55 protein-coding genes and 4 tRNA genes (1 of these 59 running past the window's edge) are annotated in these 57,671 nt (G+C 39.1%); 13 read left to right on the top strand and 46 right to left on the bottom strand.

Features of this window, described 5'->3' with window-relative positions; all coding sequences use genetic code 11:
- The 7 genes from dnaB to ACWJAF_RS09425 all read right to left on the bottom strand — a co-directional run.
- Positions 1–169, bottom strand: the beginning of a protein-coding gene (gene dnaB / locus ACWJAF_RS09455; protein WP_296031422.1) for a replicative DNA helicase. 1,181 nt of this gene lie to the left of the window's left edge; 169 of the gene's 1,350 nt are visible here — the first part of the coding sequence; its start codon is at positions 167–169; the stop codon falls past the left edge of the window.
- 13 nt (positions 170–182) lie between these two features.
- On the bottom strand, positions 183–632 hold the full coding sequence (gene rplI, locus ACWJAF_RS09450) for a 50S ribosomal protein L9 (protein ID WP_296031420.1): 450 nt from the start codon (positions 630–632) through the stop codon (positions 183–185).
- Positions 632–2,695, bottom strand: coding sequence for a DHH family phosphoesterase (locus tag ACWJAF_RS09445; protein ID WP_296031418.1), 2,064 nt, complete (start codon positions 2,693–2,695; stop codon positions 632–634). The genes rplI and ACWJAF_RS09445 overlap by 1 nt, the downstream gene beginning before the upstream one ends.
- A 415-nt stretch (positions 2,696–3,110) precedes the next feature.
- Positions 3,111–4,133, bottom strand: coding sequence for a UDP-glucose 4-epimerase GalE (gene galE / locus ACWJAF_RS09440; RefSeq protein ID WP_448863501.1), 1,023 nt, complete (start codon positions 4,131–4,133; stop codon positions 3,111–3,113).
- Between the two features lie 11 nt (positions 4,134–4,144).
- The gene (locus ACWJAF_RS09435) at positions 4,145–5,263 is read right to left on the bottom strand and encodes a phosphotransferase enzyme family protein (RefSeq protein WP_448863499.1); all 1,119 of its coding nucleotides are present in this window, start codon (positions 5,261–5,263) and stop codon (positions 4,145–4,147) included.
- Positions 5,264–6,190, bottom strand: a complete 927-nt coding sequence (locus ACWJAF_RS09430; protein WP_296032762.1) for a nucleotidyltransferase family protein — start codon at positions 6,188–6,190, stop codon at positions 5,264–5,266.
- Positions 6,191–6,331: 141 nt separating this feature from the next.
- Positions 6,332–6,868: a hypothetical protein gene (locus ACWJAF_RS09425; protein ID WP_448863497.1), complete on the bottom strand. Its 537-nt coding sequence runs from the start codon at positions 6,866–6,868 to the stop codon at positions 6,332–6,334.
- A 170-nt stretch (positions 6,869–7,038) separates the two neighbouring features.
- Between ACWJAF_RS09425 and ACWJAF_RS09420 the strand changes: the two genes are divergently transcribed.
- Positions 7,039–7,683, top strand: coding sequence for a YesL family protein (locus ACWJAF_RS09420; protein WP_448863495.1), 645 nt, complete (start codon positions 7,039–7,041; stop codon positions 7,681–7,683).
- Positions 7,684–7,778: 95 nt separating this feature from the next.
- Here ACWJAF_RS09420 and ACWJAF_RS09415 read toward each other — a convergent pair whose 3' ends face one another.
- The 6 genes from ACWJAF_RS09415 to ACWJAF_RS09390 form a co-directional block, all read right to left on the bottom strand.
- Complete coding sequence (locus ACWJAF_RS09415) at positions 7,779–8,993, bottom strand: MalY/PatB family protein (RefSeq protein WP_448863493.1); 1,215 nt, start codon at positions 8,991–8,993, stop codon at positions 7,779–7,781.
- Positions 8,994–9,035: 42 nt separating this feature from the next.
- Complete coding sequence (locus ACWJAF_RS09410) at positions 9,036–10,001, bottom strand: ABC transporter ATP-binding protein (RefSeq protein ID WP_448863491.1); 966 nt, start codon at positions 9,999–10,001, stop codon at positions 9,036–9,038.
- Positions 9,998–11,014: an ABC transporter ATP-binding protein gene (locus ACWJAF_RS09405; protein WP_296032769.1), complete on the bottom strand. Its 1,017-nt coding sequence runs from the start codon at positions 11,012–11,014 to the stop codon at positions 9,998–10,000. The genes ACWJAF_RS09410 and ACWJAF_RS09405 overlap by 4 nt, the downstream gene beginning before the upstream one ends.
- 18 nt (positions 11,015–11,032) lie before the next feature.
- Positions 11,033–11,932, bottom strand: a complete 900-nt coding sequence (locus ACWJAF_RS09400) for an ABC transporter permease (protein ID WP_296032771.1) — start codon at positions 11,930–11,932, stop codon at positions 11,033–11,035.
- Positions 11,925–12,887 carry an ABC transporter permease gene (locus tag ACWJAF_RS09395; RefSeq protein WP_448863488.1) on the bottom strand — a complete coding sequence of 321 codons (963 nt, stop codon included), beginning with the start codon at positions 12,885–12,887 and terminating at the stop codon, positions 11,925–11,927. The genes ACWJAF_RS09400 and ACWJAF_RS09395 overlap by 8 nt, the downstream gene beginning before the upstream one ends.
- A gap of 84 nt (positions 12,888–12,971) precedes the next feature.
- Positions 12,972–14,576: an ABC transporter substrate-binding protein gene (locus ACWJAF_RS09390; RefSeq protein WP_448863487.1), complete on the bottom strand. Its 1,605-nt coding sequence runs from the start codon at positions 14,574–14,576 to the stop codon at positions 12,972–12,974.
- Between the two features lie 333 nt (positions 14,577–14,909).
- On the opposite strand from ACWJAF_RS09390, the gene ACWJAF_RS09385 reads away from it, so the two are divergent.
- Positions 14,910–15,758 carry an AraC family transcriptional regulator gene (locus ACWJAF_RS09385; RefSeq protein WP_288707998.1) on the top strand — a complete coding sequence of 283 codons (849 nt, stop codon included), beginning with the start codon at positions 14,910–14,912 and terminating at the stop codon, positions 15,756–15,758.
- Between the two features lie 75 nt (positions 15,759–15,833).
- Here ACWJAF_RS09385 and ACWJAF_RS09380 read toward each other — a convergent pair whose 3' ends face one another.
- The 5 genes from ACWJAF_RS09380 to ACWJAF_RS09360 all read right to left on the bottom strand — a co-directional run bounded on the left by ACWJAF_RS09380 (position 15,834) and on the right by ACWJAF_RS09360 (position 22,316).
- Positions 15,834–16,658 carry a carbohydrate ABC transporter permease gene (locus ACWJAF_RS09380; RefSeq protein WP_296032775.1) on the bottom strand — a complete coding sequence of 275 codons (825 nt, stop codon included), beginning with the start codon at positions 16,656–16,658 and terminating at the stop codon, positions 15,834–15,836.
- 18 nt (positions 16,659–16,676) lie between these two features.
- Positions 16,677–17,603 (bottom strand): carbohydrate ABC transporter permease, encoded by a 927-nt coding sequence (locus ACWJAF_RS09375; protein ID WP_296032776.1) that lies wholly within the window; start codon positions 17,601–17,603, stop codon positions 16,677–16,679.
- A 20-nt stretch (positions 17,604–17,623) separates the two neighbouring features.
- Positions 17,624–18,910, bottom strand: a complete 1,287-nt coding sequence (locus ACWJAF_RS09370; protein WP_448863483.1) for an ABC transporter substrate-binding protein — start codon at positions 18,908–18,910, stop codon at positions 17,624–17,626.
- A 127-nt stretch (positions 18,911–19,037) separates the two neighbouring features.
- Entirely contained in the window at positions 19,038–20,342 is a 1,305-nt protein-coding gene (locus tag ACWJAF_RS09365; protein ID WP_448863481.1) for a Gfo/Idh/MocA family protein, read from the bottom strand.
- Between the two features lie 78 nt (positions 20,343–20,420).
- Positions 20,421–22,316, bottom strand: a complete 1,896-nt coding sequence (locus ACWJAF_RS09360; protein WP_448863479.1) for a DUF5696 domain-containing protein — start codon at positions 22,314–22,316, stop codon at positions 20,421–20,423.
- A gap of 149 nt (positions 22,317–22,465) precedes the next feature.
- Here ACWJAF_RS09360 and ACWJAF_RS09355 point away from each other — a divergent pair, with 149 nt between their 5' ends.
- Complete coding sequence (locus ACWJAF_RS09355; protein ID WP_448863477.1) at positions 22,466–23,398, top strand: AraC family transcriptional regulator; 933 nt, start codon at positions 22,466–22,468, stop codon at positions 23,396–23,398.
- A 157-nt stretch (positions 23,399–23,555) separates the two neighbouring features.
- On the opposite strand, the gene ACWJAF_RS09350 is transcribed toward ACWJAF_RS09355, so the two are convergent.
- Positions 23,556–24,941 carry an aminopeptidase gene (locus ACWJAF_RS09350; protein WP_448863475.1) on the bottom strand — a complete coding sequence of 462 codons (1,386 nt, stop codon included), beginning with the start codon at positions 24,939–24,941 and terminating at the stop codon, positions 23,556–23,558.
- A gap of 284 nt (positions 24,942–25,225) precedes the next feature.
- On the opposite strand from ACWJAF_RS09350, the gene ACWJAF_RS09345 reads away from it, so the two are divergent.
- Positions 25,226–26,158 carry an AraC family transcriptional regulator gene (locus ACWJAF_RS09345; protein WP_296092236.1) on the top strand — a complete coding sequence of 311 codons (933 nt, stop codon included), beginning with the start codon at positions 25,226–25,228 and terminating at the stop codon, positions 26,156–26,158.
- Positions 26,159–26,489: 331 nt separating this feature from the next.
- Here ACWJAF_RS09345 and ACWJAF_RS09340 read toward each other — a convergent pair whose 3' ends face one another.
- The 17 genes from ACWJAF_RS09340 to srtB form a co-directional block, all read right to left on the bottom strand.
- Positions 26,490–26,582, bottom strand: a complete 93-nt coding sequence (locus ACWJAF_RS09340) for a putative holin-like toxin (protein WP_448863473.1) — start codon at positions 26,580–26,582, stop codon at positions 26,490–26,492.
- Positions 26,583–26,712: 130 nt separating this feature from the next.
- The gene (gene nagB / locus ACWJAF_RS09335) at positions 26,713–27,480 is read right to left on the bottom strand and encodes a glucosamine-6-phosphate deaminase (protein ID WP_448863471.1); all 768 of its coding nucleotides are present in this window, start codon (positions 27,478–27,480) and stop codon (positions 26,713–26,715) included.
- 382 nt (positions 27,481–27,862) lie between these two features.
- The gene (locus ACWJAF_RS09330; protein WP_448863469.1) at positions 27,863–29,143 is read right to left on the bottom strand and encodes a family 16 glycosylhydrolase; all 1,281 of its coding nucleotides are present in this window, start codon (positions 29,141–29,143) and stop codon (positions 27,863–27,865) included.
- Between the two features lie 11 nt (positions 29,144–29,154).
- Positions 29,155–30,021 (bottom strand): HAD family hydrolase, encoded by an 867-nt coding sequence (locus ACWJAF_RS09325; RefSeq protein ID WP_448863467.1) that lies wholly within the window; start codon positions 30,019–30,021, stop codon positions 29,155–29,157.
- Positions 30,005–32,359, bottom strand: a complete 2,355-nt coding sequence (locus ACWJAF_RS09320) for a glycoside hydrolase family 65 protein (RefSeq protein ID WP_448863465.1) — start codon at positions 32,357–32,359, stop codon at positions 30,005–30,007. Before ACWJAF_RS09320 ends, ACWJAF_RS09325 begins: the two co-directional genes overlap by 17 nt.
- Positions 32,360–32,384: 25 nt before the next feature.
- Positions 32,385–33,242: a PIG-L deacetylase family protein gene (locus tag ACWJAF_RS09315; protein ID WP_448863463.1), complete on the bottom strand. Its 858-nt coding sequence runs from the start codon at positions 33,240–33,242 to the stop codon at positions 32,385–32,387.
- Positions 33,243–33,270: 28 nt separating this feature from the next.
- A complete protein-coding gene (locus tag ACWJAF_RS09310) occupies positions 33,271–34,101 on the bottom strand; it encodes a carbohydrate ABC transporter permease (RefSeq protein ID WP_448863461.1) in 831 nt (276 codons plus the stop codon).
- A complete protein-coding gene (locus ACWJAF_RS09305) occupies positions 34,098–34,997 on the bottom strand; it encodes a carbohydrate ABC transporter permease (protein WP_448863459.1) in 900 nt (299 codons plus the stop codon). The genes ACWJAF_RS09310 and ACWJAF_RS09305 overlap by 4 nt, the downstream gene beginning before the upstream one ends.
- An 81-nt stretch (positions 34,998–35,078) precedes the next feature.
- A complete protein-coding gene (locus ACWJAF_RS09300) occupies positions 35,079–36,341 on the bottom strand; it encodes an ABC transporter substrate-binding protein (RefSeq protein WP_448863457.1) in 1,263 nt (420 codons plus the stop codon).
- Positions 36,342–36,481: 140 nt separating this feature from the next.
- Entirely contained in the window at positions 36,482–38,197 is a 1,716-nt protein-coding gene (locus tag ACWJAF_RS09295) for a sensor histidine kinase (RefSeq protein WP_448863455.1), read from the bottom strand.
- The gene (locus ACWJAF_RS09290; protein ID WP_448863453.1) at positions 38,194–39,711 is read right to left on the bottom strand and encodes a response regulator transcription factor; all 1,518 of its coding nucleotides are present in this window, start codon (positions 39,709–39,711) and stop codon (positions 38,194–38,196) included. The genes ACWJAF_RS09295 and ACWJAF_RS09290 overlap by 4 nt, the downstream gene beginning before the upstream one ends.
- Before the next feature lie 256 nt (positions 39,712–39,967).
- Positions 39,968–40,183 (bottom strand): hypothetical protein, encoded by a 216-nt coding sequence (locus tag ACWJAF_RS09285; RefSeq protein WP_448863451.1) that lies wholly within the window; start codon positions 40,181–40,183, stop codon positions 39,968–39,970.
- Positions 40,184–40,527: 344 nt separating this feature from the next.
- Complete coding sequence (rpsR, locus tag ACWJAF_RS09280; RefSeq protein WP_006427702.1) at positions 40,528–40,794, bottom strand: 30S ribosomal protein S18; 267 nt, start codon at positions 40,792–40,794, stop codon at positions 40,528–40,530.
- Positions 40,795–40,853: 59 nt separating this feature from the next.
- The gene (locus tag ACWJAF_RS09275; protein WP_296033620.1) at positions 40,854–41,309 is read right to left on the bottom strand and encodes a single-stranded DNA-binding protein; all 456 of its coding nucleotides are present in this window, start codon (positions 41,307–41,309) and stop codon (positions 40,854–40,856) included.
- 20 nt (positions 41,310–41,329) lie between these two features.
- Entirely contained in the window at positions 41,330–41,617 is a 288-nt protein-coding gene (gene rpsF / locus ACWJAF_RS09270) for a 30S ribosomal protein S6 (protein ID WP_006427704.1), read from the bottom strand.
- Positions 41,618–41,747: 130 nt separating this feature from the next.
- A complete protein-coding gene (locus ACWJAF_RS09265; protein WP_296033622.1) occupies positions 41,748–41,942 on the bottom strand; it encodes a DUF951 domain-containing protein in 195 nt (64 codons plus the stop codon).
- The gene (gene srtB / locus ACWJAF_RS09260) at positions 41,942–42,775 is read right to left on the bottom strand and encodes a class B sortase (RefSeq protein WP_448863448.1); all 834 of its coding nucleotides are present in this window, start codon (positions 42,773–42,775) and stop codon (positions 41,942–41,944) included. The genes ACWJAF_RS09265 and srtB overlap by 1 nt, the downstream gene beginning before the upstream one ends.
- A 308-nt stretch (positions 42,776–43,083) precedes the next feature.
- Between srtB and ACWJAF_RS09255 the strand changes: the two genes are divergently transcribed.
- From ACWJAF_RS09255 to bilS, 4 genes are all read left to right on the top strand, one after another.
- On the top strand, positions 43,084–43,485 hold the full coding sequence (locus tag ACWJAF_RS09255) for a hypothetical protein (RefSeq protein WP_448863446.1): 402 nt from the start codon (positions 43,084–43,086) through the stop codon (positions 43,483–43,485).
- Between the two features lie 12 nt (positions 43,486–43,497).
- A complete protein-coding gene (locus ACWJAF_RS09250; protein WP_448863444.1) occupies positions 43,498–44,469 on the top strand; it encodes a DUF5685 family protein in 972 nt (323 codons plus the stop codon).
- Positions 44,466–45,233: a DnaJ domain-containing protein gene (locus ACWJAF_RS09245; RefSeq protein ID WP_448863442.1), complete on the top strand. Its 768-nt coding sequence runs from the start codon at positions 44,466–44,468 to the stop codon at positions 45,231–45,233. Before ACWJAF_RS09250 ends, ACWJAF_RS09245 begins: the two co-directional genes overlap by 4 nt.
- A gap of 137 nt (positions 45,234–45,370) precedes the next feature.
- The gene (gene bilS / locus ACWJAF_RS09240) at positions 45,371–45,889 is read left to right on the top strand and encodes a flavodoxin family protein BilS (protein ID WP_448863440.1); all 519 of its coding nucleotides are present in this window, start codon (positions 45,371–45,373) and stop codon (positions 45,887–45,889) included.
- Positions 45,890–45,958: 69 nt separating this feature from the next.
- Here bilS and ACWJAF_RS09235 read toward each other — a convergent pair whose 3' ends face one another.
- The 5 genes from ACWJAF_RS09235 to ACWJAF_RS09215 all read right to left on the bottom strand — a co-directional run bounded on the left by ACWJAF_RS09235 (position 45,959) and on the right by ACWJAF_RS09215 (position 48,759).
- A complete protein-coding gene (locus ACWJAF_RS09235; protein ID WP_448863438.1) occupies positions 45,959–46,090 on the bottom strand; it encodes a hypothetical protein in 132 nt (43 codons plus the stop codon).
- A gap of 53 nt (positions 46,091–46,143) precedes the next feature.
- Positions 46,144–46,214 (bottom strand) — tRNA-Cys (locus tag ACWJAF_RS09230).
- A gap of 3 nt (positions 46,215–46,217) precedes the next feature.
- Positions 46,218–46,289 (bottom strand) — tRNA-Glu (locus ACWJAF_RS09225).
- A 313-nt stretch (positions 46,290–46,602) separates the two neighbouring features.
- Positions 46,603–47,625 (bottom strand): type I glyceraldehyde-3-phosphate dehydrogenase, encoded by a 1,023-nt coding sequence (gene gap, locus ACWJAF_RS09220; RefSeq protein ID WP_448863436.1) that lies wholly within the window; start codon positions 47,623–47,625, stop codon positions 46,603–46,605.
- A 177-nt stretch (positions 47,626–47,802) separates the two neighbouring features.
- A complete protein-coding gene (locus ACWJAF_RS09215) occupies positions 47,803–48,759 on the bottom strand; it encodes an L-lactate dehydrogenase (protein ID WP_448863434.1) in 957 nt (318 codons plus the stop codon).
- A 394-nt stretch (positions 48,760–49,153) separates the two neighbouring features.
- On the opposite strand from ACWJAF_RS09215, the gene ACWJAF_RS09210 reads away from it, so the two are divergent.
- The 4 genes from ACWJAF_RS09210 to ACWJAF_RS09195 all read left to right on the top strand — a co-directional run bounded on the left by ACWJAF_RS09210 (position 49,154) and on the right by ACWJAF_RS09195 (position 53,612).
- Positions 49,154–50,293, top strand: a complete 1,140-nt coding sequence (locus ACWJAF_RS09210; RefSeq protein ID WP_448863432.1) for a PucR family transcriptional regulator — start codon at positions 49,154–49,156, stop codon at positions 50,291–50,293.
- Between the two features lie 108 nt (positions 50,294–50,401).
- Positions 50,402–51,040, top strand: coding sequence for a lactate utilization protein (locus ACWJAF_RS09205; RefSeq protein ID WP_448863430.1), 639 nt, complete (start codon positions 50,402–50,404; stop codon positions 51,038–51,040).
- A 60-nt stretch (positions 51,041–51,100) separates the two neighbouring features.
- Positions 51,101–51,171, top strand: a tRNA-Cys gene (locus tag ACWJAF_RS09200).
- 143 nt (positions 51,172–51,314) lie between these two features.
- Positions 51,315–53,612 carry a DNA topoisomerase III gene (locus tag ACWJAF_RS09195; protein ID WP_448863428.1) on the top strand — a complete coding sequence of 766 codons (2,298 nt, stop codon included), beginning with the start codon at positions 51,315–51,317 and terminating at the stop codon, positions 53,610–53,612.
- Between the two features lies 1 nt (position 53,613).
- Here the strand turns inward: ACWJAF_RS09195 and ACWJAF_RS09190 are convergent, their stop codons facing one another.
- Positions 53,614–54,246 (bottom strand): DUF1847 domain-containing protein, encoded by a 633-nt coding sequence (locus tag ACWJAF_RS09190; RefSeq protein ID WP_448863426.1) that lies wholly within the window; start codon positions 54,244–54,246, stop codon positions 53,614–53,616.
- Between the two features lie 322 nt (positions 54,247–54,568).
- On the opposite strand from ACWJAF_RS09190, the gene ACWJAF_RS09185 reads away from it, so the two are divergent.
- Positions 54,569–55,234, top strand: a complete 666-nt coding sequence (locus ACWJAF_RS09185; protein WP_448863424.1) for a hypothetical protein — start codon at positions 54,569–54,571, stop codon at positions 55,232–55,234.
- Here ACWJAF_RS09185 and ACWJAF_RS09180 read toward each other — a convergent pair.
- From ACWJAF_RS09180 to ACWJAF_RS09165, 4 genes are all read right to left on the bottom strand, one after another.
- Positions 55,231–56,151, bottom strand: coding sequence for an AEC family transporter (locus ACWJAF_RS09180; RefSeq protein WP_448863422.1), 921 nt, complete (start codon positions 56,149–56,151; stop codon positions 55,231–55,233). The two genes, ACWJAF_RS09185 and ACWJAF_RS09180, sit on opposite strands and share 4 nt — an antisense overlap.
- A 243-nt stretch (positions 56,152–56,394) precedes the next feature.
- Positions 56,395–56,559 carry a DUF6783 domain-containing protein gene (locus tag ACWJAF_RS09175; protein WP_448863420.1) on the bottom strand — a complete coding sequence of 55 codons (165 nt, stop codon included), beginning with the start codon at positions 56,557–56,559 and terminating at the stop codon, positions 56,395–56,397.
- Entirely contained in the window at positions 56,495–56,767 is a 273-nt protein-coding gene (locus tag ACWJAF_RS09170; RefSeq protein WP_448863418.1) for a helix-turn-helix domain-containing protein, read from the bottom strand. The genes ACWJAF_RS09175 and ACWJAF_RS09170 overlap by 65 nt, the downstream gene beginning before the upstream one ends.
- Before the next feature lie 662 nt (positions 56,768–57,429).
- A tRNA-Asn gene (locus tag ACWJAF_RS09165) sits at positions 57,430–57,501 on the bottom strand.
- Between the last annotated feature and the right edge of the window lie 170 nt (positions 57,502–57,671).

The following is a 57,671-nucleotide window of genomic DNA, read 5'->3' as shown; positions in this document are numbered from 1 at the left end:
CGATCATCGAATCAAATATAACTCCGTAAGACGCCTGATAAAAATCATCACCACTGATGATTTCTCCTGCAGTGGTGATGGCATCTTTATCCATTAGCATGGCGCCTACCACAGACTGTTCTGCTTCGATGCTGTGTGGCATGACTCTTTTGATGAGTGCTTCTTCCACGCCTGAATTCCTCCTATGCTTCTTCTTTTACAACAACCTTCAAATCTGCTGTTACCTTTGGATGTAACTTAATCGGTACGGTATGTGTGCCAAGTGTTCTGATGGCTTCTTTTAACTGTACTTTCTTCTTATCTACAGTCAGGTTCATCTGTTTTTTTACTTCTTCTGCGATTTCTTTTGAAGATACAGAACCGAATGCTTTTCCGCCTTCGCCGATCTTGATCGCTACTTCAATCTTACCTGCTTCGATTTTCTTGCCAAGCTCCTGCGCATCCTCATACTGCTGCTGGGCGATCTTATCGTCATTGGCTTTCTTTAATTTCAGATCATTTAAGTTCTTTCCGTTGGCTTCTACACCTTTTTTCTTCTTTAAGATAAAATTTCTTGCGTATCCATCGCTTACATCTACAATCTCACCTTTTTTTCCAAGTGCCTTTACGTCTTCTGTTAAAATAACTTTCATTATAAGTCTCCTCCTTCTATCATCTCGTCAATCACCTGTTTTAAGCAGGCTACCGCTTCATCCATATCTGTATGGTTGAACTGAGCTCCGGATGCGTTCATATGACCGCCGCCACCCAGACGTTCCATGATGATCTGTACATTTACCTCATCAATCGAACGTGCACTGACATATATTCTTCCATTATATTCTGTTAGTACAAATGATGCTTTAATCTCACTGATATCGAGCAGTTCATTTGCCGCCTGTGCGCCTATGATCGTCGGACTTTCAATGTGAAGGTCCACACCTCTTGCAATGGCAAATTTGTCACGGTAAACTTCTGCACTGCTGATAATCTCCGCCTTTGCCTGATACGATTCCATATCGTCACGGAATAACTTTCTCACCATTGTAATGTCTGCGCCACACCGTCTTAAAAACGCTGCTGCTTCAAATGTACGCACACCCGTACTATTTACAAAGTTATTCGTATCGATCATGATTCCGGCATACAGACTGCTGGCCTCGATCTTTGGAATCTTAATCCCGTCTACAATATACTGCAGTACTTCGGATACCATCTCGCAGGCAGATGATGCATATGGCTCAATATATGATAACAATGCATTGTCGATATTATCACTGCTCTGTCTGTGATGGTCCAGGACGACGATCGTCTTTGTTGTCTTCAGAAGCTCTTCACATTCTGTCATCATCGGACGGTTCGTATCTACAACTACTACCATCGAGTTCTCATCTGCCATGTTCATAGCCTGGGAAGATGTAAGGAACAGATCATCCGGATAAGCCGGATCCTGTTCGAACAACTCATATAATGGTCTGAGAGAAGCAGATACTTCATTGATCACGATATATGCCCGTTTTTCCAAAGCTGATGCCGCACGGTAAATTCCAAGTGCTGCTCCGAATGCATCGACATCTGTCAGTTTATGTCCCATAACAAAGATCTTATCTTTTACAGTTATGAATTCTCTTAACGCTTCGGCTTTGACCCTTGCTTTTACACGGGTATTCTTAGCGGTCTGTTCCCGCTTACCACCATAATATGTTACGCCGTGGCAGTCTTTGATAACTGCCTGGTCACCGCCTCTTGCAAGTGCAAGATCAATTGCCACACGTGCATAGTTGTAACTCTGTGCATAAGAATCAGAGCTTAAACCAAGTCCTATACTCAGTGTTGCCGGGATTCCATTTCCTATATTCACATTTTTTACATCGTCTAACAGGGAGAATTTATCTTCTTCCAGCTGTTTGAAGTAAGATTTGCGGATAATGATAAAATATTTGTCATTTTCCAGTTTCTTTACAACACCATCTACTTTCGCAATGTACTGGTTGATCTTACGGTCTACCAGTGCCATCAAAAGCGACTGTCTTACTTCTTCCACGCTGTCAATTACTTCATCATAGTTGTCGATATAGACAAGCCCCGCTACCATCCGCTGTTCTTCGTTCTCCTGAATGATGCGGTTCAGTTCTGTTACATCCTGAAGATAAACTGCTATGAAATATTCTTTTTCCTTCGGGAGTTCCATCAGTTTTTCTGTGTCACTGAATCCTTCCACTAACACTCTGCGTAACTCTGCTTTATATTCTCTGTCTTTATAATATACTTCCATCTCAACCTTCTGCTGGTCTTCTTTCGGAAATATGCTTCGGTTCAATTCTGGAATATACTTGCTGATGTAAGCTTCTCCCTTTGGTTTCCCGCCCAGAATTGCTTCAAATTCGTTATTCATCCAGATTGCCTTACCGTCATCTAACAGGATGGCGTACGGGATAGATAGTTCCCGCAGTAAGGTATTCTGAACGATACCGTACTGTGCAGCGAATTCTACCAGATCCTTCATAATGATGTTCTTGCTGTAAAAATACAGTCCGCCCACCATGACGATGTATACGACCACGAATACGGCCATCAGGATTCCGGCTTTGTGATCCAGCTTGTAGACCCATAAGTCCATGGCTATAAGGAGCAGGGACATGATTGCCGGCCATTGGATGTAGAGTTTTAGCTGGCCTTTTAGCTGCACGTTTCCTTTTTCGTTTTTGTTTTCCATGATTCTCGCCTCTTATTGTGTGAGGAGCTGTGTGGTTTCCCGGGCGTGCGGGCGCTTCGCTGCGCACTTACGTCTTTTTTGCCGGTAGGGATGGGTTTGGGTCCCCGGGCGTGCGGGCGCTTCGCTGCGCACTTACGTCTTTTTTGCCGGTAGGGATGGGTGCTTCTCACTACTTCCGCGGTGCCGATCGGTAAAAACTTTGTTTTTACCGATCACGTGCTGTCGCACTATGTCTGAAAAGTTTGGCAGTCTTTTCTGCAAGCAGAAAGCCTGCCAATTTTTTCAGACGCACCGCTCTTTGCATACGTGGACATTATACCATTTTCCCTCGCAAAAAGAAAGATAGGAAATATGTCACGCTTTTTGCCATATTTCCTATCTTTTCTTGATTTATTTTACTTAGTTATGTACCGTCCTATGCCTCGTATCCGTTTGGATTCTGTGACTGCCATCTCCATGTATCTGCGCACATTTCGTCCAGTCCTTTTTCGGCTTTCCAGCCAAGGACTTTGGCGGCTTTTGCCGGGTCTGCGTAGCACATTGCGATGTCTCCGGCTCTTCTTGGTTTGATCTCGTATGGAATCTCTTTTCCGCATGCTTTTCCGAATGCTTTTACCATATCAAGTACAGAGTATCCTACACCTGTTCCAAGGTTGATCACATCAAGTCCCGGATTGCTGAAGATGTAGTTGATTGCTTTTACATGTCCTTTTGCAAGGTCTACTACGTGGATGTAATCGCGGACTCCTGTTCCGTCCGGTGTGTCGTAATCGTCACCGAATACGCCCAGTTTTTCCAGTTTTCCTACCGCTACCTGTGAAATGTATGGCATCAGGTTGTTCGGGATTCCCTTTGGATCTTCTCCGATACGTCCGCTTTCGTGAGCTCCTACCGGGTTAAAATAACGAAGCAGGATCACGTTCATATCCGGATTTGCCTTCTGCACATCTGTCATGATCTGTTCCATCATTGACTTTGTCCAGCCATATGGATTCGTACACTGTCCCTTCGGGCAGCTTTCTGTGATCGGCATTTCTTCCGGACTTCCGTATACGGTTGCAGATGAACTGAATACGATATTCTTAACACCTGTCTGTTTCATAACATCCATAAGTGTCAGTGTTCCTGTTATATTATTACGGTAGTACTCTAATGGCTTCTGTACGGATTCTCCAACTGCTTTGAGTGCTGCACAGTGGATGACTGCGTCTACACCCTCTTTTTCTAACATTTCCTTTAAAGCAGCCTCGTCCATTACATCTCCTTCATAAAATGTAATGTGCTTACCTGTAAGCTCTTCTACTCTTTTTAAAGATTCTTTTGATGAATTACAAAGGTTGTCATATACAACAACTTCATATCCTTCATTCAAAAGCTCCAGTGCTGTGTGACTTCCGATATATCCGGCGCCTCCAGTAATCAATATTTTCTTTGCCATGACAGTACCTCCTAGTTGTCACTATACTTTTTGACGATTTCGTTCATAGTATACCACTTTTCTTCCATGTCTTCAACAAGCTTGAACTGTGTGCGGCATCTGTCGAGGTTATGTCCTTCTCTGTGGATCTTAAAATACTTATCTCCCTGCAGATAATCTGTAAGGAAACGCATACCACACTCGAATGTCATCGTCTTTGCTCCCATCGGCATCAGTTCGATCTCTTTTTTCGTGAGTTTACCATTGCATCCTTTTAAAAATCCCTTGGTATATAATTCAAATAATTCCATGCTGCATGATACTTTCGAAAGATCTGTCTCATCTTCCAGTGCTGTACTCGCACCGAACCGGATAGAATCTCCAAAGTCATTCATTGCAAGACCAGGCATTACCGTATCCAGATCGATGACGCAGATACCTTTTCCTGTCTTATCATCCAGCATAACGTTGTTCAGTTTTGTATCATTGTGTGTAACACGAAGTGGAAGCTCATGCTTATCTAACATTTCTGCAAAATAATTGGCAATCTCTTCTCTTTCAAGAACGAACTGGATCTCTTTTTGTACGGATGCAGCTCTTCCCATCACGTCTTCTTCCACTGCCTGTTTGAATTTTGCAAATCTGTCTCTTGTATCATGGAACTTCTCAATTGTCTCATGCAGTGTCTCTGCCGGAAATTCAGACAAAAGACTCTGGAAATTACCAAATGCTACCGCACTTTCATAGAACTGCTCCGGCTTTTCCACCTGGTCAAAGCTGCTTGCGTCTGTGATGAATTTGTACGATCTCCAGTAATCTCCCAGTGAATCCACATAGTAAGGTTTTCCGTCAACAGCCGGAATTACATTCAGAGTCTCTCTCTCTGGATCGCCACCACTTTCTTCGATTTTTTTCTTTAAAAATGATGTGACTCCCAGGATATTTTCCATTACGTCTACCGGCTTTGGAAATGCTGTAGAGTTCATTCTCTGCAGAATTACCTTGATTCTTCCCATCTCTGCAATCTCGAATACCAGAAGATAGGTATCGTTAATGTGTCCACTTCCGTATGGACAATCTTTTACTAATCTTCCTTCAAATTTGAAATGTGCAATTGCTTCATCTCTTTGTTCCCGTGTTACAGGATTCATTTATTTTCCCTCCCAAAGATGCTGCGGGTACAGTCCTTCGTCTTTCATTCTCTGAATTGCTGCAACCACAACTGGTTTGTCTTCTTTATAAGTTACTCCATACCATTTATCTGCGGATTTCAGTACCGATACTGTTGCTTTGTCTTCCGCAAGAAGATTACTTACTACAGTTGGCAGGAAATACTCGCATTTCATAGGATTCTCTTTGATTCCCTTATCAAGGAATGCCGGGAATCCTGCTTTGATCTCATCTAAGATACTCTTAGTGAATCCCCACATATTCATAGATACAGTTGTGTCATCCGGTACCTGTACCCATGTGTTGCCATCATCTTCTGTGTATGCAACGCCACCATTGTATTTTTCAATTCTGGTACGCTCTGTTACGGATACCAGTTCCCCATTTTCATTTGTCTCGCAGATACCTCTGGATACGTATCCATTATCTGTTACGGTATTTGCAAGGTGGTATCCAACCATTGTGTATCTGTATTTATCATCATCTGCATGTGTTGACAGATAATCGTAGATCAGCTTGAATGCTTCTACTCCGTAGTAATCATCTGCGTTGATTACAGCGAATGGTCCGTCGATCTGGTCGATACAGCTATATACTGCATGTGCAGTTCCCCAAGGTTTTACACGTCCTTCCGGTACTTCATAGCCTTCCGGAATGTTGTCGATATTCTGATAAGCATATGCTACATCCATGTATTTTTCCATACGTTTTCCAACGTGCTCTTTGAACTCTTCTTCGATCTCGTGCTTAATGATGAATACGACTTTCTCGAATCCAGCTCTCTTTGCATCGTACATAGAAAAGTCCATGATGATATGTCCATCGTTATCTACAGGGTCTAACTGTTTCAGTCCGCCATATCTGCTTCCCATTCCTGCTGCCATGATCACTAATACTGGTTTATTCATTATAATTACCTCCATGTTTTTAGGATCTTTCGTTTCTAGATTCATTGTAGTACAACTATTTCCAGAAATCTTTGTCCTATAATTTTCTTAATTTGCATTATTTTATATGATATCGGAAATGCTTCTTCGCCCATCCGTTATCTACTTTAACTGTTCCAGATATTCAAAAAATGTTTCTGCCATTTTCTGATTCTGGGCATTTACCATGATGGCTGCATATGCATCATCATAGGAAATGATTTTCTTCTTTTTCAGTATATTATCTTCTGAAAATTCTATTGTTTTCTGGAATCCATCCTGTTTGTCATATTCTTTATACACATCCCCGCCACATATCAGTACGTCAACCGCATCGGCGCCGACCAGTGTTGTAAGCGCTGTCTTTGAGGACAGGCTTCCTCCATCTTCCGGAATGTTCGCCTGTATCCGGATGATCCCGTCCTTTTCATCAATGCCTGCGTATTTACAGAAATCTTTGTTCAATTCTTCCGCTTTCTGCGAATCGCCCCCTGTGACCGCTATATTCAGAAGAACTGTCGTATGTCTGCCTTTGTACATCGTACAGCCAAGGTAGATAGCACCGATTATCACTGCAAGTATAACCAGCCATATCTTATAATACATCCACAGATATTCTACCTTTTTTCCAAACGGCATTGAACTGAAATTTTTGTCCAAATATACTTCCTCCTTTTTTCAATGATGACTCAAAAATGATCTGTTTGTTTGACATCATTTTTATTCTGACATCGTATGTAAAATTATAACATATCTTTCACATCCTATATATAATATGTTACAATAGTTAGAGATTTTTATTATTTATTTTCATACGAGGGATAATTATTATGAGTCGTTTTTTCAACCCCGATAACCCTATTATGGAGTTTATCGCAAAAATATTTGATCTGATCCTATTGAACCTGATCTTTATCTTCAGTTGTGTCCCGATCATCACCATCGGCGCATCCACCAGCGCACTTTCCTATGTGACACTGAAGATGGTCCGTGGTGAAGACCCCTACATCTGGCAGAATTTCTGGAAATCATTCCGCCAGAATTTTAAACAAGGCACACTGATATGGGTATTTTCCATTCTGGTCTTTATCTTTCTTGGAATGGATTTTTACATCATCAATTCACAGAATACAGTACTGTTTGCAGTGATACGCATTCTCCTCTGGTGTGTATGTCTCGTTGCATTATCTGTATTCTTATATGTCTTTCCGATCATCTCACATTTTGTGTGCAGTACAACACAGGCATTAAAAAATGCAGTTTTTATGACATTTGGCCACCTGCCGTATACACTGGTAATGTTGGTGATTGCCGGATTGATCCTGTACTTATGCGCCTGCTCTGCTAAGACATTTGCTCTGGTCGTTGTGATCAGCGGAATCTGCGGATTCTCTGTAGTAGCATTTATCTACAGTATTCTGTTTGACCGGATATTCAAAAAATATGAGCCGGAAAAACCAGATAATATCGAATAAATATCAAAAATAAAGGGGGCTGTGAAAAATGCGGATATAATTTTTCACAGCCCCCCTTTTTGATCATCTATTAACTTTTGAAATCAGGACTACCATCAGGCATTGAATACATATTTGTCCAAGCGATCAAATGCTTCCATAACTCTGGATTTAGGAAGAGCAAGGTTCATACGTATATACCACTCTCCATGAAATGGTTTTCCACTCTGCCAGAACACACCTGCCTCAAACCCCATATTCAGGAGTTCCCTAAGACTCTTCTCATGTTTTTTACACCATTCCTCACAATTTACAAAAAGCATATAAGTCCCCTGTGGCCTTGACACGGAAACTCCTGCAAAATATTCATCAATATAATCGCACGCATATCTGACATTTTCTCCAAGTACTTCACATAATTCTCCAACCCATTCCTGACCTTCCGGTGTATAGGCCCCCATCAGTGCATGCATAGAAAGAACATTCATCGAATTGTAATGTCCCAGAGAAGATTCTTTCACCACACGTTCTTTCAGTCTCTTATTATAAATAATATGATAACTGCCAATCAATCCCGCCAGATTGAAGGTCTTGGATGGTGCATATAATGCAATCGTTCTGTTTTTAGCATCTTCGGATACCGATTGCGTTGGAATATGATGGTTCCCGAAAAGAATAATGTCAGACCATATTTCATCTGAGATAACAGTCACATCATATTTTTTATAGATTTCCATTGCTTTTTCAATTTCCCAGCGTTCCCACACGCGCCCGGTTGGATTATGCGGTGAGCAAAAAATTGCAGCATGGATTTTATTTGCTTTAATCTTTTCTTCCATATCTTCAAAATCCATTCTCCAAATTCCCTCTTTATCCATTTTCAACGGGCTGTGTATAATGTGATAACCGTTATTATTCAATGTTCCAGTAAAGCCAATATATGTCGGTGCATGCACCAAAACATTATCTCCTGATGAGCAGACTGCATGAAGTGCACTGGCTACTCCACCCAAAACTCCGTTTTCATAACCAATATGCTCCTTTTTCAAACCCGTCACATGGTTTCTTTCTTCATGCCATTTGATAATTCCATCATAATATTCCTCTCTGGTCATAAAATATCCATAAGTCGGGTGTTTTGCTCTCTCAATGATTGCTTCTGTGATTTTGGGCAATGCCGGAAAATTCATATCTGCAACCCACATAGGGATATAGTCCAATCCCTCCCTGACTTCTACTTTATCTTTCATTCCAAACATATTCGGAAGGATATCTACTGCCAGAGCATCTTTTCCTTTACGTTCAATAACACTTGTAAAATCGTACTTCATATTTTCTCCTCTACTAAAGATACATACACAACTTTTTATTTTTTAATCATACAAATGACATGCAACTTGATGTCCTTTGGATACTTCTTTTAATTCCGGACGAACTTCATTACATATGTCCATACATTTGCTGCATCTTCCACAAAATCTGCAGCCTTTCGGCGGATCAATCGGACTTGGTACATCTCCAGTAAGGAAATGTCGTCCTCTGCTTTTTGCAATATCTGGATCTGCGATTGGAATGGATTCCAGAAGTGCCTGCGTATATGGATGATACGGATTCTCATACAATTCTGCAGCCGGCGAGATTTCCACCAATTTTCCAAGATACATTACCCCGATATTATCAGAGATATGCTTTACCATCGCCAGGTCATGTGCAATAAAAAGCATAGTCAGATTACGTTCTCTCTGTAATTTCATCAAAAGATTCATAATCTGTGCCTGAATTGACACATCCAGTGCGGAAATCGGTTCATCACAGAATAGAAATTCCGGATTTACTGCAAGTGCTCTTGCGATTCCGATTCTCTGTCTCTGTCCTCCTGAAAATTCATGTACATTACGTGTTGCATGTTCCGCATTCAATCCAACCATTTCCATGAGTTCCATGACCCTTCTTTTTTCTTCTTCTTTACTATCTGTCAACTGATGAATCCGCATTCCTTCACTTACAATCTGATATACCTTCTGATGCGGATCCAGTGATGCATATGGATCCTGAAAGATTGTCTGTATTTTCTGAGTAAATATGCTTTTTTCTGCTTTACTCATATGATGCACATCTTTCCCCTGATACAATACCTGCCCGTCTGTTTTGGAAAGAATTCCTGTACATGTTTTTCCACAAGTTGTTTTTCCGCATCCAGATTCCCCTACAATTCCAAACGTTTCACCTTTATGAATCGTAAAAGATACGTCATCGACCGCTTTTAACATATGCCTGCGACCTGCCGGAAAATATTTTTTCAGATTTTTTACTTCTAATACAATTTCTTTTTCTATCATACGTTCTTCCTCCCAAACGGAACATCACATCTGTCTGCCCGTTCATCCATCAGCCAGCAGGAAACACTGTGATTCTCTGTAAGCTGTACTGTTTCCGGCTTTTCTTCTGCACAAATTTCCATTGCATATGGACATCTTGGGCAAAATCCACAGCCCTTTGGCGGCTTTATCATATCAGGTATGTTTCCTTCGATTGTATTCAAAATACTTTTATCTTCACTATCAATCCTTGGGACAGATTGCAAAAGTGCCCATGTATACGGATGCTGTTGATTATAAAAAATATCTCTTGCAGTCCCTCTCTCAACGATTTCACCTGCATACATGATGATAATTTCATCTGCCATATCTGCAACTATCCCCAAATCATGTGTGATAATGATAATCGACATACCCGTTTTTTCCTGTAATTCCTCCATCAGAGCGATGATCTGTGCCTGAATTGTCACATCCAGTGCAGTTGTCGGTTCATCAGCAATCAGAAGTTTGGGATATGTGACCATCGCACAGGCAATCATAACTCTCTGTCGCATACCTCCTGAAAGTTCATGCGGATATTTATTCATACATCCTTCCGGGTCAGGTATACCTGTCAATTTTAACATTTCCAGAGATCTCGTTGAAATTTCTTTTTTAGATAATCCTGGTTCATGATTCTCAAGATTTTCCTCAATCTGTTTTCCAACTTTCATTGTTGGATTCAACGAAACCAATGCATCTTGAAAGACCATAGAACACTCTTTCCCACGAAATGCATTCCATTCTTTTTCTGTATATCCGGTAATCTCTTTTCCCCGATATAGGATATGACTTTCCGTGCTTATTTTTCCGGGTTTTTCAATCAATCCCATCAATGATTTGGCTGTGACAGATTTTCCACATCCTGATTCCCCTACAATAGCAGTAGTCTTCCCTTTTTTCACATCAAAAGAAATTCCTCTTACGGACTGTACCTCGCCTGCATAGGTAAAATAAGATACAGATAAGTTCTTTACTTCCATCAGCTTTTCCATTTTATACTTCCTCCAGGCTTACTTTACAATTTTAGGTTCCAATGCCGTTCTAAGGACATCCCCCAGAAGATTAAAACTAAGTACTGTACAAAGAATTAAAACTCCCGGGAATACAGCAAGATATGGTGCATCCAAGATGTGCCCCTGTGCACTCTGCAGCATACTTCCCCAGGAAGCTCTCGGTATCTGTACCCCCAGTCCTAGAAAACTAAGAGAAGATTCCATTAAGATTGCATTTGCAACACCAAGACTGGCTGCTACGATTATCGGTCCCATAATATTGGGAACAATATGTTCTATTGCAATCCGCAAGTTTCCTGCTCCCAGATTTCTCGCAGCAGTTACATAATCTCTCTCTTTGACAGACATCGTCTCTGCCCTTGTAATCCTTGCGACCTGTGCCCATGAGAACAAACTAAGTACGGCAATCAGAGTGAAGATTCCAGGTCGCAGAATTGTATTCAGCACTACCATTAACAACATGCTCGGCAATGCAAGAAAAATATCCGTAAACCGCATCAAAAGCATATCGATTTTTCCACCAAAATATCCTGCTGTGATACCAATCACCGTTCCTATGATCACTGTCATAATCATAGAACAGAATCCGACAGAAAGCGAAATACGTCCACCATAAAGTGCTCTGGTAAAATAATCTCTCCCATATTCATCCGTTCCCAAAATATGTTTTGCCGAAATTCCCTGTAGTTTTTCCGTTACATTAATCTTATTCGGATCATACGGACTAAGTGGTGCCAAAATAGATGCTATAATAATAATCAGAAGAACGATAACACTGACTAATGCCACCTTATTGGAAAACAGTTCTTTTTTTATATCCTTCCACACACTGTGATCATAAGAAATCTGTTCTTCATTTTTTTCTTTTTTCAATCTTCTAAATCTTGTATCAGTCATTTGCCATACCCTCCTTTTTAATTCTCGGATCTGCAAATGCATACAAAATATCTGCGATAAAATTTCCAATAACCAGAATAATACCTGAAAGCATAACGTATGCCATAATCACTGGATAATCTCTTACACCAATTGCTGTCATTGCAAGCGTACCGATTCCCGGCCATCCAAATACACTTTCAATAATGAAAGAACCACAGACAATAGATGCCAGATTCATACCCAGCAAAGTAATAATTGGGAGTAACGTATTTTTTAAAATATGTTTTTTCAAGAGTCTGCCTCCAGTTGTTCCTTTTGCTTTTGCTGCAAGAACATATTCTTCTCCTAACTGCCCAATTGTATTGGAACGGATATAACGGATAAACACAGCAAGATTGGAAAGACTTAATGTGATACAGGGCATGATCATATGTTTTACTGTATCCAGAAACGATTCATTTCCGACAGAATGCATACCTGACGACGGAAGAATATGAAGCTTTGCTGCAAATACAATAATCAGCACCATTCCAAGCCAGAACGATGGAATGGACATTCCGATATAGGAAATTCCACTGATGATATTGTCAATCCAGGTATTTTTACGGTATCCCGACCAAAGTCCCAACGGAATTGCAAGAAGAAGCGACAAAATAAGTGCAGCTCCCATCAGCTGTAAGGTTGCAGGAAGCCTCTTTACAATCTGCTCTGTTACAGAAGTATTATTCGCAAGTGAGATACCAAAATCTCCTTTCAACACTTCTCTTGCCCATCCCAGATACTGCTCTGGCAGGCTCTTATTCAGTCCAAGATTTTCTCTGATTGCTTCTTTCTCTTCATCCGACATCTGCTCATTAAGATACATTCCAGATATATCACCTGGTGCCGCATAGATAACCGCAAAAGAGAAAAAAGAAATTAAAATCGCAACAATAATTAGTTGTATTCCTTTCTTTGCACAATATTTCGCCATCTTTCTTTTCTCCTTTAAAAGAGGGACCCACACAAAAAATATCATTGTGCTGAAGTCCCTCTTCGTTTACTTACATCCTGTTTATTAGTCTACTTTGATTTTCAGGTAATCCGAAAATTCCGGTACAATCGGTACTGCATCCAGACCTGTTACATTTTTCTGGGATACCATTACATAATTCGTATAAGTAAGAGGATATTCCCAATATTCGGATAATGTCAGATCCTGTAATTCATTTGCAAGTTTCTGTGCTTCCTCCTTATCAGTTGCTGCATTTACTTTTGCTGCAAGCTGTCCGGCTTCATCACTAAATCCCCATGCTTTTGAACTACTGTTAATATAACTGTAAGCCTGGCAAAGACTGCTTCCACGCTCAGAATCCCATCCATTTGAACCAAGATCCCACTGATCTTCTTCACCTGACTGGAACATAATAGCAAAAAATCTCTGGAAGAATGCATTGGAATCCAGACCTTCAACATCAAGTGTCACACCAATTTCTCCAAGCTGCTGCTGAAGAACTGTTGCAACTTCTTCCATATTCGGACGATCTGCATTATAAATGTATTTAAGTGTTGTTCCTTCGATTCCAGAACTCTTTGCAAGCTTCTTTGCTTCTTTCAGATTCTGTTTATATCCTTTACAGTCTTTATTATAAAGTGACTGGTCTGGTACCAGAAGACTGTTCGCAACTGTTGCAAGTTCATCACTTCCAAACGCTGTATCAACAACTTCCTTTGAATTTATAGCAAGGAAGATTGCTTTTCTTGCATCTTCTGTAAGTTTATCCTTTGCCGGTCCGTAAGGATTGATCTGAAGATAATTCAGTCTTCCTTCTGAGAACGAACTGACATTGTAGTTATCGTCACTTTCATATTTCTTCAATTCTTCTGGTGTCGTGATTCTCATATACGAGATCTCGCCATTTTCAAATGCAACCTGTTTGGTGCTTCCCGAACCAATTGTTTTCATAACAACTTTCTTTACACTTGGTGTTCCTCTGTAATAATCATCGCGTGCAGTATACACAATGCTGTCATCATTGATTTCATCTACTGTATAAGCTCCAGAAGTAGCCATATCTGTTGAATTAAAATATCCGCTTCCTTCCACCTTTGTATAATCGTTATCAAAAGCATGAGACGGATAAATAATCATTCTTCCGATTGCAGATGTATAAGTAGCATATGCTTCTGGAAGTACAGCTTCGAGTGTTTTATCATCTTTTTTCGTAAAAGTAATATCCTGTTTGTTAATCATTGTATAAGATGATTTTCCACCTGATTTTCTTCCTGCATAAGCCATCGTAAAAAGAATATCATCAACTGTAACAGGTTCTCCATCACTCCAGTTAGCCTTGTCATTCAGATGAATCGTATATGTTTTTCCATCTTCTGAGATATCAAGTTTGTCAGCCAGATAATATTCTACTCCGTCCTTGGTCTCTAAAAATAGTGGTTCATAAATTGGGCGGATCAAAGATGTCTGATCATCACTTGCCGTGTTCGGTTCAAGTGATGTCGGCATATAATTTAATGCGGCTGTAAATGTTCCATCACTTTTTTTAGCTTTTTTCGTCTCTTCCGTCTTTGTACTGCTGTCCTTCTTGTCAGAACTGCTTCCGCATCCGGTAAGCATACCAACAGCCAGAATTCCTGCACACAATAATGCGAGTGCTCTTCTTTTCATTTTCCTTTTTCCTCCATCGTATTTGATTAGATAATCCTTATCGTTAAATATTTTTCTTTATATTAACGACTTTTGAAAATATTATCAAAAAGCCAAATTCTGCACAAATAGCTTTTTTCTATTACTATTTTCTTATTTATTGATAGTATCTATCGTAATTCATAAAACTACCCCCAAATTTGAATCATTTTTTAATGTTTTAATACTTATCGAATTTTTCTATAAGAAAAATTCGATTTTTTTTGCAATTTATATGTTTTTTTTTGCAATCTATATTGTATAATATTCTGGGAATATAATGGATTGGATTCATAACAGAAACGCGGGTGAAACATGAAATACAGAGATTCCAATACAACTAATATACAACTTAAACATGTAAAATGTGTACATCATAAGGGTTATTTGAAAGACAACCTTGAAATGACCAAGAAAGAATTTTATGAAATCAGTTTTTGTAAAAACGGGGATTTTATGCTTCGTATCGGTCATAAAAAGAACTTCATTACCAAAGGAGATATCCTTATGACTCCGCCAGGTGTTCCTCACTGTTTTATTTCCAGTGATTTGCTTGGAAATTATTACGACCTTATCACAATCTGGTTAGAAAAGTCCTATATCCTTAATTTAAAAGGTCAGCTTCCGGCACTTGATACACCGGCATTTAATATAGATACCCCTCACATTTTACATACTTCTGAAAACCCAAACGACCTTAAAGAATGTTTTGAACATTTTCATCAGGAATATGCTGCTCAAGGTGATCTCTCGGAGGCTCATGCCTGTGGTATATCGACTTGTCTTCTCGTTAAAATTATAAATTATGCACTTAAATATTCTGACGAATCCACTGAAAACAAGCCTGATATAACAAGCCAACTTGTCAGTTATCTGGATCAACATTTTTTGGAAAGCATCTGTATGGAGGAACTTGCACACACTTTTCACATGAGTAAAAGCAGTCTGAATAAATTATTTCAAAAGGAGCTCAATACAACCTGCCACCAATATATTTTGAAAAAGCGACTTGCTTTGTCAATCAAACTAATCCGCGATAATGTTCCTTTGAAAAATGTAGCAACCCAGGTTGGTTTTAAAGATTATTCTACCTTTTTCCGGGCTTTTAAAAAATTGTACCAGATTTCCCCGACGGAATGTCAGGCCGAAAACAAAAAAATTTAAGCATAATAAAGAGGTCGTCTTTCATAATGTAGTAAAGAACGGCCTCTTTTATTATTACTTATAAATATTCATATTCTAACCTTTAATTCCTGACTGTGCCACACCTTCAATGAACTGTTTCTGGAAGATGAAGAACAATACGATGATCGGGATAACTGCCATTACGGCTCCTGCCATCTGCATTGGATACTTGGTTGTGTACTGTCCCTGTAATGTAGAAAGTGCAGGTCCAAGTGTCATCTTATCCATAGATGTGTTAACAATCAATGGCCACATGAAATCGTTCCATGCGAATTTTGCTGTAAAGATTACTAATGATACGATACCAGCTTTTGTAAGTGGCAGCATGATCTGTCCAAAGATCTGGAAACGGTTACAACCGTCAAGTAATGCTGCTTCTTCCAGCTCCTTCGGTAACGACAGGAAGAACTGTCTCAGAAGGAATGTTCCGAATGCACTGAATAAGTTCGGCAGGAACAATGCCGGTATGGTGTCCAGAAGTCCTAAGTTCTGAACGATACGGTACTGTGGGATCAGGAAAATCTGACCTGGTACCATAAGTACGGATAATACCAGTACGAAGATCGCATTCTTGAATGGGAATTCAATTCTTGCAAATCCGTATGCTGCCATTGAACAGAACAGCACCTGTACAAAGGTAGTTACCACTGTTGATATGATTGTGTTCAAATATACTCTTCCAAATGGAAGTGCTGTTACAATTGATGAATATGCATCTGTCAAAAACTTCTTTGGGAAAATTGTTGGCGGTATCTGCATTGCTTCTCCGACTGTCTTAAATGAAGTCAGGATCATCCATACAAATGGAAATACCGTGATCGTAATTCCAAGGAGAAGTAAGACATGTACAATAATCTTTCTTCCTTTTACACTATTCACTTTTCTTCTCCTCCTCTTCTAATCGTAATTTACCCATTTCTTCTGTCCGATCATCTGGATCACTGTTACCAGCATGATGATTGCAAAGATCAGAATTGAAATTGCTGCTGCATATCCCTTATATCCATAGTCGAATGCCTGACGGTAGAATAACATAACAACCGTCTGAGTGTTCGCATATGCCGGATTCGTCTTACCGATCATCATATAGATTACATCGAATACCTGGAATCCACCGATAATAGATGTGATCATTACGAAAAAGATCGTTGGTGTCAGCAGTGGAATGGTTACTTTGAAGAACAACTGGATCGGGCCTGCGCCGTCAAGCTGTGCTGCTTCATAGTAAGATTTCGAAATTCCCTGCATACCTGCAAGCAGGATGATCATGTTATAACCAACTGACATCCACAGTCCTACGATCATAACACTGAATAATGCGATCTTCGGATCTGTCAGCCAGCCGACACCTTTTCCGCCAAGTGCACGGATTGCACTGTTTAAGATACCCATCTTCTCGTTGTAGATCCATTTCCATACCATGGCAACAGCTGCTGCCATGGTTACAGATGGTAAGAAATACAACGTACGGTAGATGGAAGTTCCTTTAATTTTGGAATTCAGAAGTGCTGCGATCAGTATAGATAAGAATAATCCTACCGGAACTGTTACAACTACATACTTCAAAGTGTTTCCAAATGTTTTGAATACCTCTGCGTCATGGAATAACTTCACATAGTTATCAAGACCACAGAATGTCGCGATATTAAATTTGTTTACATCATTAAAACTAAACCAGATATTCTGGATAAACGGCCAGATATAGAACACCAGAAGGCCGATGGTAACCGGTGCAATAAATATATACGCCGCAATCCAATCTTTCTTCTCTCTTTTACTCGCCCGTTTTTTCACTACGCCTGTTTTTGTTTTACCGTCAGCCATTTCATTCACCTACTTAATTACTATTTCTCCTGAAGTAACTTATCTGCCTGTTTTGTCAGACCCTTACAAACATCTGCAAGTGATTCTTCACCATTGTATGCTTTCTGGAGTTCTGTTGCTTCAAGGTCATAAAGTTCTGCTGCTTTTGTACAAACTGGAAGTGGATATGCTTCGTCAGAGTGATTTGTATAAGCTGCAAGGTTGTACTGTGAGTTAGCTTCTGCAAAGTATTTCTGAGCGTCTTCTCTTGCTGAGATTACAACACCAGTTTTTCCCTGGATTGCCTGAGCTTCTTCGCTTCCAAGCCAGATAGCGAAATCTTCTGCTGCTTCTTTGTTCTTGCTTCCTTCGTATACTGCGTATCCAAGACCATTGATGCAGTTAGCTTCTTTTCCGTTGAATGTAGGAATCTCTACACAATCAACCTTATCTTTGATTGCATCATTTTCAGCATACTCTGGAACCATGTATGATCCAGCGAAGTTCATTGCAAGCTGTCCACCTTCGAACATAGCGTCTGCTGTTGTCTCTGAAAGAGCAGATGCGCTTGGTGATAAGTCTTCATTGTACATATCGATCCAGCACTGGATACCTTCCTGTGTCTTAGGATCATCATATCCTGTAGACTTCTTGTCATCGCTTAAGATATATCCGCCATTAGCGTATACTGTCTGATAATACCATGTCTGGAAATCAACCGGGCAAGCGAATGGATATACACCATCTCCGAGTTTTCCGCTGTCTTTTAATGCTTTTGCTGTTGCAACAAGATCATCGTAGCTCATGTCATCTGTAGGATAAGCAACTCCACACTCATCAAAGATCTCTTTGTTATACCATAAAGCGTTTGTATCAAAGTCTTTTGGTACTGCATAGTTCTTGTCATCACGTACATAGTTGTTTACCAGTGTCTCTGAGAAGTTGTCGTTGATATCAGAATCTTTGATCTTATCTGACAGATCATCAAGGATTCCTCCATCTACATAAGAGTCAAGGTGAAGTACGTTCAGCCAGAATACATCTGGTGCTTTTCCACCTGTTGCTGCTGCTTCGAGTTTTGTCCAGTACTCTCCACCTTTGTATGGTGTTAACTGGATACTGATCTTAACATCTGAGTTCTCTTTCTCATATGCTTTTACCAGTTTTTCCATTGCCGGTCTCTGGTTCTCATCCCAGATACCAAAGCTTAATTCTGTTTTTCCTCCGGAACTTTTCTTGCTGTCGCTTCCTCCACAAGCTGTCAGCATGGTTGCGCCCATTGCTACACAAAGGCCAAGGGCTGCTACTTTTCTCATGTTCTTTTTCATAATGTTTACTCCTTTTCGTGTCTGTTTCAGGGTTACACTTTATATGAACTTTTTTGCTGCTCTGCAAAAAATACATATACATATTAATTACATCATATTTTCCAATATATCTCACCTTTACCGGCTACTATCGGAATGTATCGATATCAACTGCTTTACCTTCATGCAGTCTGGAATATTCTGCCGCCAGTGCACAATAGTGACTCTGAAGAGATCTGTCAAGAGATGTTACGTATGTACTCTCTGTCTTCTCTCCGCTTATGATGTCCAGGAATTCTTCAACCATCTTATTATCTCCGCCACCATGTCCGGAAAAGTCATTGGATAATGCTGCAACATCTATTACTTCTTTTGTCTTTTCCGGGTCGAAGTATTCAATCACGATCTTGCTTTCCTTTTCATACGGCTGCATATCTACGATTACTTCACCTTTGGTTCCCATGAATTTTGCATATCTGGAAGTTTCATATGTGAAACCACACATGGTAAAGCTCATCGTCGTGCCATCTGTCATCTGAAGGTTCACGACCTGATGGTCTACTACATTATTATTGCAGTCGAAAACGCATTTTCCATATGGTCCTGTCTTTATTGCATCCATCAGTTTTTCTTCTGTCACCCCGGATGGTACCAGTACATCTAACGGCCATAATCTGTTGCCTTTGCGGTAACCGATTCTTTCATGTTCCATGTAGATCTTTTCTGCATCAAAGATGCAGTTTTCTTTGGCCTTGCATCCATCCAGGCATCTTCCGGTGCATCCTTCCGGTGCATGCTCCGGTGTGAAATAATTCAGATCACCGTAGGAAGTCAACGATTTGCAGGTCTTATCTGCCAGCCACAGATATAAGTCCATATCGTGGCAGCACTTCTGTAAGATCATCGGACTTGTCTCATCTGAGTTTGCCCAGTTGCCTCTGACGAAGCTGTGTGCCTGATGAAACCAGCCTACATTTTCAATTGCCATGATTGAGATTACATTGCCGATCGTTCCTGCATCCAGGATTTCTTTTACCTTCTGGTAGATCGGTGTGTATCTTAAGACATGACAGACAACGACTTCTCTTTTACACTCTTTTGCTACTTCCGAGATCTTTCTGCATTCCGAAAGATCCGGTGAGATTGGTTTTTCCAGTAACAGGTGATAGCCTTTTTTTAGTGCTATGATTGCCTGTTCTACATGCTGTCTGTCCTGTGTCGCTATGATCATTGCATCTGCAAGTTTTTCTTCCTTAAGCATCTCTTCCGCGCTTGCGTAGCAGTGCGCTTCCGGAATTCCATATTCTTCAGCTGTCAGTCTGACTTTTTCAGAATCAATGTCTGCAATTGCAACGATCTTCATCTTATCTGGATAGATCTTTGCGGCTTTTGCATAGGTGTCTCTTCCTCTGCTTCCAAGTCCTGCGATTGCAACTGTCATCTGCTTACTCATAACTTTTATCCCGCCTTTCTTCATCCTTTGTTTCTTCTATTCTTTGCAAATGTCTGTTTCCAGAATATTTACATTATCTTATGCTACTGTTTCGATATTATAAGTCTGCTTTTCAAAGTCTACCGTAACCTTTGTTCCATCTGCAAATGTAGTTCTCTGAACCTGTGGATTGCCATCTACCATTTCATGGCTTATCATCTCACATTTTGCAACCTTTTTATGAAGGTCTGTGACAACTTTACATCTCTTAATATCTTCTTCGATGTGCATCTTCACATTTCCATCAAAGGAACCATCAAAGTTCGGATATGCACCGTCACGGATCAGGTAAGGTGCGCCGCCATTTAACAATGCATACAGCATGTAGTCTTCGGTGTCATCAATCTTTTCCATCATCCATGGCTCGATCAGGCAGTCATGATATACCAGGTTAAAAAGTGGTACCGGTATTCCATGTTTTGGACTTCCTGGTTTGCGGAGCATGAAATCATATGGTGCGTAGTGACAGAATACAAGGCTTCGTACGCTCCAGTCGCTGACCTCTTCAGAACTTGGAAGAATTCCTTTTGACATCAGATAATCAAAGCATCTTGCTCTGAAGTCATAACAGTCTCTTCTTGTCATACGGTGTCTTGGATTATTACATTCATCACCCTCATTACATGTGAATACATCCAGGTAAGCTCCGTTCAGATGAATCTGGTTCTTTCCAATCTCCTGGAAGTTACGTTTTACATAATGTGGAGCCTGTGTTGCACACAGGTAAGACTGCTGTCCTCCTGCCCATCTTTTATGAGTCGGGATTGTTCCGTCTGTAAGTCTGCATGCATAATCTTCATCAAAACTTTCTGCTGCGAAATAATAATCACGGTACTGGTCATGGATTCCAAACAGGTCTCCCTGCTTTTGCATCGTATCTGCCAGCTCTTTCATATCTTTCCATCCACCGGCTTCTTCACAGGCAGGTGTGTAATCTGGATGCTTGTTATCATATCCAGGCTCTGCCCAGCCATCCAGGTGGAGATATAATTTTCCAGCTCCAAGTTCATGAAGCTCTTTCATCTCTTTGGTTCTGACTGCAAATGGTGTCAGGTTGTTGTTCTTATCTGGATTCTCCGGATCGAAAAAGTCTGATTCCGGCTGAACAAAAGTCTTAATTCCTTTGTGAATGAAGCTGCATCCGATCAGATCGTCTACAGAAGCAACTCTTGCTGCTTTTTCATTCAGTGTACACAAGTTACCCTGTTCTCTTACATAATCTCTGTAGATTTTACATGCATCGTTGTAATCTCCATCTTCGATCAGTGTATATCTGACAACACGCTTATAGTCCATCTTACCAAGACTTGGCTCAAATCTTACACCTACATGTGTATAAGGTCCGTTCTCCGGATGCTCTGCCTGATATCCTGCATTCCACGGTGTTGTACAGATCGCGATATATCCGTCGCGTCCCTTAAACTGTGAAAACCATGGCATATATCCACCTGCTGTCTCAAAAAATCCGTCAAACGGAATTGCTGTAAGCTCTGTCTCCCAGTCATTTGGAATCAGCACTCCCTGCTGCATGTTCAGCAGTGTGTACCAGTCATTTCTCTTTTCTTCTAATTCCAGCTCTCCCGGCCAGAATACTTTTTCTACTGTAAGCCCCTCTTCACAAAGCGGAATCCATTCAAAGAAAATGTCTTCTGTACATCCCTCAATCCATGCATAAGTTTCGAACGCATACGGAACTTTCGTTCCTCCTACTTCAAATCCTGCAAATGAACTGCGGATTCCTTCTCCGATTCCGTTATGTACCAGTTCATGATGAATCTCCAGTGCTTCGTCAAAGAAAAAGGTTCCTTCTTTACACTCCATCTTTGGACGGTAATCTTTCGTCCAGTTCCATTCCGTATTTCCTTTGCAGAATGAAAACTTTAAATTCTTATCGTCCATTCTAAGCTGTATTGTATTTGTCTTAATATCCAACATATGAACCACCTTTCATTGGCAAATTCGCTAATTTTCTCATTTCTTGTTGTCTATTATATTGTATTTTGCACAACATTGCTTAGAGTTTCGTCCAACGTTGTTGTCATATTGTCCATATCCTGTTACAATATAGGCCAGGAGGTACGATTATGACCTATATAAAGACCAAATTAAAACGATCTATTAATATTGAAGCAATCATCACCCTGCACTATTTTGAATATATGAAAAATTTTGAGTTCAAGGGAGAATCTCATAATTTCTGGGAATTCCTCTATGTGGATAAAGGAACGGTTGCCGTCCGCGCAGACGATAACTGGACTACACTTAATACCGGCGATATCATATTTCATCAGCCAAATGAATTTCATGCCATCAAATCCATTGGAAAAGATTCGCCAAATCTGGTTGTCATGTCCTTTACCAGTGACTCTCCGGCTATGTCCTTTTTTATCCAGAAAAGCTTTACTCTCAGTATGGAAGAACGTTCCATAATATCTAAGATCATTACAGAAGGACGCCATACACTTGCCACACCGATGCATATTCCTTCCATTGAACAGGTACAGCTAAGAGAAGACGCACCTTTTGGCTCTCAGCAGATGATCCTTCTGTATCTGGAATTATTCCTGATCACTTTGATCCGGGAACACAGAGAAGCCTCTGCCACCTCAGATCCTCACACCTCTTCACCGGAGAAAGAATCTGCCGAACACGAACGGATCAATGAGATTCTGAAATATATGGAATTTCACATCTGTGAGAAGCTGACCGTTAAGGATATCTGTGATGCATTTTCCATCTCAAGATCTGCTCTTCAGTCATTGTTCCATGAACAGCTGGACTGTGGTGTGATTGACTATTTTAACCAGATGAAAATTCAGCGAGCTAAGGATATTATCTGCGATGGTTCTATGAACCTGACGGAGATTGCATATTTCCTTTCTTATAGTTCTCTTCCATATTTTTCCAAGCAGTTCCGGATTGCTACCGGGATGTCGCCATCCGCTTATGCATCTTCTGTAAAAGGAATTACCGATGCACTGCGTAATGGTAAGGAACGCGACAGGGAAGCGGAGTAATCTGATCTTTCCAAACGCATGTAAGAGAACTTGCCACTGGCAACTTCTCTTACATGCGTTGGCATAAAAAATGACGCAATGAAGCCTGCATTTACGCGCCCCATTGCGTCATTTTTATTTATACCAAGGTATGTATGTACATTTTTACAGATACACTCTAGAATGCTGCTTTTAAGAATGCTTCATAACATCTTACTGCTTCATAAATATCTGCTTTACTTGTCGTCTCCCATGGTGCATGCATTCCCAGCACTGCCACGCCACTGTCAATAACTTCCATTCCATAGACACTCATCAGATAAGCGATGGTTCCGCCGCCGCCGACGTCCACACGTCCAAGCTCTGCTGTCTGGAAGTTTACATTTGCCTCTTCCATGATCTGTCTGAGCTGTGCAACGTATTCCGGGTTGGCATCATTAGATCCACTCTTTCCGCCAGATCCTGTATACTTGTTAAATACAGGTCCGCGTGCCAGAAATGCTGCATTTTTTTTCTCATATACATCCTCGTACATCGGATCAAATCCCGCACTTACATCGGATGATAACATCTTGGAATTAGCCAGTGTTCTTCTTAATACGATGTCGTTATATTCTACGCCATCATTCAGAAGTACATATTCTGCAACTGCATTTTCGAAAAACCGGGATGTCATACCACTTGCTCCCGTACTACCGATCTCTTCCTTGTCTACTAAAAGACAGCAGGAAGTTCTTGTAACCTCTTTTGCTCTCAATATTGCGAACAGGGATGTGAATGCACACACTCTGTCATCCTGTCCATATGCAAGGATCATGCTGTTATCCAGACCACAGTCTCTTGCTTTTCCTGCAGGAACGATTTCAAGCTCTGCTGAGAGGAAATCTTCCTCTTCAATGTCATATCTTGCTTTCAGAATACTCTTGATTCTTCTTGTCACTGCATTTTCTTCTTTGTCCTCAGGACGGTTACCGATCAAAAGATCCATCTGTTCCCCATCGATGAAATCTTTTGCCAGTTTTTCTCTCTGTCTTGCTCCCAGATGTGGAAGAAGATCATTGATGACAAGTACCGGATCTGTCTCCTTTTCCCCAACGCAGATCTCTACCTTTTCTCCGTTCTTCTTAACAACTACACCGTGAAGCGCAAGTGGAATGGAAAGCCACTGATATTTTTTCACACCACCATAGTAATGTGTGTCCAGAAAAGCGAGTCCTTCATTTTCATATAATGGATTCTGCTTTACGTCAATTCTTGGCGAATCGATATGTGCTCCCAGAATGTTCATACCTTCTTCGACCGGTGCGGTTCCTGCCTGGAAAAGTACGATGGCTTTCCCCATATAGTCCATGTATACTTTGTCTCCGGCGTGGATCTTTGTGCCTGCTTTGATCAGGTCTTTCATATTCTTATAACCCTCGGCTTCAGCAAGTTCGATGGTCTTCTTTACGCATTCACGCTCTGTTTTTCCTTCATTCAGACATGTGCGGTATGCTGCATTGACTTCTTCTAATTCCTGAAGCTGTGCCTCACTGTATGTCTGCCATAAATTCTTACGTTCCATACCTCTCATATCACCTCGTTTTCTTTATGATTTTAGTTGTATTATAGACCAAGTTAACGGGAAAGGTATTATACTTTTGTCCAGTGAAGTTGTACAATCGTCCAGTGTTGCTGTGTTTTTCCTTCTCTGCACATTTCCACTTTGCTTTTTGTTTCTCCTTCATGTATGATAATATATAACAATAACATTGATCCGGCAGTGATATTTTTGTGCGGATCTACAACGTCAGTCCTTTCTATATAAATAAAACATATAGATGTAATGGGGTAAAAAGGAGTAGCACTATGGCTTATCATGGAATCGAATTGCAAAATTCTATTACGATTGGGAAAATTTTCAGTATTCACTATTTTGAATATATGAGTAATTTTAGTTTTGCGGGAGAATCCCACAACTTTTGGGAATTTGTCTGTGTTGACAAAGGAGAAGTAGGCGTTACACGCGGCAACTCCTATACCGTTCTGAAAAAAGGCGATCTTGTTTTCCACAAGCCAAACGAATTCCATGACGTAAAAGCTACCGGTAGTATTGCTCCAAATCTGGTCGTCATATCTTTTGAATGCACAGATGATGCCATGTATTTTTTTAATGACAGACTTTTAAGGATTGATGAAACAGAACGGAATCTTCTCGCTAATATTATCATTGAAGCCCGAAGATGCTTTGACTGCCGTCTGGATGATCCTTATCTTCAAAATATGCCTTTAAAAACTTCCGATGTATTTGGCTCACAGCAGATGATCAAATTGTATCTGGAACATTTTCTGATACATCTGATCCGGCGCTATTCTAATCCAATCGTCCTGCACAAAACATTACCAAAAACAGATCCGCCAAAGGCTACCAAGAGCAAAAATGACGCTGAAGTTTTTAGCCGGGTTGTAGATTATCTTGAAAGCCATCTGACCACGCATGTTACGATTGACCAGATCTGCAAAGACAATCTGATCGGCCGTTCACAGCTGCAGAAAATTTTTAAAGAACATTGCAATCTTGGTATCATTGAATATTTTTCTATGCTGAAAATCAATGCTGCAAAAGAACTGATCCGTACCAATCGGATGAATTTCACACAGATTGCAGAACATCTGGGATATGCTTCGATTCATTATTTTTCCAGACAGTTTAAGAAAGTGACTGGGATGACGCCATCAGAGTATGCTTCTTCGATTAAAGCGATGGCGGAGGGGACATTTGGTGATGATGTTGATACTTAAAGGACCGAAACCACAATCAATACTATTTATATAATTTTCGCAGAAAAAGGCGGAAGAGAAGGTTCGCATCTTCTCTTCTGCCTCTTTTACCTGTTATTAATATTCAACTTCTACCGGCATTCCTGCCTCTGCAGATTCAAGAATTGCAATAATTGCAAGCGCTGTTCTTCTGGAATCTTCTAATGTTATGTATATTATTTAATATATATTCTTGAAACCACATAATATTTATGCTATATTTAAGCCACAAAAAAGGGAAGCCATCAGCGGCTACCCCAAAGTTAATAACTATTAATTATTTAACAGTCATCACTATTTGCGGTAGTGGCGACTATTTCTTTGTGTTCTTAAATATCTGATAACACAGACTTACAAGAGCAACAACAAATATACAAAACTGAATCATTTCAGAATATGTAATCATTTTATCACCCTCCTTTCTCTTATCTGGAGGGTTTCCCTCCGAAAGGAGGATAGCCGCCTGGCTTAGGTTTCCCTTCTCATATAATATCATGTCATATCCAATCAATATATATAATTTATTTTTCTATATTTTATAATTTAATTTTATAATCCAACTCTTCAGCATGTAATTCCATAACTTTCGAAAGCGCAGCCTCGTCCCCAACCAATGTCACATCGTTATGCATCTGCAAAATGGACGCTGGTACTTCCGGTGTAACCGGGCCAAAAAACGCACGCTCTACGATATCTGCTTTTCCTTCGCCATTCACTACGATCAGAATTTTCTTTGCCTGCATGATTGTCTTAATTCCCATCGTGTATGCCTGTTTCGGGACATCATCTGCCGATTCAAAGAATCTCTTATTTGCTTCAATCGTACTTTCTGTCAGATCTACACAGTGTGTTTCTTTTTCAAATGCTGCTCCCGGCTCATTAAATCCAATGTGTCCATTATGTCCAAGACCAAGAAGCTGAAGATCAACTCCTCCAACCGAACGGATCAGTTCTTCATATCTTCCACATTCTTTTTCTGCATCTGGTTCCATACCATTTGGTACATTCGTCTGCTCTGGATTAATATTCACACGATCAAACAGATGCTGATGCATGAAGTAATAATAGCTCTGATCATTTGTACGTGGCAGTCCTTTGTATTCATCCAGATTCACTGTTGTTACCTCCGAAAAATCCAGGTCGCCTTTATTGTACCATTCTACAAGCTGATCATAAGTTCCGATCGGAGTTGATCCTGTTGCCAGTCCTAGTACACAGTTTGGTTTCATGATCACCTGTGCAGAAATGATGTTGGCTGCCTTTCTGCTCATATCTTTGTAGTCTTTTGCTTTATAAATTTTCATAGCTTTTAACCTCCCAGTCACCTTTTTAATTTGTCCTTTATTGTTTTTTACTATCCGTCGTAATAACCGCCTCTGCGAAAAATTTCGGCAAGTGAAAATCCGGAGAGGATTCTTCTCCAGACATACCAGTTTGAGATAAAATCCTTCTCCTTTCGCAAATCCACTGTAGTCTTATGCTTCCCCATTGCTTTATCAATCTTTGCTATCTCAATCTAACAAATTGATTAGAGAAAGGCAAGATTGTACAAAAGGAAAGAAACAAATGTACAAAAAAATAAATCAATTGTGACACCTGCTGTTTGACAATATTGTAGCGAAAAAGCTATGGCCTTCCATAGCTTTTTCTGTATATGTTTTCTCTTATGTTTTCTACCGCTTATTATTACATATCTATCAATTGCCACTGACTTGTCCACCATGTATCCGGACACTCTCCGTACTGAAGAACCGATTTCAAATCTTCTGTATGTATAGATTTATCTGTTTGCCATCTATTAGTAAATTTCAAATAGTTGTCAACCTGTTTGACTGACCACTGTGCACTCCAATAAGTACTTGGCACCTTACCATGTTCTACATATCCGGAAAGATTTTCAATATGCATATATTCATCTGTTGCAACATTTTTTAATCTCACATATCCATCTACGTTTTCAACTTTCCATTTAGCATAGTCTTCATTTTCTGGTATGTCTCCATACTGTACGTTTGCTTTTTCAGGCTCAATATATGCATACTTACCTGTCTGATGATTTCTCAATAAATATTCTTCTGCCTCATTTTTGTCATATCCTTTATCAGACTTCCAAACTCTATAATAATCAACATACCATTCCTTTGGCCAAACATCATTATGTTCTCCTGATCCTGCATCTGTATAAATATTTAAAATAGTACCCATTTCATAATCTGGAGAACCATAAATAACACGAACCAATTGATTATCATAATAAAATTTCAAGCTGTTTGGTGTCCAATCCATTGCATAAATGTGAAACTCTTCTGTTGGATTTCCTTGCGGAACTGCATCTTGATTAATCCACCAGCTTGTTTGAAAATTCGGATCATTCCATCCATACGCAGCTGTTCTCCAGGCATTTGGTGTACTAAAAAATGTTTCTAAAATATCTATTTCACCAGTTTGTTTTGAATTAAACCAGTCATCTGTATCTTGCTGCATTCCAACCATCCACCATGCCTGGTGTCCACCGCCACCACAATTTGCTAATTTGGCACGTATTTCAAAATATCCATACTTTGTTTTATATCCATACCAAGTATCTCTATCCTGATTATCTGTTGTTCCACTAAAATTATGTATCCAGCTTTTATCAAAAGACATAATCGCTGACGATTTTACCGTTCCATCATGTTCTGGACTCCACGCCTGCTGATCTTTAGTAATATATTCCACCAAGCATCCGTTTTCAAATCGATAATTTGCTTTTGCATTTTCTGGATTTTTACTCCAATGCGGTAGATAATAATCGGTCCACTTAGATTTATCCAACGAATCACCATTAAATTCATCAGCATAATCCAAAGTATATCCTGGTTTATCAACCGGATTTGCCGGCATATCTGCCGCTTGAATTTTCATTGGAATCATCATCCCAATAACCGCCATAATTCCTACTAAAAATATTTTTCCAATCTTCCTCAATATTTTTCCTCCTATTCTTGTTCACGTAGAAAACATAAAAATCTATCTACTCCACCTCCTATCTTTTCTACTCCATTTGGTCTTTCACCAGCAACTTCTGACACATCAAAAAAATCACCATTTTGACTTTTTTCGGTTTTCATAAAGCTATCACTTCCAAATATATCCTTTTCAATTCCTACATACTCATCTCCCCAGTATGTACATTCCTCAGGTTTTATATTATTTTCGGTACAAATTTTTTCTAAAATTACATCAATATTATCACTTTTACTCGTAACTCCTACTTCAAGATATTTTGCATCGCATGTTGGTACAACATCTATACCATGTTTTTTCCCAATTGTTTGTGCAAGATTAATTAATCCACCAAGTCCGCCTTCCATTCCATGTTCTTTTAAAATTTCTTTCAAATGTCCAAGCTCATCCTCTTGCATGAACAAATTATCGCCTCTCTGACTTTCTACCATAAGATCAATTTTGCAATAATTCGGCCTGCTAAATACAATATCCGTATCAAAGTCATATTTTTCTTTTAATGTTTGATGTATTTCAAAACAAATCTGATGTATCTTCAAAATAGCCTCTTTATCTGGAACCATATTTTCAAATATATATGGTATTCCATTCTTAAAGGAATAGTTATACGCACCTCTCCCTAATCCAAGATAAAGATTTTCCAACTCTTTCTCCGTAAAATAACTTTCGATTCTTCCTCCCGCAATGTTTTCTATAGTTGTTCCACTGACAATTATTAGTTTAATCCCCTTTTGTAACAGCGGACGCATCGCTGCAACTGCTTTATCTACAGGCGCTCTTCTCGACATTACGGCCGTTCCATCCCAATCAAAAAAAATAGCCTTATATTTTCTCCACATATCGATCTCCTTCACCTTCCAGTATTATATCTTTTTCACCAATCGAAAAACTTATTCTATCCCCTTCTATAATTTCAAATATCGCTTCATCCTTGGATACAGTCACTTCCAGTAACGTTCCTTTTCGTTTGAGCCTGAATCGGTATTCTTCCCATTCTTTTGGAATTACAGGTTTGAAACGCAATTTCGAATCCTGACAACGTACTCCTGCAAAACCATTCACAATTGCCTGCCATGTACCTGCCATATTTGCTGCATGGATTCCTGCATAAAAATTATTATGATAGTCATCCAAATCCATTCTTGCCGATTGGGAAAAATATTTATAAGCTTCATCCAAATATCCGATATCACAAGCAACTATTCCAAATATGCATGTTGATAATGAAGAATGATGTAACGTCACTTCTTGATAAAAATCATAATTTCTTCTTATTTCTTCTTCCGTAAATAAATTGCTATGTAAATACATTCCCAATATCGCATCTGCCTGTTTTGACATTCTATGACGCATTATAAATAATGGATGATAATTTTCATAAAGCCATGCACGTTTTTCCGGCGGTATCTTAGATTCATCCCATGGTTTTCTCATCATAAATCCATCATCCATTGGATATATTTGACGTTTTTCATCATACGGAAAATACATCTTCTCAATAATCTGATTCCACATTTCTATCTCTTCTATAGAAAAATCTATTTTTTCTTCCAAACGAGATAATACTTCCGGCGCATTTTCATTCAAATAGTTCACTGCTCCTACAGCATCTCTCAAATTTTCACGCGCCATGAGATTTGTGTAAAAGTTATTGTCCACCAACACATTATACTCATCTGGTCCTGTTACATCACAAATACAGTATCTTCCATCTTTACATTCTGCAAAGCTTCCAACATCAGCCCACACTCTTGCTGTTTCTATTAAAATTTCTGCTCCTTTTTCTTTGAGATACTCCACATCTCCACTAACTTGTAAGTAAAGCGATAATGCATACGCTATATCTGCATTGATATGATACTGTGCTGTTCCCAACGGGTAATATGTCGAAGCTTCTGCCCCATTAATGGTACGCCATGGATATAGTGCACCTTTCATATGTCCTAATATTCTTGCTCTTTCTCGCGCCTGATCCAATGTTCCATATCTGTAATCAAGCAATTTCTTTGCAACTTCCGGTTCTGTGTATATCAAAACCGGCAGTACATACATCTCTGTATCCCAAAAATAATGCCCTTCATATCCTTCACCAGAGAGTCCTTTTGCTCCCATTCCTGTATGTCCGTCTCTTCCTGCTGCTTGAATAATATGGTACAAATTAAAGTGAATTCCTTGTTGTACAGCTTCATTCCCCTTGATTTCTACATCCGCTATTTTCCAAAAGCTTTCCATATATTCTTTCTGATATTTTTCCAGATAAAGGCCGCCATCCGTTTCTGCCGCTTCTAATTCTTTATTCACAAATGTTTCCAACTCATTTTTTCCCATATCAAGCGCAGTTGAATAACAAATAAATTTATCTAATTTTACAGTTGTTCCCTGTTCACATTCCACAGATACCGAAATTTCTGCCATCATCTCTTTTATGTCTTTTTGCCAGGACAACTCTTTTATCAAATCATTGTTTTTCCATAACACATGTGAACTTCCGCATGCCATTGTCAATTGACTTCCCTTTGTTGTGCCTTCATAATACATTTTATTATTTTTTGCCCACATTTTGTCTGGATCCAGCCTACGTCCAAAAGGACCATAATCAACAATCGGATTGGTTTTCCTTGTGTGATTTTCCACATCTGTCTGCATTTTTGAAACAAATTGAATTTCTCCCGAATAGTTTAATGGTGTTACCCTATATGAAATTAACATTATATTTTTTCTGGCAAATGAAACCAATCGCAAAATCTGAATTCTTGTTTTTTTCCCTTTCGGAGATGTCCAAATAAGTTTTCTTTCCAGAATTCCTTCTTTCATATGAAGCACTCGTTCATACTTTTCCACTGCACCGTCCATCATGTCAAATTTTTCGTCAGCAAGTATTACGTGTGTTTCTTTTAAATTCGGCAAATTCAAAAGAGACTGACTTAAAAGTGGAGAACCAAAATTAGCTTCTCCATAACGTATTTTTTCACTTTCATAGAATCCATTCACAAAATTGCCTTCTAATCCGGTATCTATGTCAAAATCATAGGCTTCCTCAAAAGTTCCTCGTGTTCCAATATATCCATTGGACAGGGCAAATGTTGTTTCATTTCTATAATTATTATTTATATCAAATTCCGTTTCTGTAATGTCCCATACCTGAATTGGATAAATCGGTCGTTTATCTGTATCCATTTATTTTCTCCTTATATTTAACTTTTTAACGTACCTTCCAGAAAATTTCTTCATCTTTAATAAAAGCCATTAAGAATTCATATGCATCTGGTTCTAAAGCCGTTTCATGTTTCAAAAGTGCCTGATATTTTAAATTATTTATTCCTCTGACTTTTGTCATCTCTTCTGGCAGTTCTAATATCATTCGTTCTTCCCATTTATATTTGCCATTTTCTTCCAATCCTTGCGGACAGCTAAATATTGTCGTATCTCTTTCAGGCCAATTATCGTCACCCGCACAAGAATGAATTAATCCACAAAACACTTTCGGCTCATACCCATTTTTTTCATTTAACATATCCAAGACTTCACACACAAAATAATACAATGCTGAATGATCCCCATGGGTATCATATTCGGATGTTGTAAAAATAACATCCGGCTTCTTTTCCTCCAATAACACCTGTAAATCTTCTACAAACGTTTCTCGATTATACGCTCCATGTTTTCCATATTTTCTCATATGGAATTCTGCTTTATCTTTTAACCCATATGTTTCTTGTGCGCAAGATGATGAATAAATTTTTTGTTCGTTTTTTTCATTATAGAGATGTGTCAAAAAACTTTCACTTTCCGGCATTCCAGTATCTGCATATCCCATAATTTCAAATGATTCTTTGTTGCTTCCAAGAGTTTCCAATCCTGCTACACTTTCCTTAAGTCTTGCACAACCTTTAGAATAGTCCTCACATCCATAATCACCATTCGTGGCCATCACAACCGTACATGGAATATTGTTCTTTTGACAAATTCTAATTACTCCTGACGCCATCAAGATTTCATCATCCTGATGCGGCACAATAATCATGACATTATTACATACTTTTTTTATATCCAGATTCATTTTCTAATCCTCATATTTAATTTTTTCTTTAACCCTTTACTGCGCCCGCTGCTACACCTGCTATAATATATTTTTGCATAAATACATAAAAAATCATAAGTGGTGCAACTCCAAGCATTAGCATTGGGAATAATGCTGTCCAATCTGTTGCAAACTGTCCAATATTTCTTGTTACTTCCTGAAGAATAACGTCATTTTCTCTGCTCTGCAAAAACAAAAGTGGCGTCATAAATTCATTCCATACATTTAATGTTACAATAATTACTACAGTAGAAATAACTGGTTTCAACAAAGGTAGTACTATCAGGAAAAATCTTTTAAACACAGAGCATCCATCAATTGCTGCTGCCTCTTCCAATTCCTTTGGAATTGTAGATTCAATAAATTCTTTAAATAAAAATACCGCCTGAGGTGTATTAATTGCTACATCTACAAGAATAACGGACCACAAAGTATTCATTAACCCAAATCCTTTTACAATTTTATACAAACTAACAATGTTCATCTGAAATGGGACAATCAATCCAGCAAGAAACAGAAGAAAAACTCTGGTTCCCATTTTGGACTTTGTTCTTGCCAATGCATATCCTGCCATAGAGCCAAATATAACAATCAAAATCACCGCTGTTGCAGTAATAAACAATGTGTTTCCAAATGCTCTCGGAAACTCCATATTTACCCACGCATTTACATAGTTATCCAACCGAAGTACTTTAGGCAAACCAAGCGGATTTGCTGTTGCCTCTTGTGAACTTTTTAAAGTTGTAACAATTAAATAATAAATTGGTATAAACCAGATTACCGCTATTAAAATCATAAAAATTTCGGTAATCGCAAGATTTCTTTTTTCTTTTCTCATTGTATTGCCTCACTCCATTTTCCCATTAATTTTGTTACTACTGCACTAATTGCAAGAACGATAATGAAGAAGCATACACCAAAGGCTGAGCCTGTACTGTAAAATCCTTCTGATATTCCTTTTTTCATCATAACCGTCATAACTGTCTGTGTGGCATCACCAGGTCCACCTGATGTCATAGAATAAATAATATCAAATACTTTCATTCCGCCAATCAATCCTGTAACAATTACAATTTTCACCGATGGACACATTAATGGTAAAGTTACATACATAAATTTTTTCAATCCACTGGCTCCATCAATTTCTGCTGCCTCATAAAGATCCGGAGAAATGCTCTGTAAATTTGCAAGGAAAATAACCATTGCCCAACCTGTCCATTGCCAAATTTGTGTTAAAATAACAGAATATAATGCATTTTTCGATGTGAAAAAATTCAACGTTCCAAATCCCAACTGATGCAAAATATTATTAATTAACCCAAAATCCGAAGATGACATAATAAAGTTCCATAAATATCCTATAATCAAAGAACTAAATACTGCCGGAAAGAAAAATACTGCTCTCAGCAGATTTCTGCTTTTTAATTTCTGATTTAATATAAATGCAAGCGGCAATCCGAGAAGCGTTTGAAATCCAGTTAATAAAATTGCATAGATAACCGAATTTTTAATGGCCGCCAACATAACCGGTGTTTGCAATACCTTTATATAATTCTTTAATCCCACAAAATGAAGATTAATTGGGTTCATATCCGTGTAATCTGTAAAACTATAATAAATCGTATACAAAAACGGGGTAATACTAAATAATAAATATATAATCAGTGCTGGTAAAATAAAAATAATAAAATATTTTCCAAGCTCACCAGCTCGTAGTTTTTTCTTTTTCACCATTTTTCATTCTCCTAAAAAATCAAAAGGTGCCTTGCGCCACTTGGGACGCGAGAGGCACCTTATTCATTCTTTTACTGTATCTTATTTTTCAAGCAATTCTTTTACTGCCGAATCAACATTCTTCAATGTTGTATCCAAATCCTGTTCTCCCAGAAGGTATGACTGCATTTCTGTTCCGTATGTTTCATGTGCACTTGCTGCATCTCCCCATTCATTCCATGGACAATATACATTACCCGCTTCCAATGCTTTTGATGCACTTGCATATTCTTCTGGTAATTCAAATTTAGCTCCTTCAAGATAAGACGAACCACCCTGATTATCCTCCCAGAATGCCTTCTGTCCTTCCTCTGTAGAAAGTGCTTTTAATACTTTCATTGCTGCATCTTTATTTTTTGATGATTTATTTACCGCAAAACCACATCCTGGTCCTCCAATCAGCCATCCATCACTTGCTTTCGTTCCATAGAATGGCATCATATCAACCTTAAGATCTGGATTTTTCTCTTCAATAGTATCCAAATCCCATGGACCCGAACAGAACATTGCTGCTTTTCCGGTTGCAAATTCCTCAAGAGCCTGATCATGGTCAATTCCTACCATATCCTTTGTGTATACTCCATCAGTAATCATCTCTGACCATTTTTCAAGATATTTATTCCAGTTTCCTTCCAATGTTGTTTTTCCGTTTCTGTATTTTTCTCCGAAATCTTTTCCTTCATCCGTTGAAAGATATTCTGCCGTTACAAAAGCCATCGAATTCTTTAACATTGGCTCCCATGATTTTAATCCTGCTGCTAATGGTTTAATTCCAAGATCTTCAAATTTCTTGCATACATCCAAATATTCATCAAATGTTGTTGGCAATTCAATATTATTTTGTTCAAACAATTCTTTGTTAAAATATGTTCCTTCAAACCAGCTAATTCCCGGTAACGCATATACATCTCCATCGTAGCTATATACATTTGTTCCTGCATCAGAATATTTCTTTCCAAGATCATTGACTTTTTCCAGATAACCTAATTTTGCATGTTTTAATGCAGATGCTGGTGATTCACAAATAATATCTGGTCCTTCTTCGGCCGACAGCTGTGTATCAACAACTGTGTCATAATTTGAATTATCAATAAATTGGAACTCAATTTTTACATCCGGCACTTCTTTTTCCAGGTAATCCAAAAGTGTTTTCACAGTATCTTCATTGTTCCAATACGTCATTCGAATTTTTGTTTTTCCGTCACTTGTTTTTTCCGAACTACTATCAGAACTTTTGCCACACCCCGCTACTAATCCTGCTACCATTGTGGCACATAACAGAACGCTTACGATTTTTTTCTTCATATCTTTTGTCCTCCTCTATTTGCTTTAATTATACTTTTTAACCATATATATTAAAATTGTACATTTTTTGGATTTATAACATTTTTTCAAGAAATTCTTCTATACGAAAAGCAGGAAGCCATTACTCAGCTTCCCACTTTTTATTTATTCTCTATCACTTTTCTAATTTTAACAGAAAAACAAATCATACCATCATCTGTAATCGAGCTATATAAGCCACACTCCTCATCATAATACATGCGAATTCTTTCACGAATATTATAAATTCCATACCCCTTTCCAGGGGTATTTAAAATCTTCTCCAATTCTCCTTTATCTACCTGCAGACCATTATTATATACATGAAATACAAGAAATTCTTCACCATATATGTACTCTATCTTTATTTTTCCTCTCTCATATTCACACAAATCCACTCCATGACATATTGCATTCTCAACAATTGGTTGCAATAAGAAGTTCGGCATTTGACATTCCATTCCTGCTTCATCCAACTGATACTCTACATCAAAATTATCTTCATGTGATTTTAGTTGAATTTGTAAATATGCTTTAATATTTTCCAATTCATTTTGTACAATTGTAATCTGCCTTCCTCCATTTAGTGCCGTCCGGTAGAATTTTGCAAGAAGTCCAGTGATTTCTGCAATATCGTCCTGCTCTGACCTTATAGCTTTCCATTTAATGCTAGACAAACAATTATACAAAAAATGAGGATTCATCATTGCTTGCAATGCTTTTAACTCTTCTTTTCGCTTTTCCAAACCTAATTGGTACATATCCTGCATCATTTGATTTATTTTCATACACATTTCGCGAAAACTTTCTGCCACAATTCCTATTTCATCAGAATAATCCTGCTCTATCTTTAGGTCAAAATTTCCTTTACTAATCTCTTCCGCTCCATGTTTTAGTTGAAGAATTCTCGTACTTAAAATTTTAGAAAGCACACTCATCATAATCAATGCAACCGCAAGACACAATCCCATCACCAACACCGTCGTTGCTAGAATTTCTCGAATTTGATCCGAAATTTCCGATTTATCGATATAATAATATAATCTCCATCCATTATCCATTTCCTTAGAAGACACTAATATATACTTTTTAGTTTCGTAAACCCTTTCTTCTCGGCTTTTTTCGATATGTTCATGAATATTTTTATTTATTTTTTTATCTTCAATTGTTCGTTCTACTATTTTCTTTCTATTCGCATCCACCAAAAGAATTCCATTTTTCAGATAGTTTGATTGAAAAATCCCATCCAAGAATTCATCTTCAAACACTTCTAATTGCATATATCCAATTGCCGTCGATGAAGTCGCCGAATCCAAAATCATTCTTGTTGCACAAATCCGATTGCCTTCAACACTCCATTCTGTTTTAAAATTATTTTGGTTTTTACTGAACCAATTTCTTCTTTCTTCCTCCTCTAATGGTTTCAAAAAACTCCCCAATGACTGTTTAACATATGGCGAATAAATTTCTATTCCTTTTATCTTATCATCGCTAGCTATAAAATACCAAAATGTAGGCTCCACCGAATCGTTCATTTCTTTCACTAATGCATTTCTATTTTTCAATCCATTTTCCAAACTTCCTCTTAACTTTGCATTATATGACAAGTATTTAATATTGTCATTTTCTCGTTGAATATCATTTTGCAAACTATAAGAGATTGCATCAACATTACTTTCCATTGTATGCTTAGTCTGTCTTATCAAATTTTTTTTAGATACATAATATGAATACATACCTAACACTAAAATTGGTAACATAACCAATATCAAGTAACTAATAATCAATTTTTTCCTAATAGATGCTTTTCCGTAATACCAGTTCCATATTTTTTTCATATTTTTTCTCTCAATTGCTTTGGGGTAATTCCATAATAATTTTTAAATAATCTATTAAAATATGATTGATTTTCATAACCGCAAGCCTTAGCAATCTGAACAATTTTTAATGTTCCTTCTTCAAGCATAATTTTAGCTTTCATCATTTTCACATCAGTTATATATTTTACCAACGTTTGTCCAGTTTCTTTTTTAAAAATATAACTAATATATGCTGGTGTTAAATTCACATTTTCTGCCACATAATTCAAACTAATATCTTTCGCATAATCTTTTTCTACCAAATTTTTAATTTTATGAATAATCCTTGAATCATCTTGCTTTTCTAACGCCAAAGAATCTAACATCTTGTCCATAGACTCTCCGTAAATCTCCAGCATTGTTCTTGCATCTTTTGCCCGAAACATTCCTTCCGACGAAGCCAAAACCTCTTCCATTTCTATTTTCGGAGATTTATCATACAAAGATTTAATAATAGAATATAATATATTTTGCAAATATAATTTACTAACTTTGTCTAATGACAATATCGTTTTCTTTAACAATTCGTTTTGTTTTCTAATTAATTCTAAATCCATAGACGTAAATGCTTGCTCCAATTTTTTACCGGCGCTTTCTACATCCGAGGCATAATATTCTGTTTCGTTAAAATAGGATTTCACCATAATAATTTGATTATCGTAGCCAAATATCTCTCTTTGTATTTTATGAATTTCAACCAATTGCTCTTCTAATTTCGCATCATTTTCTATCAGATCACTAATAATCATTACCGCTTCGCTTTGCGTTTCTTTATGCAGATCCATTAAAAACTTTTTTGATTGCTCTTCTATCTTATCTCCAACTAAATATTTTTTATCTCGTACCAATAAATACGCTTCATTAGGATACATATTGAAATATAACACATTTTTTCCCATATACATTTTCAAAAAATGAGTAAATAGCTCTTCATATTCTTCATAAAAATTTTCTGCAAACTCCACATCCAACAATTTGCATCCTGCCTTATTTGGTTCAAAAAGTATCTGGTTTACTTTTTCTCTGTCATCATCTGCAATATATGCCCTATTAAATATCTTATAAAATAAATTCTTGCGATTCTGAATTTCGGCATTTTGATTTTGCTCATCTTTTTTGTTATCATCATTAATTGTTTGTATAACAGAACTCATTAACTTTTGAAATTCATCAATCTCTATAGGTTTTAACAAATAACTTACGGCATTTGCTTCCAATGCCTGTTTTGCATAATCAAATTCCCCATATGCGCTATAAATTATAATTTTTATCTCCGGCCATCTCTTATACACTTCTTTCGCCAATTCTAACCCATTCATAATAGGCATCTTTACATCCGTAAACAAAATATCTATTTTGTACTTTTTAATATACTGCAATGCCTCTTTTCCATTTGCCGCTTGCATGATTTCTAATGGATATTTATATTTTTTTATAAGCCAAGAAATCCCCTCTCTTTCTTCGCGTTCATCATCTACTAATAAAATTTTCATCTTTTCATCCCTTTATATTATCGCATCCGCACATGGTTCTTGTGCATTTTGCACATATTTTATATAGTATACTCGCTATTTTATGAAATAGCAACCCAAAATTCTCTAATTTAAATGTACTACTTCATCAATTTTTCTAAATCTACCTTTTGTAATATAGATAAAATAAAAATAAAAATCATCCCTATAATGACAAATATCCCTCCCTTAGGTTCCATAATACACCTAAAGAGAGGGGTGTTCATTATCTAAAATTTCATTTCCGTTTTAAGTTCTTGATTTCTTCTCGCAGTCTTTTTATTTGTTCTTCTTTTTGATTTAATTGCCCACTCTGCTGCCTTATTTGCTCATTCCGCTGCCTTATTTGCTCATTCTGCTGCCTTAACTCCTTGTCTAATTCTCCCAGTTCTTTTTTCTTTTCTCTCAGTTCTTTTTCCTTTTCTTCCAGTTCTTTCTGCATATCATCAATCATTAACTTCACTGTATTCCTATCCATTTCCAGCAATTCCTTCGAGAACATCTGCATCACCTCTTCAATATTCCGGCAGACATCGTAAACTTGCTCATATATTTTTTGAAGTCCGGATATTTTTCTATTAGTACTATAACAGATACCGGATCATCCAAACAAAAATGCAAGCCCTATGTGCAGCCAATTTTCTAACTTTAAACTTCCATCTTTATTTTGCTAAATATTTTTAAATTTGTCAATAGGTATAGTTGTATATTTTGAATATAGTTATATTTATCCACACATTATTTCTCTATGTATAAAAAATCGCCAATGCAATGCATTGACGATTTCACCATTCAATATTAGTCCTGTACGTATGGCATAAGAGCGATGTGACGTGCTCTCTTGATTGCTACTGTAAGAGCTCTCTGGTGCTTAGCGCAGTTTCCAGTAATTCTTCTAGGAAGAATTTTTCCTCTTTCAGAGATGTACTTTCTTAATTTTGCTGTATCCTTGTAATCGATTTCGTTATTCTCTTTTCCACAGAATACGCAAACTTTTTTTCTTCTGCGTCCGCCGCCTCTTCTTTTGAAGCCGCCTTCTGGACGATTTCCTTTATCGTAAGCCATTTTGGTTTCTCCTTTCAACAAAATGAAATTCCGGCTTGTACCACTCGTAGTACGAAAGCCTAATTAAAAGGTAATTCCTCATCAATTCCATCTGGAATATTCATGAAGCCGTCACCTGCATCAGATGCTGGTGCTGGAGCCGGTGATGGAGCTGCCGCACGGAAACTTCCTGCATTTGCGTCGCTTACTGCCTTGCTTTCAGCAAATTCCTGATCTTCTACTACAACGTCTGTTGTGTAAACTTTCTGTCCATCTTTATTGGTATAGCTTCCTGTCTGAATACGTCCGGTTACGATAACTTTCAGTCCCTGACGGAAATATTTCTCAGCAAATTCTGCACTTCTTCCGAAAGCAACACATCCGATAAAGTCTGCGCTCTGCTCTCCGTCGTTGTTACGTCTGAATCTGCGGTCTACAGCCAATGTATATCTGGCAATTGCCATAGAGTTATCTCCCTGAGAGTATCTTACTTCAGGGTCTCTTGTTAAGCGTCCCATCAAAATTACTTTATTCATATAATACCTCTACTTCCTGCTTATGCATCCTGTCTAACGCATAAAAATCTGATTACATTATCCATGATGCGAATTCTCTGTTCGATTTCGCTTGGAGTCTCTGCATCAGACTCGAAGTGGATGAAATAATAGTATGCTTCTTTCATCTTCTGAATCTCGTAAGCTAATCTCTTCTTACCCCATTCATCAACGTCAGAGATCTGTCCACCGAAACGTTCAACTAATGCTTTCACCTTTTCGATTACCTGAGCTCTTTCGTCGTCTTCGATTTTTGCACTGACAACAACAGCTAATTCATATTTGTTCATGTCGTCTTGCACCTCCTTCTGGTCTTTTGGCCCCCGCTCATCTTATGTGGGAGCAAGGATTTCTGCCTCTTATTTAAGGACAGAATTATTGTATCACGAGTTATTATGATATCATAAAGTCCTGATTCTTTCAAGCCTTTTTCTTCAATTCTTTTGTATTTTTTTCAACTAATTTTCTTGCAATCATAATCTGATGTCCGCATCCCATACATTTTAACCGGAAATCAGCACCCACTCTTAAGATTTCCCATTCTTTACTTCCGCACGGATGCTGTTTTTTCATCGTTACGACATCGCCTACTTCGTAATTATATTCTTTTTTCATTACTGCTGCGTCTCCTCTTCTTTTACTCCTCTTACGACAAATCTGTGATTATCGCTGGCGCTGGTACAGGTTGATAATGTAACAATCTGGCTCTGTGTCGTCACTTCCACACCCGTATCATAAAGAGCTGTAGATTTCGTCATATCCAGAAAGCTCTGATATGCCTCATCAGACTCAAATGCTGTCTGATACGAATCCGATGTATCCAGAACCTGGCCCGCAGAATAGATATGATATTTCAGTATCCGTCCATCCACCGTATAGATGTAAAAATACGGATTCTGCTCCCAGAAACTCTTTTCTTCGTAGTCCTGCAGATGCCGGAACATCGAACCATCTTTCATTCTGTGACCAAAGATCAGCGTATTTCTGTCTGAAAAATCTTTGTTATTATCTACATTTAAAAATATCGTTCCGAGCGTATTTTCATTTGCTGAAAATGTTTTTTTCAAATATTCGCTGTTATTTTTTCCCTGTACGACCGGATAATTGATCTGGCTTGGTTCCTTCGGAAATCTTATCCATCCGATCGTATCTGCATTAATCTCCAGAAGCTTCGAAAAATCCACACTGAATCCATCCGTCTCCGGTTCCCCGTCTCCATTATTATCTGTACTGTTACTGTCATTCTGTGTGATCGCAAGCTTTCGTACTTTATCGTATTCGCTCCTTCCACTTAAGTATCCTTTTCCAATCATGCCTAACTGGAATGCCGATACGGCAAATACTACCAGCGCAACAATCAGTATAATATTGGTGATAATTCTGCCTATGCTCTTTTTCTTTCTTCTTCCTTTGTGATAATGTTTTCGACCATGTCTTCTTCTACTCATATTCTCACATCTTTCTATTCTTTGCTATTTTCTATTTTCCCATATATTCCTGCGTTTGAACAAGCCTCTGCACCCTGTCCCTGCGTTTTATATGGCTATCATTTTTATCTTACCACACTCCGCTTACATTCGTCACTTCCCCGAATCAAAATCTTTAGAAATTTTAATACTCAGTTTATTGTTTTTTTCCCAGTCTGGCGTATCATTAAATGTATATTACCGCTTTATATCAGGACTTACACTATCTCCTGTAAAAGCACATGCCGAAAGGCTATGAAAAGATAGATTTTTTATTAAGAGGTGACACTATGAAACTAAAAGACAAATTTATCCGTTTTATGTATGGAAGATACGGGATAGACTCCTTTGGAAAATTCACGATCTGGGGCTCCCTGATCATTATGCTGATTGCCGGATGGACGCATAACAATCTGCTTTCCCTGATCGCCTGGGCGGGCATTATCTATTCTTACTACCGCATGTTTTCAAAAAAGACATACAAACGTGCTACAGAAAACCAGAAATACCTGCAGATGACCCGCGGTATCCGCACTTTCTTCTATAAACAGCGTAATTTGATGACTCAGAGAAAGACACATCACATTTATAAGTGTCCGACCTGCAAACAGAAAATCCGTGTTCCAAGGAGAAAAGGAAAAATCAAGATCCGCTGCCCGAAATGCAACACAACATTCATAAAAAGAAGCTAATGAGGTTATCCTATGTTCGGTTATATTTCAATTAATAAAGCGGAAATGAAATTCAAAGATTACGATGTCTACCATTCCTATTACTGTGGACTATGCAAAGTTTTAAAAGAATGTTATGGTAGAAGAGGTCAGGTAACTTTATCTTTTGACATGACATTTCTTGTGGTTCTGCTCACTGGGTTGTATGAGCCAGACACAAAGACCGAGATGGTCCGCTGCGTCGCACATCCAACGCAGAAACACGCTGCGAAGACCAATGAATTTACAGAATACGCCGCAGCCATCAATATGATTCTCTCTTATTATAAGTGCGAAGATGACTGGATAGACGAGCGCAAAAAGAAATCTTTTGTTGCGGCAAGGCTTCTGAAATCAAAGCTAAAAGAAATAAAAAAAATATATCCTGTAAAATGTAAGGTCATTTCCGAAAATCTCGCTGAAATATCCAGGCGTGAAGCCGAAAATGAACAGAACCTGGATCTTATGTCCGGGCTCTTTGGTAATATTATGTCTGAGATTTTCGCTTACCGGCATGATGAATGGGAATCTTTGCTTCGTAAGATGGGATTTTTCCTTGGCAAATTCATCTATCTGATGGATGCTTACGATGATGTAGAACAAGACATAAAGTCCGGAAGTTACAATCCATTAAAAACCGTTTATCAGGAAGATCCAGCATTTGCAGATGACTGCCGTGGACTTCTGACGCTTATGATGTCGGAATGCTCCAGAGAATTTGAACAGCTTCCTGTTCTGCTTCATGCAGAGATTATCCGGAATGTACTCTATTCCGGTGTATGGAGCCGTTACACTGCAGTGACAGCAAAACGCATAGCCGCAAAAGAGAAATCAAAAGCCTCTGAATCAGAAAAAAATTCCAATAACTGTGCTGACACTGCTGATTCTATGACTTCAGATAATCACACCGAAGATAATACACATCCTGACACAGAGAATTCAACAACAGGAGATCAAGAACAATGACAGATCCATATAGCGTCTTAGAGATATCTCGTGATGCCTCAGACGATGAAATAAAAAAAGCATATCGTAAACTAAGCCGGAAATACCATCCGGATGCGAATATCAACAATCCGAACAAAGACCAGGCCGAAGCCAAATTCAAAGAAGTACAGCAGGCCTATCAGCAGATCATGAAAGAACGTGAATATGGCACTTCCGGCAATACCGGATATGGTCCGTATGGTCAGAGTGGATATGGCACCGGCCAGGGTTCCGCAAACGGTGATTTCGGAAACTTTGGCGGTTTTGGTGGTTATGGTCCGTTCCGTGGATTCTACGGCGAATACCGTCAGTCCGGAAGTTCTTCTCAGGAAAGTGAAGAGGACCTGCATATGAGAGCCGCTGCCAACTTCATCAACAGCGGCCGTTACCAGGAAGCCTTAAATGTACTGAACGGAATCAACGAACACACTGCACAGTGGTACTATTACAGTGCCATTGCCAATTCCGGACTTGGCAATAACGTAACTGCCCTGCAGCACGCCAAAGAAGCATTGCGTATGGAACCGGATAATTACCAATACCAGATGTTAGTGAATCGTTTTGAAAGTGGCGGAAGCTGGTACCGGCAGCGTCAGAATCCTTACACGACTACCTTTGGCGGCGGCAGTGACTGGTGCGTAAAATTATGTATTGCCAACATCGTCTGCAACCTGTGCTGTGGCGGCGGAATGTGTTGTGGTGCTCCGGGCGGTTATACCGGCGGCGGTGGACATTATATGTAAGGACACACCTTTAAGTATTTTACATTTTTACTAATCACAAATACACAGTAAAACTGTGACAACAATATACAATGTACTTTCAGCGCCTTTCTGTGTCTGGTTTTGTGAGTACATATCACCTAAAAGGAGGAAATTTTATGCTGGATTACCTTGTTTTATATCAAAGTGAATCCGGGAATACAAAGAAAATTGCCGCATCTATTTTCTCTCGTCTTCCGGGTAATTCGAAAGACCTGATCGATATAGATACGGATAAAAGAATTCCGGAGGCAAAAATCTATTTTATCGGATTCTGTGTACACCGCGGAAGCTGCAGTATGGAAGTCAGTGATTTTCTAAGTGATCTCAGCGGCAAGCAGATTGCTTTATTTGGCACCTGTGGTATGGAAGATTCCCCGGAATATTATAAAGATATTGCAGGACGCGTCAGCGCCTGGATCGAATCCGATAACGAATACCTTGGATACTTCATCTGCCAGGGAAAGATGCCTCAGAAAGTCCGCATGAAATACGAATCCATGCGCACCCCTGAAAATACGGCCCAGATCGACCGATGCGTCCGCAACTTCGATCTTGCCCTTACACATCCCGACAGTCTCGATGTGGAGCATGCGAAAGTGTTTGTGGATCATATGCTTAAGAAAATTGAATTATAATTACACATTAACAGATAAAAAGAAGAAGTTTAGCAACGTATGTAGTACCTCTCTAAACTTCTTTTTTTCTTATCTTACTACTTCACTCAATTCTGGTATTGCCTGCGCAGCCCCCGGACGTGTCACGGCAATTGCTGATGCTTTTGTTTCTTCAAATACATTATAATCTACAGAACCTGCCACTGACAGCTTCTCTTGCATATTTTGGTATTGCAAAAAACCTCGAAAACAAACGTTTCCGAGGTTTTAATAAGAGGCGCCAACCAGATTTGAACTGGTGATAGAGGTGTTGCAGACCTTTGCCTTACCACTTGGCTATGGCGCCAGATGACTCCAACGGGAATCGAACCCGTGTTACCGCCGTGAAAGGGCGATGTCTTAACCGCTTGACCATGGAGCCATGTATTTTGTTTTTGTGTTTTGTGTTTGTCACACGACCGATATTTAATATACCATAGACTTGATCGTTTGGCAAGTGTTTTTTGAAAATTTTTTAATATTTTTCATTTTTTTATTTGGAGATTTTTTATTTTTCGAATTTTTCCTTATTTTCTGCGGACAGAAAAAGCTTGTATGTTCTATTTCTGCCCGCATGTTGTTCGGTTCATAATCGTAATAACGAATCCATATGTCCCTTACAGAAGTATATGATATAAAATCAAATGTGTTACATCAGAATCAGATCTTACATGCCCCTGTCGTCATCCTAATTACTAGCGATTGTGATCTACCTTGTCCATATGCTCAATAAGCCGGAATATCTGACTTGTATATCCCCACTCATTATCATAGAAACAGATGACCTTGAAAAAATGAGAATTCACCTGAATTCCCTGCCTTGCATCAAAGATCGATGCATGTGAATCTCCGATAAAATCCGAAGATACAACTTCATCATCTACATAATCCAGAATACCAGACAAATATGTCATAGAGGCCTCCTGAACTTTTTTGCAGATCTCATCATATGATGCCGGCTGTTTTAACGCTACATTCAGATCAACAATTGATACATCTGAAGTTGGAACACGGTAAGAAATACCACTCATCTTATCCTTTAAAGACGGAATGACAAGCGAGATTGCTTTTGCGGCTCCCGTTGTAGATGGAATCAGATTGCCAAATGCCGAACGTCCGGTTCTCCAGTCTTTCTGGGAACGGCTGTCCACAACTTTTTGTTTTGCAGTTGCGGCATGAATTGTTGACATCAGTCCATATTCGATTCCATAATTATCTTCCAGCACTTTACAGATTGGTGCAAGACAATTCGTAGTACATGATGCATTCGATACAACCGGCATATCCGATGTATATTTGTCATGGTTAATTCCCATGATAAATGTCGGTGTATCCCCATCTTTTGCCGGTGCTGAGATAATAACTTTCTTCGCACCGCCTTCTAAATGGGCTTTTGCCTTTTCTGTTGTACAGTATGCACCTGTTGCATCAATAATATACTCTGCACCACATGCTCCCCATGGAATCAATGCCGCATCTGATTCTGAAAATACAGGAATCTTCTGTCCTTCAATGATCAGTCCATTCTCATATGTATCCAGTTCTCCCTGAAAACGTCCAAATGTAGAATCATACCGGATCATATACTTCATATAATCCAGGTCTGCATTGCGTACATTGATTCCGCATATTTTAAAAGTGTCCGGTTGATTGATGGCGATACGGAGTGCTACGCGTCCAATACGTCCAAATCCGTTAATGCCGATTGAAATTGCCATGTTACAATTACCTCCTATAAGACATACTTGTCCGCCGGTTATCATATTCCGGCTTTTATTATTAGAGGGGCACTGTTTTTTGGCTCTTTCTGATTCTTTTTGTAATCTGTTGTCAATGTAACATAGGAATATCTAAAATGCAACACATCCAAAAGTAATTAAAATATTAACGATTTTCTACATCTGATCGGCTTTCTCGACGAATCCCCGGATGACACTACATGAATTATGAAGCTGCTCTTTTTCTTTCTCTGTCAGGGAGATTTCCAGAATCTCTTCCACACCATTTTTACCGATCACACATGGCACTCCCGCCGGAACTCCCTGTTCTCCATATTCTCCTTCAAGAAGAACGGATACCGGAAGGATTCTCTTTTCGTCATGCATGACTGCTCTTGCAATATTGCTGAGTACGGCACCGATTCCAAATTCTGTACAGCCTTTTCCTTCTACGATGTGGAATCCACAGACCTTATCCTCCGCACTGATCTTATCAAAATCCATTTTATCCCGGTATTCCGGATGAATGCTCAGGTATTCTTTTACCGGTATCCCGCCAATCTGTATATGTGATACCGGAATAAACTGTGAATCCCCATGCTCTCCCATACAATAAGCCTGGATGGAATGACGGCTTACGCCGGTAATCTCAGATAACATTCTGCGAAGTCTTGCTGAATCCAGGGATGTTCCGGTGCTGAACACCTGATTTCTTGGGAGTCCCAGTCTTTTTCTTAAGAAATCAGCAATGATATCTGCCGGGTTGGAAATGCTGATCAGAATCCCATGAAATCCTGACTCTTTTAACGGTCCTACAATCGTATTCATCATCTTGATCGAATCATCGAACATATCCAGCCTTGTCTGTCCCGGAAGACGGCTCTTTCCGGCTGCCATCACCACGATATGAGCATCCGCACAGTCAGAATAATCTCCGGCTCTCACTGTAAAATCCCTGTCCAGATTAGAGGCCATATCGTCAAGATCCAGTGCCTGCATTGCCGCTTTATTCTTATCTATATCAATATATACGATCTCATCTGCCAGCCCCTGCATCATAAGGCTCAGTCCGCAATGAGATCCTACATGTCCTGCTCCGATAATTACGATTTTCCCATTTTTTATTGCTTTCATTTTTCCATTCCTCCGTCTTTTCCTGGTATACTGTCTCGGCTGGACATCTTTCCCGGTCAGGACAGTTGTATGAATATGTTACTCATTCTAGCACCATTGGTACTACCTGTAAATAGAGTGCGCTCTGTTTTTTCTTTTTTGAACCACAAAAAGCTCCTCAACTTTCGTTGAAGAGCTTTCCGTCTTTTAAAAATCTAGAGAATGGATTTTTTTAGAAGCACATTTTTCGGGGTTGAATATTCATTCTTTTGTACTTCTCATACAATATATCATATGAAATTCACTATGAATATAGTTTTAATCGACAGATTTTATTCTGTAAATTGTGCGCCGCACACAATTATGATAAAATATATCTATACTCTGATCAATATATGTCAGGAGGACCACACTTATGGCAATTAAATTACAGTCCCTGTATGAAGCAATTAACAACCAATTTGATGTCATCCTTCATACCAATAGTTTTTTTGATAAAGAAGTAACCTGGATCCATACCGTAGAACAGGGGGAATTCTCCCATCTGCTCCACGGTGATGAGCTGATCTTTAACTCCGGCCTGAATTTTACCTCTCAGGACTGGCTGAAAGAGTTTTTAAAATCATTGAAAGATGCACACGCCAGCGGACTGATCATCTCTGTAAAATCGCGTCCTGCCTTTTCCCAGGAGATTATCGACTATTGCAACGAGATACAACTTCCGCTGTTCTCCACTTCCTGGGACACTCCGTTCATCGATATCATGCGGATCTTTTCCGAGATTCTGCTAAAAAACGAACACCGCGAGACCAATCTTGCCGCTGCTTTGAAGAATGCGATCTATTACCCCGAAAATGAAGACTCCTATCTGAATCCTCTGGAGAGCAATGGCTTCTTCCGCGATATGAACTATACCGTCCTCATGATCAGCTGCCACACTTATGACAGTGATTCCGGTAATTCTTACCTGGAACAGCTGGAAAAGAAGATCCGTTATTTCATGTCTAAAGGGATCGTATATGAAGAAGGGAACCATCTGATCGTATTGTTTGCCGGTGAATCTGTAAACGATATATCTCAGAAGCTCTACGATGTCTGTCAGAATAACTCCGATGTCTATGCCGGGATTGGAACTACGGTCTCGCAGCTCACAGACATCCACCGCTCTTACGAGACTGCATTTACCGCCTATCAGCTTACCAAAACCGCTCTTCCTAAGAACTTCCTTGAGTACGATAAGCTTGGTGTATACAAACTTCTGGCCGATATCCGCAATCAATCTTTGACAGCAGATTTTCTGAACTCCACACTTGGCCCGCTTCTAGACTATGACGCTGTGCATCATACCGATTATCTGCATATCCTGGAAGTCTACTTTGATCATGACTGCAGCATCATCCATACCGCAGATGCACTTTATTGCCATAAGAATACGCTGTCGTACAAACTGAATAAGATAAAAGAACTTTTGGATTATGATATCCTGACCAATGAGAACCGGACAAACATCATGCTCTCTTTTTATATTTTAAGACTGGAAAAGCGCAGTATATAAATGTTCATTTTCTCATCTTCTGCGTGATTTCAAAGACCGCAGACCTGAATCTGTGTTATAATTTCAGGTAGAAATATCTAAACAATATAAACGTGGGAGGGATTCATTATGGATCAGAATCGAATCAAACGAAACCAGATGTTAGGCGCAAAGATTGTAAAAGAACTTACAGCCCGCAACATGGAAGCTTATTATACAGACTCCAAAGAAGAGGCTCTGAAGAAAGCATTGGAATTAATCCCGGAAGGAAGCAGCATCTCCTGGGGCGGTTCCATGTCTGTCAATGAAATCGGCTTAAAAGAAGCTGTCTGTCAGGGAAATTATCAGGTATACAACCGCGATACTGCACCGACACCGGAAGATAAGCGCAAGATCGAGCTTGCGGCATATGACTGTGACTACTTCCTGACCAGTGCAAATGCAATCACGGAAGATGGAATTATGATCAATATCGACGGACATTCCAACCGTGTATCCTCTATCGCTGCCGGACCACGGAATGTGTTGATGATCATCGGAATGAATAAAGTTACACGCGATGTAGATTCTGCCATGTCCCGTGCAAGAAATGAAGCCGCTCCGATTAACGCACAGCGTTTCAACCTGAACACCCCTTGCTGCAAAACAGGTGCCTGTTTCGACTGCAAAACACCGGATACGATCTGCTGTCAGATCCTGATCACCAGATATTCCAAGACACCGCAGCGCATCAAAGTCATTCTGGTAAATGAAGATCTTGGATTTTAACATACAGATTTTCTTGACTTCACCTTACGTATTTGTTATACTTAACAGTACGTAAGGCATGGCGCCATAGCCAAGTGGTAAGGCAAAGGTCTGCAACACCTCTATCACCAGTTCAAATCTGGTTGGCGCCTCTTATGAAAACCTCGGAAACGTTTGTTTTCGAGGTTTTTTATTACTAACACAGAAACAGGGAATTACAACTACCCTTTCCCCGGATTCATATAACCACATCTAACTTTTATATTTACAAACACGCACCCGAAAGGAGACCTATATGAAATCACTCGTACTGGCAGAAAAGCCATCCGTTGCCCGCGACATCGCCCGTGTTCTTGGCTGTCATAAGAACATTTCCGGTGCGATCGAAGGCAGCAACTATATCGTAACCTGGGCACTTGGCCATCTGGTCACACTCGCCGACCCCGAAGAATATGACAAAAAATTCAAAACCTGGGATATGTCCTATCTCCCTATGGTTCCAGAGAAATGGGAACTCGTCGTAATCAAACAGACATCCAAACAATACCATAATGTAAAGACACAACTTTTCAGAAAAGACGTCTCTGAAATCATCATTGCTACCGATGCTGGTCGTGAGGGCGAACTCGTTGCCCGCTGGATCCTGGATAAATCAGGCTGTCATAAACCAATCAAACGTCTGTGGATCTCTTCTGTTACCGACAAAGCAATCAAAGAAGGGTTCGCCCACTTAAAAGATGGCCGTGCATATAACGACTTATATCATGCCGCACGAAGTCGTGCCGAGGCAGACTGGCTGGTTGGAATTAACGCTACCCGTGCACTGACCTGTAAGTATAATGCACAGCTTTCCTGTGGACGCGTACAGACCCCGACTCTTGCTATGATCGCACACAGGGAACAGCAGATCCGGTCGTTTAAACCGGAAGATTATTATGGGCTGCGGTGCACAACGGCTGTTATCGCTGGTTCTGCCGGCACTACAGCTTCTCTCGTCACATGGACATGGCAGCAAAAGAAAAGCGGCTCCCTCCGCTCCTTTAACAAAGATCTGATAAGCGGACTCGATAAAAAATTAAAGAACCAGACACTTACCGTCACAGACGTCCACACCTCATCCAAACGCACGCCTTCCCCGGGACTTTATGACCTGACAGAATTACAGCGCGACGCCAATAAGCGTTTTGGATTTTCCGCAAAAGAGACATTAAATATCATGCAGAGTCTGTATGAGCACCACAAAGTCCTCACCTATCCAAGAACAGACTCCCGCTATATCGGTACGGACATTGTTCCAACGATTAAAGAGCGTCTGAAAGCCTGCAATATCGGACCTTATAAGAAATATATTCCGGAACTCTTAAAGAAACCGGTTAAGACAAGCAAAGCCTTCGTAGATGATAAAAAAGTCAGCGACCATCATGCGATCATCCCGACGGAAGAATATGTCCAGATGGAACACATGACGAACAATGAACGCAAGATCTACGATCTGGTCGTACGACGTTTTATCAGTATCCTCTATCCGGCATTTGAATATGAGCAGACTACTCTGAGAGCCGAAGCGGCAGGTGAGACATTTACCGCCAAAGGCAAAGTCATCAAAGCAGCCGGATGGAAGGCCGTGTACAGCGATGCTGCATCTTCGGGCTCATCTGCTTCACAGTATGATACTTACGGGGATTATGAAGATTCTGAAGATTTTGGAGAGGACTTCCAGAATAACGATATGTACTTAAAGGCTTCCGAGCAGGCACTTCCTGTTCTCCACAAAGGCGACACTCTGACTATCACACGCACGAATATCACAAACGGTAAGACCAAAGCTCCCGCTCGTTTTACGGAAGCAACACTTCTGTCTGCCATGGAGAATCCGGTGCGTTATATGTCTTCCGATGACACTAAGATGAGAAAGACTCTCGGCGAAACCGGCGGACTCGGAACTGTAGCGACAAGAGCCGATATCATTGAGAAGTTGTTCCACTCTTTCCTGCTGGAAAAGAAGGGCAATGAGATTCTTCTGACTTCCAAAGGAAAACAGCTCCTGGAATTAGTCCCGGAAGACTTAAAGAAACCGGAGCTTACCGCTTCCTGGGAAATGGAACTTGCCAGAATTGCCAAAGGATCACATAAAGAGCAGGTATTTATCAAAGATATCGAAAACTACACAAAAGAATTAATTCAGGATATCAAGACTTCTGACGGAACTTTCCGCCACGATAACCTGACTAACACAAAATGCCCTCGCTGCGGCAAACGTATGCTCTCTGTTAAGGGTAAGAATTCCCGTATGCTGATCTGTCAGGACCGTGAATGCGGCTACCGCGAGACTATCGCCCGCACCAGCAATGCCAGATGTCCAAACTGCCATAAGAAGATGGAACTCATCAAGAAAGGGGACAGTGAGACATTCGTATGCTCCTGCGGCTACAAAGAAAAGCTGGAAGCTTTCAAGAACCGCCGCGCCAAAGAAGGCGCAGGCGTATCCAAGCGTGACGTTCAGAAGTATCTGAAAAAGCAGCAAAAGCAGAATGATGAACCTGTGAATAATGCATTTGCGCAGGCGTTGGCTGGGATTAAATTAGATAAATAACCTATTCCCCTTGCTTCAACTTCGAATAATAACTATCCGCTGTATAAAGCGCAGCCACCGGATTGTGGCCAAGCACACGGTCCTTGGTCACAGCCGTTGTGGTCAGTGCCTCGGAATATTTATAAAACAGACTGTCATGTCCCACGCAAAGTCCAACCACTACGTTCAGATCTGTCTTTGCCTTATTCAGGAGCTTCGCCTGCAGGATCGGATTGCACATGTTAACACCCACACCTTCACAACATTCCGGGATTCCAACCGATGTCTTCTTCTGCGTTCCTGCTTTGCAGCCGACACCATACACTTCAAAACCGTGTCTTCGCAAAATATCTGCCAGAATACGGCTTTCTTTTAATAAGCCGACACAGGTTGCGATCCCGATCTTTTTTGCACCTATCTTCTTTGCAAAATCCATGATTTCTTCCACTCTGGTATGTTTGCAGTAATTCTCATATTCTACTTCTGCTGCCGCAATTGTAACCTTCCGGTTCTCATCTTCATTGTAACATTCCATTGCTTCTTTTAAGACTTTTTCGTCCATATGTGTCGTCAGACAGAAATCCGGATAGTTCTTCTCCATCTTATTGCAGTTTTTTACTGCACAGTCGATACATGACATTTTTTCTTTTTCCATTTTCCCATTCTCCTTTTTGTTTATTTTTGTAAATTATAATTTTTTCTGGTTCAAACTCTTTTACAACTATTAGCGTTTCTACTATTATTTTCCTATCATAATCCTAACATTTTACATTGTCTAATACAACTTTTCCCTCTTTTTCTCTAATAATTACTGTATAACACGTCTGATTTTTACAACTTTTCTTTATCTGTGGAAAATTATATAATATTTATAATGATATCAGGAAGTGAATAGCAATTCACAACATCAATTAAAGGAAAAAGATATTTTCCCCTGACTTCATATTTACCCACTTTTAAATGAGGTGACATCCTTTATGAAACATAAACGACCATCCAATATATTTTCATGGATAAAAGTAAGACATCAGCTTTATATTATCTTTTTTGCCGCTATCTTTATTCCGGTTCTGGGGCTCGGTAACTATCTGATCTATAATTCCCGTGCCACGCTTACCGACCATTATAAAGAGCAGGCGCATTCTGATAATCTGCGGGTCAGATCCTTACTCCTGGATCTGACTTATAATGTATACAATAATTCACAGATACTGTCTCAGGACACAGCTTTAAGACAGCTTCTAAGCACTAATTTTTCTACTGAAAATGAAGCCGAGCTTGCTGAAGATTCGTTTTCCAGTATCAAAACACTTTTAGCTCAGGACGTGTCCATTCATGACATCTCTGTATATACTTATAACGACACGCTGCCGGATAGTGAATACATTCATCCGGTTAGCCGTGCCGTCATGCAGGAGCCCTGGTACAAGGAAGCCTCGGCCTCTGTCACACCATTTTGGACTGTCGAAAAATCCACCGACCGGTTTGACAATCATTTCCAGATACTTACATTGCACACCCGTATTTTTCTTCCAAAGACGAATACATTTGCCATTTTAAATATGGGAGTCAGCCTTCTCTTGCATACTTTGGTATCTACAGGACTTGCCACTGGCAACTCCTTACGAATGCATGACAATTAATATGCCGCCTGAATCACCAGACACCATATCGGAACCATAATCATCGACAATAGTGTCGTCAGCACCACACACTTAGTCGCGAATTCTTCGTCTCCATTATATTTCACCGCAAGAATTGCAGTCGTTGTTCCTGCCGGCATTGCTGCCAGCACTACAGATACACCTGTTACAAGCATCGGCATCCGTGTCAGCAGGCATCCGGCGAATACCATAAGTGGAATAATAATCAGACGCAGTAATGAAAATGCCGCCGTCGTCTTTGTCACCATCGTCTTCAGATCCGCTTCTGAAAGAATCGCGCCGATCAGAATCATTGTAATCGCCGTTGTGCATTTTCCTATATTATTGATTGTATCAAATAAAAAATCCGGCAGAGTAATCTGCAGTCCCATCACTATAATTCCAATCATACACGCCACAATACACGGGTGCGTCACCACTTTTTTCACCAACGTCTTTTTGTCCGGGCTCTCTGTAAAAAATGATACTCCGGCAGACCACATAATAATCCTCTGTGGTATCAGATAAATAGACGCATATAAAAGCCCCATGCTTCCATAGATTCCTTCTGTCAACGGATTGCCGAGGAATCCTGCATTTGAACAGATTGTCCCATACTGTAACACCATTCTTTTTCCTTTGGGAAATTTCTTATATATATGGGTTGCAAGAAATGTACACACAACCTCTATCAGACAGGAAATTACAAATACCTGGCCACATCTTTTTAATATTTCCGGTGAAAATTCAATACAGAATGACGCAATGATATTGCAAGGAAGAATCAAGTCAATCACCAGATCTGTTAATACTTTCTTTCCCTCTAGCGTAATAATATTCTTTTTCCTCAAAAATACACCTGTAGCCATCATCAGAAACATCATGATCTGCAAATTCAGTAATTTGGTAAAGTCCATTTGTTTCACCCTCTTTATCTTTCTAACGGTATTTTGTAATCATTTTTTCAATATTTACCGTACGTTATTCATAATCATATTTTTATAATATTTATCATACACTATCTGCTTTCACTTTATATAATGTAAAAAAATAATCTTATGATAACTTTTACGCATGAGATTTCTTCCAAATGCATGATGATACAGCGAAGCTTCTATTGCGTACTTTGATATATAAAAAAGACCGAAAAGTTATTATAATCAACTTCTCAGTCTTTCTTTTATCATAACCTCATAATGAAAACAAAATATACCACAAAGCGGAACATGTAGATTACAGAAATGATTTTTCAGACGCGCTCTAGGAAACACTCTTTTTGGAGATTTCTTTTTCCCTTGTCTCCGAAACTGCTTTTGAGGCTTCATCATCCGGTTCCAACACAAGAACATCCGCAACTCCACATCCTATATAATCACAAATTCTCGCCAATGTCGATAAATCTACCCGGACAATCTTATTCTTACAATAATTATTCAACTGCGTTCTCTGTATTCTACACGCATAACATAACTGTGTTTTGCTGATCTTCTTTTCCTTTAACAGCTTTTCCAACTCAATCTTAATTCTACTCATCTTTCGTACCATCCTCTACTTGAAGTATACTAAGATTCAGGTTGAAAAAGTAGATGTGATAATTTACACTGTATTTATATACCTGTATCTTTATACAGTGTATGAATACACATATCATAGGAGGTCTGCCATGAAAAAAAGAATTATCCGAATCCTAGTAATCATATTTACACTTGCATTCTTTTTCTCCTTCATCCAAACCAGACCCTATGTTGTAAAGCACTCTACTGTCTTCACTTATGATGATACGATAGAAATGGAACTTTATATAGTAACGAATCGTTTCTTTATTGTACAGCCGGACGCATATTGTAAAAAGATTATTCGGAAACATCTTGCTATTAATAAATTATCCGGAAATGTTTCGTATCGTTTGATTTTATATTCTAATAACTGGAGTTATAAACGGGATCGCTCTTTTGCAGAATATCGGTATGAAGTGAAAGATTCTATTATTTCAAAATCAAAGACAACGTATTAAAACTATATACAATGATATAAGTAGCAATTCTCTTATCTACATAGATATAAAAAGAAAACTCTACAATTAATTAACTTTCATAAATGGAAGAATAACAAATCAATTGTAGAGTTTTCCTGAAATGGAAAATTGCATACTTATACATGAAAAAAACAGAAATCAAATCGATTTCTGTCTTTAACTCCCCGAGTTGGGTTCGAACCAACGACCCTTCGGTTAACAGCCGAATGCTCTACCACTGAGCTATCGAGGAATACTTATATAGTATAAACCCTTTTGTCTTTTTTGACAAGGGCTTTTACTTACTTTTTTATTTTTATGTACCTTCAAAACTGCATACAAGAAATATTTTCTTTCATCCTACCTATCACCTTGCTTGGTCATGCCCTCGACCGATTAGTATCAGTCAGCTCCATACATTAC

This window comes from Dorea sp. (assembly GCF_977044405.1).
This window is presented reverse-complemented; position numbering and strand designations above follow the sequence as displayed.

Excerpts from the sequence above, each read along its gene's own strand:
- rplI (WP_296031420.1), bottom strand. The coding sequence starts at position 632 with ATGAAAGTTATTTTAACAGAAGACGTAAAGGCACTTGGAAAAAAAGGT.
- ACWJAF_RS09445 (WP_296031418.1), bottom strand. The coding sequence starts at position 2,695 with ATGGAAAACAAAAACGAAAAAGGAAACGTGCAGCTAAAAGGCCAGCTA.
- galE (WP_448863501.1), bottom strand. The coding sequence starts at position 4,133 with ATGGCAAAGAAAATATTGATTACTGGAGGCGCCGGATATATCGGAAGT.
- ACWJAF_RS09435 (WP_448863499.1), bottom strand. The coding sequence starts at position 5,263 with ATGAATCCTGTAACACGGGAACAAAGAGATGAAGCAATTGCACATTTC.
- ACWJAF_RS09430 (WP_296032762.1), bottom strand. The coding sequence starts at position 6,190 with ATGAATAAACCAGTATTAGTGATCATGGCAGCAGGAATGGGAAGCAGA.
- ACWJAF_RS09420 (WP_448863495.1), top strand. The coding sequence starts at position 7,039 with ATGAGTCGTTTTTTCAACCCCGATAACCCTATTATGGAGTTTATCGCA.
- ACWJAF_RS09415 (WP_448863493.1), bottom strand. The coding sequence starts at position 8,993 with ATGAAGTACGATTTTACAAGTGTTATTGAACGTAAAGGAAAAGATGCT.
- ACWJAF_RS09410 (WP_448863491.1), bottom strand. The coding sequence starts at position 10,001 with ATGATAGAAAAAGAAATTGTATTAGAAGTAAAAAATCTGAAAAAATAT.
- ACWJAF_RS09405 (WP_296032769.1), bottom strand. The coding sequence starts at position 11,014 with ATGGAAAAGCTGATGGAAGTAAAGAACTTATCTGTATCTTATTTTACC.
- ACWJAF_RS09400 (WP_296032771.1), bottom strand. The coding sequence starts at position 11,932 with ATGACTGATACAAGATTTAGAAGATTGAAAAAAGAAAAAAATGAAGAA.
- ACWJAF_RS09395 (WP_448863488.1), bottom strand. The coding sequence starts at position 12,887 with ATGGCGAAATATTGTGCAAAGAAAGGAATACAACTAATTATTGTTGCG.
- ACWJAF_RS09390 (WP_448863487.1), bottom strand. The coding sequence starts at position 14,576 with ATGAAAAGAAGAGCACTCGCATTATTGTGTGCAGGAATTCTGGCTGTT.
- ACWJAF_RS09385 (WP_288707998.1), top strand. The coding sequence starts at position 14,910 with ATGAAATACAGAGATTCCAATACAACTAATATACAACTTAAACATGTA.
- ACWJAF_RS09375 (WP_296032776.1), bottom strand. The coding sequence starts at position 17,603 with ATGGCTGACGGTAAAACAAAAACAGGCGTAGTGAAAAAACGGGCGAGT.
- ACWJAF_RS09370 (WP_448863483.1), bottom strand. The coding sequence starts at position 18,910 with ATGAAAAAGAACATGAGAAAAGTAGCAGCCCTTGGCCTTTGTGTAGCA.
- ACWJAF_RS09365 (WP_448863481.1), bottom strand. The coding sequence starts at position 20,342 with ATGAGTAAGCAGATGACAGTTGCAATCGCAGGACTTGGAAGCAGAGGA.
- ACWJAF_RS09360 (WP_448863479.1), bottom strand. The coding sequence starts at position 22,316 with ATGTTGGATATTAAGACAAATACAATACAGCTTAGAATGGACGATAAG.
- ACWJAF_RS09355 (WP_448863477.1), top strand. The coding sequence starts at position 22,466 with ATGACCTATATAAAGACCAAATTAAAACGATCTATTAATATTGAAGCA.
- ACWJAF_RS09350 (WP_448863475.1), bottom strand. The coding sequence starts at position 24,941 with ATGGAACGTAAGAATTTATGGCAGACATACAGTGAGGCACAGCTTCAG.
- ACWJAF_RS09345 (WP_296092236.1), top strand. The coding sequence starts at position 25,226 with ATGGCTTATCATGGAATCGAATTGCAAAATTCTATTACGATTGGGAAA.
- ACWJAF_RS09340 (WP_448863473.1), bottom strand. The coding sequence starts at position 26,582 with ATGATTACATATTCTGAAATGATTCAGTTTTGTATATTTGTTGTTGCT.
- nagB (WP_448863471.1), bottom strand. The coding sequence starts at position 27,480 with ATGAAAATTTATAAAGCAAAAGACTACAAAGATATGAGCAGAAAGGCA.
- ACWJAF_RS09325 (WP_448863467.1), bottom strand. The coding sequence starts at position 30,021 with ATGTGGAGAAAATATAAGGCTATTTTTTTTGATTGGGATGGAACGGCC.
- ACWJAF_RS09320 (WP_448863465.1), bottom strand. The coding sequence starts at position 32,359 with ATGGATACAGATAAACGACCGATTTATCCAATTCAGGTATGGGACATT.
- ACWJAF_RS09315 (WP_448863463.1), bottom strand. The coding sequence starts at position 33,242 with ATGAATCTGGATATAAAAAAAGTATGTAATAATGTCATGATTATTGTG.
- ACWJAF_RS09310 (WP_448863461.1), bottom strand. The coding sequence starts at position 34,101 with ATGAGAAAAGAAAAAAGAAATCTTGCGATTACCGAAATTTTTATGATT.
- ACWJAF_RS09305 (WP_448863459.1), bottom strand. The coding sequence starts at position 34,997 with ATGGTGAAAAAGAAAAAACTACGAGCTGGTGAGCTTGGAAAATATTTT.
- ACWJAF_RS09300 (WP_448863457.1), bottom strand. The coding sequence starts at position 36,341 with ATGAAGAAAAAAATCGTAAGCGTTCTGTTATGTGCCACAATGGTAGCA.
- ACWJAF_RS09295 (WP_448863455.1), bottom strand. The coding sequence starts at position 38,197 with ATGAAAAAAATATGGAACTGGTATTACGGAAAAGCATCTATTAGGAAA.
- ACWJAF_RS09290 (WP_448863453.1), bottom strand. The coding sequence starts at position 39,711 with ATGAAAATTTTATTAGTAGATGATGAACGCGAAGAAAGAGAGGGGATT.
- ACWJAF_RS09285 (WP_448863451.1), bottom strand. The coding sequence starts at position 40,183 with ATGATTGATGATATGCAGAAAGAACTGGAAGAAAAGGAAAAAGAACTG.
- rpsR (WP_006427702.1), bottom strand. The coding sequence starts at position 40,794 with ATGGCTTACGATAAAGGAAATCGTCCAGAAGGCGGCTTCAAAAGAAGA.
- ACWJAF_RS09275 (WP_296033620.1), bottom strand. The coding sequence starts at position 41,309 with ATGAATAAAGTAATTTTGATGGGACGCTTAACAAGAGACCCTGAAGTA.
- rpsF (WP_006427704.1), bottom strand. The coding sequence starts at position 41,617 with ATGAACAAATATGAATTAGCTGTTGTTGTCAGTGCAAAAATCGAAGAC.
- ACWJAF_RS09265 (WP_296033622.1), bottom strand. The coding sequence starts at position 41,942 with ATGAAAAAAGAATATAATTACGAAGTAGGCGATGTCGTAACGATGAAA.
- srtB (WP_448863448.1), bottom strand. The coding sequence starts at position 42,775 with ATGAGTAGAAGAAGACATGGTCGAAAACATTATCACAAAGGAAGAAGA.
- ACWJAF_RS09255 (WP_448863446.1), top strand. The coding sequence starts at position 43,084 with ATGAAACTAAAAGACAAATTTATCCGTTTTATGTATGGAAGATACGGG.
- ACWJAF_RS09250 (WP_448863444.1), top strand. The coding sequence starts at position 43,498 with ATGTTCGGTTATATTTCAATTAATAAAGCGGAAATGAAATTCAAAGAT.
- ACWJAF_RS09245 (WP_448863442.1), top strand. The coding sequence starts at position 44,466 with ATGACAGATCCATATAGCGTCTTAGAGATATCTCGTGATGCCTCAGAC.
- bilS (WP_448863440.1), top strand. The coding sequence starts at position 45,371 with ATGCTGGATTACCTTGTTTTATATCAAAGTGAATCCGGGAATACAAAG.
- ACWJAF_RS09235 (WP_448863438.1), bottom strand. The coding sequence starts at position 46,090 with ATGCAAGAGAAGCTGTCAGTGGCAGGTTCTGTAGATTATAATGTATTT.
- gap (WP_448863436.1), bottom strand. The coding sequence starts at position 47,625 with ATGGCAATTTCAATCGGCATTAACGGATTTGGACGTATTGGACGCGTA.
- ACWJAF_RS09215 (WP_448863434.1), bottom strand. The coding sequence starts at position 48,759 with ATGAAAGCAATAAAAAATGGGAAAATCGTAATTATCGGAGCAGGACAT.
- ACWJAF_RS09210 (WP_448863432.1), top strand. The coding sequence starts at position 49,154 with ATGGCAATTAAATTACAGTCCCTGTATGAAGCAATTAACAACCAATTT.
- ACWJAF_RS09205 (WP_448863430.1), top strand. The coding sequence starts at position 50,402 with ATGGATCAGAATCGAATCAAACGAAACCAGATGTTAGGCGCAAAGATT.
- ACWJAF_RS09195 (WP_448863428.1), top strand. The coding sequence starts at position 51,315 with ATGAAATCACTCGTACTGGCAGAAAAGCCATCCGTTGCCCGCGACATC.
- ACWJAF_RS09190 (WP_448863426.1), bottom strand. The coding sequence starts at position 54,246 with ATGGAAAAAGAAAAAATGTCATGTATCGACTGTGCAGTAAAAAACTGC.
- ACWJAF_RS09185 (WP_448863424.1), top strand. The coding sequence starts at position 54,569 with ATGAAACATAAACGACCATCCAATATATTTTCATGGATAAAAGTAAGA.
- ACWJAF_RS09180 (WP_448863422.1), bottom strand. The coding sequence starts at position 56,151 with ATGGACTTTACCAAATTACTGAATTTGCAGATCATGATGTTTCTGATG.
- ACWJAF_RS09175 (WP_448863420.1), bottom strand. The coding sequence starts at position 56,559 with ATGAAGCCTCAAAAGCAGTTTCGGAGACAAGGGAAAAAGAAATCTCCA.
- ACWJAF_RS09170 (WP_448863418.1), bottom strand. The coding sequence starts at position 56,767 with ATGAGTAGAATTAAGATTGAGTTGGAAAAGCTGTTAAAGGAAAAGAAG.